Origin of the sequence: Methylobacterium sp. W2, assembly GCF_020662345.1 — a bacterium.
Lineage (GTDB): Bacteria > Pseudomonadota > Alphaproteobacteria > Rhizobiales > Beijerinckiaceae > Methylobacterium.
Genome location: NZ_VMOA01000024.1, coordinates 1 through 56768, shown reverse-complemented (window position 1 = coordinate 56768; position 56768 = coordinate 1). Strand labels below are relative to the sequence as shown.

Here is a 56768-nt window from a genome sequence, read left to right as displayed (position 1 = left end):
TCGAGGAGCCAGGGCACCACGCGGCGCCCGCCTACCAGCATCACCAGGGCGAACACCGCGACCTTGGCCAGCGTCAGCACCAGGGTGAGCCAGATGTTGCCGTCCCCCACATGGTGGGCCGCGCCGTCGCCAACTCCCCCAAGGGACGGCGCGAGGGCGGGGAGCAGGACCAGGGCGAGGACCATGGCGAGATCCTCGACGATGAGCCAACCCACCGCGATTCGGCCCTTGTCGCTGTCGAGGAGCCGACGCTCCTCCAGCGCCCGCAGCAGCACCACGGTACTCGCCACCGACAAAGCGAGGCCGAAGACGAGGCCGGCGCCGATGCCCCAGCCCCAGAGATGCGCCAGCAGGCCGCCCATGGCGGTGGCGGCCACGATCTGCACGATGGCGCCCGGTAGGGCGATGGTACGCACCGCCATCAGGTCCTTGATCGAGAAGTGCAGCCCCACTCCGAACATCAGCAGGATCACGCCGATCTCGGCGAGCTGGCTCGCGAGCTGGCTGTTGCCGACGAAGCCGGGTGTGTACGGCCCCACGAGCACGCCGGCGAGGAGATAACCGACCAGGGGAGGCAGCCGCAGGCGTTGGGCCAGCATCCCGCAGGCGAAGGCCAGCACGAGACCGAGGGCGATGATGGCAATCAGCTCTGTCGCGTGCGGCACGGGGCTGTCGTGTCCTCGTTTGGGAAATTTCGCGAAAACGGTGAGGGCAACGGCTGCCGAGGGCAAGCGCCGAATGGCGGCTCGTAACCGCTGACGGGTCGAAAGTCCGTGCCTGGGAGCACGCACCGTGCCGAACGGCGCTCCGGCAGCTCCCCCGGGGTCTTCTCTGTACGCTGTAAGACCGTTCTATTCCCTAAGCGACCGTCGGGGACGCTGCATGAAACCCTCCGCGTGCCGGAAGGTTGTCGGAAGGAATTGTATTCACTTCTCTTCCCGTAGGACGAACCGCCGATGGCCGAACCACATCACGAACCGGCGGGAGCGGCGGGCCCTGAGCAATCGGGCTCCACCCTATGGACGCTGGGGCTCGTGACCGCGCTCATCGGCCTCGTCGTCCTGCCGAGGAAGGGCGCGCGACCCTCTCGGCCCGGGTCATCGTCGGACGATTCTCCCTCCGCCCCGCGCACCAGCGAGCCCTCCCCCTCCCATGAGGGAAGGGACGCCAAACAGGTCGCCAGGACAGAGTCTGAACGGGGACGCCAGGCAGCCAAGCCTTCGGAAATCCCGGCCAAGGGCTGGAAGGATATCGGACTGCGGGTCTTCCACGATGTCGGCGAGAACAACCTCGTCTCGGTGGCGGCGGGGGTGACCTTCTACGTCCTCCTGGCGATCTTCCCGGCCATCGCGGCGCTGGTCTCCTGTTACGGGCTGGTGGCGGATGTGGTCACCATCAACGACCATCTCCGCACGCTCCAGGGCGTCATCCCGTCCGGCGCCCTCGACATCATCGGCGAGCAGGTGAAGCGCATCGCGGAGAAGGGTGACACCACCCTGGGCATCACCTTCTTCACCGGCCTCGGCCTCTCGATCTGGAGCGCCAATGGCGGGATGAAAGCAGTCTTCCAGGCCCTCAACATCGTCTATGAGGAGCGTGAGACCCGGAACTTCTTCTGGCTCAACCTGCGCTCGCTCGGCTTCACCGCGGGCGCCCTGCTGTTCATCGTCCTTGCGCTGGCGGGCATCGTCGTGGTGCCGGCAGTGATCAACGTCGTCGGGCTCAGCGCCGAGGCCTGGTACATCTCGCTCCTGCGCTGGCCGGTGCTGCTGCTGGCCGTGCTGGCCGGTCTCGCCCTGCTCTACCGCTACGGCCCGAGCCGGGATGCACCGCGCTGGCGCTGGGTGACCTGGGGCAGCGCCATCGCGGGCGTGCTCTGGCTCGCGGGTTCATTGGGCTTTTCCTGGTACGTCTCCAATTTCGGCAAATACAATGAGACCTACGGCTCCCTCGGCGCCGTCGTCGGCTTCATGACCTGGATCTGGATCTCGACCACGATCGTGTTGCTCGGCGCCGAGATCAACGCCGAGATGGAGCACCAGACCGAGATCGACACCACGGTGGGACGGGAACAGCCGCTCGGCACCCGCGACGCACGGATGGCCGACACTGTGGGCGCCGCGCGCTGAGCGGCACCCACGTTTCCTCACGACCGGATCAGCCCTTGTAGCTGATCCGGTAGACGATGCCGTGCTGGTCGTCGCCGAGATACAGGCTTCCGTCCTTGGCAACCGCCAAGCCGAAGGGCCGGGCGAAACGTGACCAGCCGCTCGGGCCGCCCTCGGTGAGGAAGCCCGACACGAACGGGGTGATCGATGTTGGCCGGCCCTTCTCGAAATGCACGCGCAGGACCTCGTAGCCGCTCGGCGGCTTGCGGTTCCACGAGCCGTGCATGGTGACGAAAGCGTCGCCCCTGTACTCCGCCGGGAACTGCGCGCCGTCATAGAAGGCGAACTGCATCGAGGAGGCGTGTGCCGTCCAGGTGAGGACCGGCCGTTCGCTGTCCTTGTCCCACTGCTCCAAGGAGCTCTTCGGGACTTCGCGATAGAGATTCTTGATCCCGGCGCCGAAGATGTAGGGCCAGCCGTACTTCTTGCCCGCCTCGATCTTGTTCAGCTCCTCCGGCGTTTCGTCGTTGCCGAGCCAGTCGACGCCGTCGTCCCAGCCGTAGAGGGCCTTGGTCCCGGGCTCCCAGGCGAAGCCGATGGTGTTGCGCAAGCCCGAGGCGACGATCTCCCGGCCCGACCCATCCGGTTTCATCCGCACCATGGTGGCGTTCTCGGGGTTGCGCTCCTCGCACTCGTTGCAGGTGGAGCCGAGGCTCGCATAGAGCCAGCCGTCCGGCCCGAAGCCGATGGTGCGGTTGGGATGCTGGCCGGCATCGGGCAGGTCGGAGACGAGCTTGGTCTCGGGGCCGAGGCCGCCGTCGGGCTTCATCGGCGCGGAGAAGATTTCCTTCACGGTCACGTAGAACAGGGTGCCGTCATGGATGGCGAGGCCGTGCACGTCCGGCTTCTTCAGGACGACCTGCCGCTTGGCCGCGTCGGCCGCATCGATCCGGGTGACCGTGCCGGCATCGCGGTCGCTCACATAGAGCGCCCCGTCGGGGGCCACGACGATGACACGGGGTGCGCCGAGATCGCGGGCGAAGGCCTCGATCGTGAACCCGGGGGGCAGCTTCAGGGCGGCGATCCGCTCCGGCGTCGCCTCCAGCGGGGCGGCCTTGACGACATGCGCCTCGATCGTCGCGGTGCCGGGATTCTGGAGCGCCTGAGCGAGAACCGGCAGCGGGGCGGCGGAGAGGGCGAGGGTCAGGGCGAGACAGGTCGAACGGCGGACCGTGATCATGCGGCGGGAATCCGAAGCTGTGGAGGACGATGCTGAAACGCGACCCCGGAATCCGCCGTTCCCGCATGCGACGCTTCCACCCGTATCGGCGAGCGACCGCCCCAATTCCACTTCAGCAAGCCATGGTCTTGCGCTTACCATAGCGAGATGGATTCCCGGACGGCCATCGACATTCTTCGCGCCCATGAAGGCGCGTTGCAGCGGCGCGGCGTCCGGCACGCCGCTCTGTTCGGCTCCGTCGCGCGCGGCGATACCCGTCCCGGTAGCGATATCGACATCGCCATCAACCTCGACGAGGATATCGGCCTCGACGAGGATATCGGCCTCGACGTCTACGGCTATGTCGGTCTCTGCAACTTCATCGACGACCTGTTCCCGGTGGCGGTCGATGTGGCGAACCGTAGAACCTTGAAGGAGCGTGTCCGGGCGCGGGTGGAACGGGATGCCATTCCCGCCTTCTGAGCGCGAGCGCGAGGCTTGCGAGACCATCGTCGAGAATGCCGGGGCTGCTCTCGACTTCACGGCCGGGATGACTGTCGCGGCCTCCGAAGCCGATCAGCGAACGAACTATGCCGTCGTCCGCTGCCTGGAGATCATCTCAGAAGCCAGCAGGCGCCTTAGGGCGGAAACCAAGGCGCGGCATCCCCGAATACCCTGGCGCGATATCGCCGATGCCGGCAACTTCTATCGGCACGCCTATCACCGGCTGGCGCTGGACATCGTCTGGAAGACCGTCCACGACCAGTTGACCGAGATCATCGAGGTCTGCCGCGCCGAACTGAGCAGGCCGCCGGCCCCGTGAGAGCGGGCGACCTGAAGCATCCTTCGCGAGACATTGCCGCCTGATGACGACCAGCGCTTCCGCCCCCGTCGGCCCCGGCGATCAGATCATCCTGGTGGACGGGTCGTCCTTCATCTTCCGAGCCTACTTCCAGTCGATCAACCAGGACCAGAAGTACAACACCCGGCCCTCGGACGGCCTGCCCACGGGGGCGGTCCGGCTGTTCTGCACCAAGATCGCCCAGTTCGTTCAGGACGGCGCGGCGGGAATCAAGCCGACGCATCTGGCCATCGTGTTCGACAAGTCGGAGGGCTCGTTCCGCAAGGAGCTCTTCCCTGACTACAAGGGCCACCGCCCCGACGCGCCGGACGACCTCAAGCGCCAGATGCCGCTGATGCGCGAGGCCGTGCGCGCCTTCGGCCTGCAGCCCATCGAGCTCGAACGCTACGAGGCCGACGACCTCATCGCCACCTATTCGCGCCAGGCCGAGGCGCGGGGCGCCGGTGTCATCATCGTCTCCTCCGACAAGGACCTGATGCAGTTGGTGGGGCCGCTGGTGCGGTTCTACGACTTCGAATCCGGCGTGAAGGGCAAGCCCGGCCATCGGCCCGAGCGCAACCTCGACCTCGACGCCATCATCGCCAAATGGGAGGGCCTGCAGCCGAACCAGATCGGCGACGCCCTGGCGCTCATCGGCGACACGTCCGACAACGTGCCCGGCGTGCCCGGCATCGGCCTCAAGACGGCGGCGGCGCTGATCAAGGAATACGGCAGCCTCGACGCGCTGCTGGAGCGGGCGGGCGAGATCAAGCAGCCCAAGCGCCGCGAGACCCTGCTCGCCAGCATCGATCAGGCCAAGCTCTCGCGCCGGCTGGTGGCGCTGGTGGAGGACGTGCCGCTCCCCGTGGCCCTCGACGACCTGCGCCTGCCGGCGCCCGACCCCTCGAAGCTCGTCGGCTTCCTCAAGGCGATGGAATTCAACACGCTCACCCGCCGCATCGCCTCGATGCTGCATGTGGACCCGGAGACGGTGAAGCCCGACCCCGCCCTGCTGCCGGGCTCGGACGGGGCCGATGCGCCCCCGTTCGAGGGAGCGACGGAGGGCGGCGAGGTCGACCCCTTCGCCAACCTGAACCTGCCAGAGGGCGGGCCAAAGCCGCGCGGCCCTGCCGAGGCGACGCCCTCCTCCCTCGTCGCCACCCGTGCGGCGGAGGGGACGAACCCCATCGACACCACGGCCTACGAGACGATCACCAGCCTCGGCCAGCTCGAGGCCTGGATCGCCGAGGCGCGCGAGGCCGGGGTGGTGGCGGTGGATACCGAGACCGACTCCCTCGACGCCAACAACGCCGCCCTCGTCGGCGTGTCCCTGGCGGTGGCGCCGGGGCGGGCGGCCTATATCCCCCTCGCCCATCTGGAGCCGGTGGCGGCATCCGAGGCGGGCGACCTGTTCGGCGATGCCAAGGCGGCCACGGGGCAGTTCAGCCCGGTCGGCGGCCAGATCCCGATCGATGCCGCCCTGACGGCCTTGAAGCCGCTTCTCGAGGATCCGGGCGTCCTCAAGGTCGGGCAGAACATCAAGTACGATTGGCTGGTGTTCCGGCGCCAGAGCGTCGCCATCGAGATCGCCCCCTTCGACGACACGATGCTGATCTCCTACGTGCTCGATGCCGGCAAGGGCGGGCACGGCATGGACGAACTCGCCCGCCGCCATCTCGGCCACCAGCCGATCAGCTTCTCGGACGTGGCCGGTACCGGTAAGGCCAAGATCACCTTCGACAAGGTGCCGCTCGACAAGGCCACCGCCTACGCCGCCGAGGATGCGGACGTCACCCTGCGCCTGTGGCGGATGATGAAGCCGCGCCTCGTCGCCGAGAGGCGGGTCACGGTCTACGAGACCCTGGAACGCCCCCTCATCCCGGTGATCGCCCGGATGGAAGCGGCGGGCATCCGCGTCGACCGCAACATGCTGAGCCGACTCTCGGGCGACTTCTCGCAGATCCTGGTGCGGCTGGAGGAAGAGATCCAGGAGGATGCCGGCGAGCGCTTCCAGGTCTCCTCGCCGAAACAGATCGGCGACATCCTGTTCGGCAAGATGGGCCTGCCCGGCGCCAAAAAGACGCCGTCCGGCCAATGGGCCACGCCCGCCACCCTTCTGGAGGAACTGGCCCAGGCCGGCCACGAACTGCCGAAGAAGATTTTGGAATGGCGCCAGCTCGCCAAGCTGAAATCGACCTACACGGATTCGCTGCAGCAGCATGCCGACCGGGAGACCGACCGGGTCCACACCTCGTTCTCGCTCGCCGCCACCACCACCGGCCGGCTCTCCTCCTCGGAGCCGAACCTGCAGAACATCCCGATCCGCACCGAGGAGGGCCGGCGCATCCGCCGCGCCTTCGTGGCGCCGGAGGGCAGAAAGCTCATCTCGGCCGATTACAGCCAGATCGAACTGCGCATCCTCGCCCACATCGCCGACATCCCGCAGCTGCGGCAGGCCTTCGAGGACGGCGTCGACATCCATGCGGCCACCGCCAGCGCCATGTTCGGCGTGCCCTTGAAGGACATGACCGCGGACCTGCGCCGGCGCGCCAAGACGATCAATTTCGGCATCATCTACGGGATCTCGGCCTTCGGTCTCGCCGACCGCCTCGGCATCGGCCGCGAGGAGGCCAGCGCCTTCATCAAGCAGTATTTCGAGCGCTTCCCCGGCATCCGCGCCTATATCGACGACACCAAGAAGCTCTGCCGCGATCTGGGCTACGTCACCACCCTGTTCGGCCGCGTCTGCCACTATCCGCAGATCCGCTCGAACAACCCGAACGAGCGCGCCTCGGTGGAGCGCCAGGCCATCAACGCCCCGATCCAGGGCTCGGCTGCCGACATCATCCGCCGGGCCATGACCCGGATGGAGCAGGCGCTGCGGGCGGAAAAACTCAACGTGACCATGCTGCTGCAGGTGCACGACGAACTGGTGTTCGAGGCCCCCGAGGACGAGGTGGAGAAGGCGCTACCCGTCATCCGCCGGGTGATGGTCGAGGCGCCGTCGCCGGCGCTGACCTTACGCGTCCCGCTGGTGGTGGAGGCGCAGGCGGCGGGGAACTGGGAGGAAGCGCATTGACGTCGTCCCATGCCCTCACCTCACCTTGCGTCAGCGCAGCAAAACCTTCCAATTCGCTCGGCGGGTTTCTCTAATCCTTCTTCGAGGCCGCTACGCGGCGCCTCGGGATGAGGTTCGAGGACGGGATTCGGTCTCCGCCCGCGTCTCGCTTCGAGGAGGCGCATGCCGAATCACGAAGAGGTGAAGCATGCTGCGCCGCACCACTGCCATGCCCGTCACGCGGGAACCGCCCCGTTAACGAAACGTTCATGCCGGACGAAACGTTCGTTCAACCAAACGCCGTAAAGGCGTGTGAGGACAACCTCCGCCATGATCAACACCAAGCTTCTCGCCGCCCTCGGCTTCACCGTCGCGGCGATCACGACTCCGGCCCTGGCTCAGGAGCCCCTCGGCATCCGTGTCGCCCCGCAGTTCGATGCCAACGCCCCCGAGGCCCGCGACACCTCCTCGTTCCGCGCCGCCGCCCTGCGTTCGGATGCCGTGAGCATCGAGTCGAGCCGCATCGCTCTGGAGCGTTCGCGCAACCCGAACGTCCGCAACTACGCCAAGAACGTGCTGGTCGAGCGTGAGGCCACCACCAAGGCGCTGCTGCCCGAGGGCACGTCGCTCACCGCCGGCGGCACCGTCGTCTCCGACAGCCAGCCCTTCGAGACCCGCTTCGACAACCCGGTCGGCGTCGTCCTCGCCCCGGTGACGATCTCGGCCACCATCGCGTCGCGGATCGTCGGCGGCGTCCTCGGCGGCGTCGGCATCATCGACAACACCCCCGGCGAGCCCGGCCGCCGCGTCGCCATCGGCCCCGAGGGTCAGGCCCGCATCGACCGCCTGAAGAACGCCCCCACCGGCCGCGATTTCGACCGGACCTACGCCCAGCAGCAGGCCCGTTCGGATGCCCGCACCCTCGGCCTCTACGAGTCCTACTCGCGCAACGGCGACAACGCCCAGGGCCGCGAGTTCGCCAACCAGGCGCTTCCCTACATTGCCAACCAGCACGGCCACTCGGCCGTTCTCGCCAACCGCATCGGCGGCTGATCGACCAGCCTGACATGGAAAGGGCCGCCCGATGGGGCGGCCCTTTTTCGTTCGGGCTCAATCCACCCTCTCCCCTCTGCGGGTTACCGGATCCACACACCTGCTCGATGGATGTTCGCTCGATCCAAACGGGTTCGACATGACGCGCGACATGCTCCCTCTCCTGGAAGGAGAGGGCTGGGGTGAGGTGTGGTTCATCTCCGGAAAGCTCACACACCTCACCCTGTCCCTCTCCTTCCAGGAGAGGGGACCTGTGCATCCCGCGAGATGTTTGAACGCCGTAGCCTCTGCGGGAGAGGGTGCCTGCGGAGCAGGCGGGAGAGGGGGCGACCTCTCCAGACAACGCGATCCCCTCTCCCGACCCGCTTACGGGCCACCTTCCCCCGCAGAGGGGGGAGGGAAACCGTTCTGTCACACCGTCTGCTGATCCACCTCGTCCTCGGGCCGCTTGCCCCGGCGCTGGCGGGCGCCGCGGTCGAGGAGCGAGCGGCCCAGCGCACGGAACGGCGCCGTGAGGCGGCGGGCGTCGTCGGCACGCTCCATGAAGCGCTCGCCGTTGCGGATTTCCTTGTCGAGGCGCGCCATGGTCCGCGCCAGAGCCGGATCGTCGTCGTCGAGCCAGACTTCCACCGTGCGGGCGAAGGCGATGACCACGCCCTGAAGTTTGATCCGCCCGAGCGGCCCCTCGGTGTCGATGCCAGCGGCCGCCAGCATGAAACGGTGGGAGTTCAGCGCAACGCCGTTCAGGGCCACGAGGGAGAGTGGGTCGCCGCGCAGGGCGTAGGAGATCCGGCGCAGGGCGTCCTTGTAGGGGGTCATCGCATCCAGGCGGCGCATGAGCACGTCGAACAGACGCTCGCGGGTGGGCTCCTCGGCGAGGTCGGAGGAATCGCCCTCCAGCACCTTGCGGTCGATGATCCGAGACAGGCCGCCGAGCACGGCTCCCTTGGAGGGAAACAGCTCCCGGAACTCGGCCAGCGACAGGCCGGCCTCGCGGGCGATGTCGCCGATCTCGATGTCGTTCCACGGCTGCACGGCGGCAAGCCGCATCAGGGCCTCGACGACGGCCTCGCGCGGAGATTGCCGCGGGGCGGCGACGGCGATGTCGGTTCCGCCGGTCTCATTACCGTCCGTGGACTTCGCACCTGTGGTGTTGGCCATGGTCGTTCGATCCTCGTGTCTGTTCCCTACAATGTAGGTTGCGCAGGCGGATCGGTTAGAGTGCCTCACAAAACTCCCCATCACCGTCGGGTCTCGCTCAGAGCACGACGGCGCAACGGGAGTTTTGCGAGAGGCACTTTGGGGACGCTCAGCCGGAGAGTTCGCCGGCCCTCACCGCCGCCGCGGCGACCGCCTCGCGCATCAGGTCCGGCACGCCGCCGTCGCGCATGAGCACGGCCAGCGCCGCCGCCGTGGTGCCGCCGGGCGAGGTCACGTCGCGCCGCAACTGTCCCGCCTCTGAGGGGCTGGTGGACAGGAGCGCCCCGGCCCCCGCTACCGTGGCGCGGGCGAGACGCGCGGCCATGTCGGCGGACAAGCCGGCGGCCACGCCCGCCTCCGCCATGGCCTCGGCCAGGAGGAATACATAGGCAGGGCCGGACCCGGAGACCGCCGTCAGTGCGTCGATGAGCGCCTCGTCGTCGAGCCATTCCACCGCGCCGACGCCCTTCAGCAGCGCATCGGCCTGATCGCGCTGGTCGGGGGATACGTCGGCGCTCGCCACCGCTCCGGTGACGCCGCGGCCGATGCTCGCCGGCAAGTTTGGCATCGCCCGGACGACGGCCCGGGCGGAGGGCAGGCGGCGGCACAGGTCGGCGATGGTCTTGCCCGCCAGGATCGAGACCACGAGCGTGTGGGGTGCGATCAATCCGTCGAGGAGGCCGGCCGCGCCCTCCAACCCCTGCGGCTTGATCGCGAGGATCAGCGCGTCGTTGGCCGGCAGGTCGCTCGGGTTCAGGGCGATGCCGTGGCTCTCGCAGAGCCGCACCATCTCGGACGAGGCCTGCGGATCGACGACGCAGGTCCTGGCGGCATCGAGTCCGCCCGCGAGCCAGCCCGCCAGCATCGCGCCGCCCATCTTGCCCGCACCCACCAGGGTGAGGGACGCGGGCAAGGCAGAGGAAGACGGGATGGTCACGCCTCGCCTTCGGTCTCGAACAGGACCGCATCCAGGGATTCACGGGCGGACTTGCCGGCCCAGAGCACGAACTGGAACGCCTGATAATAGCGCTCGCAGGCATCGACAGCGGATTTCAGCATCATCGCGCACTGGCTCTGGGTCGGCGCAGCGCCGTCCGTGAGCAGCAGCGAGTGCCGGAACATCACCACGCTGTCGGTGGACCACAGGTCGAAATGGCCGACCCAGAGCTGCTCGTTGACGAGGGAAATGAGGGTGAGGATCTCGGTGCGGCGATGCGCTGGAACCTTGAGATCGAAGGCGCTGGCCACGTGGAGGGCCTCCACGTCCTCGATCCAGGTGAAGGCGACGTGATAATCGGACCAGCGGCCGGCCACGGCCACCGACATCTCGTCGGTCTCGGCCCGGTCGAAGATCCAATCGCGAAGGGAGGCGAGCCGCTCGACGATGTCGAGGGGATGCTCGTTCCGGTCGAGGCCTTCGATGTGGAGTTGGGTCATAGCGGTCCAGGTTGGCGTCCCGGGAGGGGCGCCGATAATGGTGAACGACAATCGATCCCGCTCACGAGTCACCGTTCCCAAGCTGAATCCGCACATAGGCAAGGCACAGCTTGGTCGGCGAGAAGTTGAAGGGTCGAAGGTCGGGTCCGGGGGCGAAGCGAATCAGTGCTTCACTCACTATAGACCGTGGCGGACTCGCGTTTCAAAGCGCTCGGGAGAAGCGGTGAACAGGAAAGCGGATTTCCACCATTCCTTCCTGTGCACAAGCTTGAACCCGACCGGGGCGCCCGAATCAGACCGGCGTGGCGGGCGCAGGCGGCGTATCCTGTGTGCCGAGGCGGCCTTCCAGCGCCGAGACGCGGGCTGCGAGGGCATCGTTCTGGCTGCGCAGCGCCGAAACGAGGTCGCGCAGGACGTCCACCTCCTCGCGCGAGGCGATATCCATGTCGCGGATCAGGCGCTCCACCTGCGCCTTGAACACCGTCTCCGCCTCGCGCTTCACCCCCTGCGCCGCCCCGGCGGCGTCGGTCATCAACCGGGCGAAATCGTCGAACAACCGGTTCGAACCACGGCCCGTGCCGTCCTTAGAGCCTTGCATCGTCGTCTCCCGAGATCGAGGCCCGCGTCGGACATCGCGCCAGCACCTGAGAGGATGAGATAAGAATCGACGGCCCGCGAGGCAATCCGATCCCCGGCCCGTGGGCGAGGAATCGACGATCAGGCGCGCTGGAATGCCGTTCCGCCGGCCCGGATGACACCGTAAAGCCGCCGCGTTGCTCGGCGACGATCCGCCGGACTCAGATCCCGATTCCCGGCGAGGACATGCATGGTCAGGCGACGCGAATTCACCCTTTGCGCAGCCGCCTGGGCGGCGGGGAACTGGCTCGGCGCGGGATGTGCCGCCCGGGCGGAGGGGGCGTTCCGCCAGGACCTCGCCGACCGGTTCGCACAGATCGAGGAGGCGAGCGGCGGGCGGCTCGGGATCGGTCTTCTCGATACCGGCAGCGGCGCCCATGCGGCGCATCGCGGGGACGAGCGCTTCCCCCTATGCAGCACGTTCAAGCTCCTCGCCGCCGGCGCGGTGCTGGCGCGAGTAGACCGGGGCGAGGACAGCCTCGACCGGCGCCTGCGCTACGAGCCGCGCGAGGTCGTGCCGTACTCGCCCCTGAGCGGGCCGAGGGCGGGGGGCGAGGGCATGACCATCGCCGAACTCTGCGAGGCGGCCGTCACCCTGAGCGACAACACCGCCGCCAACCTCCTCCTCGGGACGATGGGCGGTCCCGCCGGGCTCACCGCCCGGATCCGCGCGTTCGGCGATGAGACGAGCCGGCTCGACCGCACCGAGCCCGATCTCAACGAGGCCGCCCCCGGCGATCCGCGCGACACCACCACGCCGCTCGCCATGGCGGAAACGCTCCGGCGCCTCGTCCTCGCGGACGCGCTCTCGCCGGCCTCGCGTGCCCTCCTCATCGCCTGGCTCGTCGGCTGCCGCACCGGCGATGCACGGTTGCGCGCCGGCCTGCCGAAGGACTGGCGCATCGGCGACAAGACCGGATCGGGGGAGAACGACACCGCCAACGACGCCGCCGTGATCTGGCCGCCACGCCGGCCTCCCCTCGTCCTGACGGTCTACCTGACCGGGGCGAGAACATCGCCGGAGGCGCGCAGCGCCACCATCGCGTCGGTGGCCCGGGCCGTCGTCGCCTCCCTGTAAGCGTCCCTTAAGCGCCGATCTGCCAAGCTCGGCCGGAGAACGGATGGCGTGACGATGATCCGGTCGGCTCCGGTGCCGCCTCCTCGTCGCTCGGGAGGACCGGATGATGAGCAGGGGCCGTGAGCATCGCGTCGGCATCGCGCAAGAAAGGGCCGGGGGATCGAGGATCGCCTCGCCTGTCGCACTCGCATTCGGGATCGCCGCCTTGAGCCTCGCCGCCCATCCCGCCCATGGCGCCGACAGGCCGGATTACGACGGCTTCCGCCAGGGCACGTATCTCTCCTATCTCAACGCGGCGGAGGATGGCGCCGAGATGACGCGCTCGCCGCGTCTCGGCCTGTCCTTCGGGGGAGAGGTGCGCCCCGTGCTGATGGATACCGGATCTACCGGCATCGTGGTCTCGGCGAGCCGCATCCCCGGCTTCGAGGCGATGCCGTCGCGGCCGGGGCGGCTCACCTACAGCAGTTCCGGGCGGATCATGATCGGGCGCTGGGTGACGCTGCCGGTCACCCTGGTCGGCCGCAACGAGGCCAGCGTCATCACCGCACCCATCCCGGTCCTCGCGGTGACGCGGATCGACTGCACGGACACGGCCCGCGCCTGTACGCCCGAGACGATGCCCGAGCATGTCGCGATGATGGGCGTCGGCTTCGGGCGGGAGGGCGACGCGCAGAGCCAGAGCACGCCCGACACCAACCCCCTCCTCAACCTCGCGCCCGAGGGCCGGGGAGCTGTCCGGCGGGGCTACGTGGTGACGCGGGCGGGCATCCATGTGGGGCTCACCGGGGCGAATACGCGCGGCGACATCCGCTTCGTGAAGCTCGATCCGCACCCGGACATTCCCGGCGAGTGGCAGGGCGTCCCCGTCTGCATCGCGCTGAACGGGCAGGCGCCCGGTGCCTGCGGCCGGGCGCTCGTCGATACCGGCGTGTCGGTGATGTACCTGACCCCGCCGGGCGAGGCCGTGAACGGTGCCGTCGCCGCCGATGACGACGGCCGGAGCCAACTCCTGCCCGGCACCCGGCTCGGCTTCACTTTCTCCGCACAGGCGGCGGCCTACGACATCGTCGTGGGCGACACGTCCCCCCTCTCCCCGGACAAGGTGACCCTCAACACCCGTCGCCCGGAGCCCTTCGTGAACACGGGCCTGCGCTTCCTCAACGGTTTCGACGTGCTCTACGACGCCGATGGCGGGTATTTCGGGTTTCGCCGGCGATAGAGGCGGCGCGGACGCACTCTTGCGGCCCACACCATTTGCCAAACGTATCCTGGATGCGGGCCCGAAACAGACGTTTACAATTCTAGTCTCGCGATCCCCTTCGAATCCCTCGGCCGAGGCGTCATAAACGGCCACCGGATGGACGAGACATGACGCAGACCACGCCCGCCACGCCCCATATCCTCGTGGTCGAAGACGACCGCGAGATTAGCGCCCTCGTGGCGCGGTACCTGCGCGCCAACGAATGCCGGGTGAGTCTGGCCGGGGACGGGCGCGAGATGGACCGGGCGCTGACGGATGCGCGGGTCGACCTCATCGTCCTCGACCTGATGCTGCCGGGCGAGGACGGGTTGAGCCTGTGCCGGCGCCTGCGGGCGGGATCCTCGATCCCGATCCTGATGCTCACCGCCAAGGCCGAGGAGATCGACCGGATCGTCGGCCTCGAGATCGGCGCGGACGACTACCTCGCTAAGCCCTTCAACCCGCGCGAACTCCTCGCCCGCATCCGCGCGATCCTGCGGCGGGGTGCCGGCACCGAGGCCGCCGGCGACGACGGCGCCCGCCGGCTACGCTTCCTCGACTGGACCCTCGACGTCTCCCTGCGCCAGCTCCTCAGCCCGGACGAGGCCCGCATCACCATCACCGGGGCCGAATTCGACCTCCTCCACGCGCTCTGTCTCCGGCCCGGCCGGGTGCTCTCGCGCGATCAGCTCCTCGACCTGACGCAGGGACGCGCCGCCGGCCCGTTCGAGCGCAGCATCGACGTCCTCATCAGCCGCATCCGCCAGAAGATCGAGGCCGATCCGCGCAATCCCGAGATCATCCGCACCATCCGCTCGGGCGGCTACCTGTTCACGCCGACTGTGACCCGATCATGAGCACTGAGGGGAAGGGCCGCTGGCGCCGCCTCATCGGCCGCCCGCCGCGCAGCATCGCCGGCCAGATCGCGATCCTCAGCGTGGCCGCCATCGTCGTCAGCCATGCGGTAGCGACCCTCGCCTTCTTCCTCCTGCGCGAACCCTGGAATCCGGAGAACCATCCCGGCGTGGCCGCGACACGGCTGGCCACCATCGTGCGCCTCCTCGACGTCGCTCCGCCGGAGGACCGGGCGAGCCTGCTGCGGGACGCGGCGCTCAGCCTGCCCTCCCTCCGGATCCAACCGGCAACGGCGACCTCCGAGCCCCCGGGCACGCTGCCCACCGCCTCCGGGGGCGGACGACCGGACCATCCCATGGTCCGGCGCATGCGCGAGGGGGTCGGCCGCCCGCTCACCATAACCGACCTGTCGCCGCCGGGCCGGAGGGAGCCGGGGAGCGGCATCCGCATCCGCATCCTGACGCCCTCGGGGGCGAGCCTGCAGGCCACCCTGCCGGACGACGACCGGCCGCCCTTCGGCCCCGGCCCGATCGTCTTCACCTTCGTCCTCCTCGGCATCACCCTGTCCCTCATGTCGATCTGGGCGACGCGGGCCCTGACCGCGCCGCTGGCGAAGCTCGCCGAGGCTGCCGACGCCTTCGGCACGGGCATGAACCTCGTGGCCCTGCCCCGGAACGGGCCGAAGGAGGTGGCGGCGGTCTCGCGCGCCCTCGACACCATGCGCGGGCGCGTCCGCCGCCTGATCGACGACCGGACCCAGATGCTGGCGGCGATCAGCCACGACCTGCGGACCCCGATCACCCGCCTGCGCCTGCGGGCCGAGTTCATCGAGGACGACCACGCCCGCACCATGACCCTGCGCGACCTCGACCAGATGAACGGATTGGTGGACGCCGCCCTGTCCTTCATCCGGGACGGCCAGGCGCGCGGCGCCCACAGCCTCGTCGACCTCGCCTCCTTGGTCCAGACCGTGTGTGACGGTTTCACCGATGTCGGCGCCGACGTGCGTCTGGAGCAGACCCGCCACGTCCTCGTGCGCGGCCGGGCGGACGATCTGCAGCGGGCCATCGTCAACCTCGTCGACAATGCGGTGAAGTATGGTGGCTCGGCGCGCCTGACGATGCATCCGTCCGAACAGGGCGTGGCACTGGAAGTGTCCGACGACGGCCCCGGCATTCCCGAGGCCGAGCGCGACGCCATGGTGCAGCCCTTCGTGCGTGGGGACCGGGCTCGGAATCTCGACGAGGCCAGCGGCTTCGGCCTCGGCCTCTCGATCGTGCTCGCCATCGTCGAGGGGCATGGCGGCCGGCTCACCCTGTCGAACAAGGCGCCCCGCGGCCTCGTGGCCCGGATCGACCTGCCCCTCGCGGTCGCTCAAGGAACGCCGCCGCACGCGACCCCGATGCCGAACCATGGAGCCGCCGCACCGGCCGGCGGATGATTCCGGCATCCGGATGTTGCGGAATGCACGCCGAGTGCTTTCTCTCAGAACTCCATGTCGAGTTCTTCGATCTCGTCGGGCTCGGCAGCGGCCGCCTCGGTCCATTCCACCATCAGGGGCCAGGCGAGAATGGTGTCGCGATAGGCCGCGACCTTGCGCGGCAGCGGGACGTCATAGGTCTGGAACCGGGTGCAGACCGGCGCGAACATGGCATCGGCCAAGCTCGGGCGCGTCCCGAACAGGAACGGGCCGTCGTAGCGCGACAGGCAATCCTCGACGATGGTGATGATCCGCTCGATGTCGCCCCGGGCTCCGTTGAAGATCTTGAAATCGGTGTGACGGGCTTTGAGGTTCATCGGCAGCGCCGAGCGCAGGTTGATGAACCCGCCATGCATCTCGCCCGAGATCGAGCGGCAGCGCGCCCGGGCCACGGGATCCTTCGGCAGGAAGCCCGCATCGGGATAGGTCTCGTTGAGATACTGGGCGAGCGCCAGGGTGTCCCAGACCTCGATCTCGCCATGGACGAGGCGGGGCACGAGGAAGGACGGCGACAGGTGCAATAACTCGGCCCGCGTGGATGCGTCGTCGCCGGACAGGACTTCGACCTCGAAATCGAGCCCGGCCATGCGGCAGACCAGCCACCCCCGGAGCGACCACGAGGAGTAGTTCCGGCTCGAGATCGTGAGCGTGGCGACCGGCATGTCCATCCCCTGTTGTCGTTATCCCCGAATGTCCATGGAGTTCTCGGCCCGGGATGGGCCGGGGACATCCAAGTCTCGTGCCGCGCCGCGCCACCACCCGCCGTGAGAGATAAACCTTTCCTGTTACGGGGATGGGACAGTGGTGCATTCTCACAACATTTATTACAGATCGTATTGTGAGCCGATTGCGTTGTGCGCAACCGTGGCTCAGCCTAGTGGGCCGTGAACGACCGTCCGGAGACGATCCGGCAGCCGTGCACGACACAGCGAATGGTTCGCTACCCGATCGTTCGCGCAGGAGTTCGAGCTTCATGCTCTACGATGCCTTCGAAGTGCAGTCCGACCTCGCCCAGCGCACCCGTTCCTGGGGCAAGCTCGTCCACGATGCCGTATCGCCCTGGGTCGGTACCGGGAACGCGGCGCCGATGAACTGGTGGTCGGCCGGCGCCCGGATGATGATGCGCGCCGGGCTGACCTTCGCCCGCCCCGCCTTCGGCATCGACAGCATCCGGGTCGGCAACCGCGAGGTTCCGGTCACCGAGGAGGCGACGTTCTCGACTCCGTTCGGGACGCTGCTGCGCTTCCGGAAGGACATCGATACCGAGCAGCCCAAGGTGCTTGTGGTAGCGCCGCTCTCGGGCCATTTCGCCACGCTGCTGCGCGGCACGGTGCGCACCCTGCTCGCCGATCACGACGTCTACATCACCGACTGGCACAATGCCCGCGACGTGCCCTTGGCCGACGGCCCGTTCGGGTTCGACGATTACGTGGATCACCTGGTGCAGTTTCTCGGCGCGATGGGCGAGGGCTCGCACGTGGTGGCGGTCTGCCAGCCGGCGGTGCAAGCGCTCGCCGCCGCCGCCGTCATGGCGCAGTCGAAGGACATCGCGCCTCCGCGCAGCATGACGCTCATGGCCGGGCCGGTGGATTGCCGCATCAGCCCCACCTCGGTGAACAAGCTCGCCACCTCGAAGCCGATCGCGTGGTTCGAGAAGAACCTCATCGCCACCGTGCCCAAGCGCCATGCGGGGGCGGGCCGACGGGTCTATCCGGGCTTCATGCAGGTCTCGGCCTTCGTCTCGATGAATGCCAAGCGCCACCAGCAGAGCCATGCCGACCTGTTCTGGCATTTCGCCAACGGCGAGACCGACAAGGCCAACCAGATCGAGACCTTCTACGACGAATATTTCGCCGTCCTCGACCTCGCGGCAGAGTTCTACATCGAGACGGTCCGGACGGTGTTCCAGGATTACACCCTCGCCAAGAACGAGCTGACCTATCGCGGCAACCCCGTCGACATGCGCTCCATCCGCAGGACCGCGCTGATGACCGTGGAGGGCGAGCGCGACGACATCTGCGCCGTCGGCCAGACCATGGCGGCGCACGATCTCTGCAGCAGCCTCCCCCCGCATATGAAGAGCCACCACCTCCAGGCGGGCGTCGGCCATTACGGCGTCTTCACCGGCCGCAAGTGGGAGGGACAGACCTACCCGCTCGTACGCAACTTCATCCAATCGCACGCATGAGGATGCGCGTCCGGCTCAGGATTTAGCCGAGAGCGGTTGGAACTCGTGTCCGCTTGGTGTATGAGCCTGCCCCAAGTGAGTTTTCAGCGTCGATTCGAGACCGTCACACACAGGTCCCTCCCTGGAGCGATCCAGGGTATGGGGCTATTGGCGGTTTGCCCTCGTCGGACAGGCGGGGGCGTTCGGAGAGGGCGCCGTCCGACAACCATACGTCTCTAAAGGATCAAGTCCGTTGCAGGTACTCGTTCGCGACAATAACGTCGACCAGGCACTCCGCGTTCTCAAGAAGAAGATGCAGCGCGAAGGCATCTTCCGCGAGATGAAGCAGCGCAAGGCTTACGAGAAGCCCTCCGTGCGCAAGGCACGCGAGAAGGCCGAGGCTGTCCGCCGCGCCCGCAAGCAGGCTCGCAAGACCGCCATCCGTGAGGGCCTGATCGCTGCTCCGAAGCCGAAGCCCCGTTTCGGCGCCGGTGCGCCGCGTCGTCCGGGCGGCTCGCCCTTCGCTCCGAGCGCCGCTCCCTCGACCAACGTCGCTTCGTAAGGCTGCGCGGCCGGTCTTGCACCGGCCGTCCTTCGATCTTGTCACCGACGCCCGGCCGCGGAAGCGGCGCGGGCGTCGTGTCGTTTCAGGCGATGCCCACGGCAGCGGACGCGTGCTCCGCCTCCACCAGCACGTCGAGGGCGCGCCAGGGCTTCTGCATGTAGACCGCCTGTTCGGGCAGACGGCCGGTGCTGCGCTCGTCGTAGCCCGAGGTCAGGACCATCCGTACGTCGGGCCAGCGCCGCTCCACCGTCCGCGCCAGGGCGATGCCGTCCATGGCCCCGCCGAGGCGCACATCGGCGAACAGCAAGGCGACGTTCATGCCCTTGCGCTCGAGAACGCCGATGGCCGCCTCGGCGCTGTCACAGGCGATGACGTCGAGATCGGTCTCTTCGAGAATGGCGGTGGCGAGGTCGCGGACCGCCGCATCGTCCTCCACCACGAGGGCGACGGGGCCATCGCTCTGAGCCCGCGATGCAGCGCCGTCGGTCGAGCGGATTGTGCGATCCATGAGGTCACTTTCCAAGGAATGAGGCCAGGCACGATGCCGGCCCTGCGGGGCGTCGTGCGCCCGGTCGATGATTCGATGATGTCGAGGCTGCCCCGCCGGGCCGGGATCGGCAAGGGTGCCATCCGACGCCACGGCCATGCGCTTTCCGCAACGAAAGATCGGGAACCGCCTCAAAGCGGGCGTGGTGACCGTCTATGATCCCGGCATGCACGAAATCGGGCGCGTCTGCGCATCGCCTGCGCAGACGCACAAGGTTCAGGCATGCTGCAATGCATTAACGATCTGTTCACCGCGAAAGATCGAATGTTACAGTTCAACGACCGTCAAGCTGGATCATGGAACGGTTTCTGTTTCCCGATCCGGGGAGGGGTGCCGAAACAGGGGGTTGTTGCTCAGTCATGTGCCGCTTTCTCGCCTATAGCGGTGATCCGGTCTTCCTGACCGATCTCGTCTGCGCCCCGACGCACTCGCTGGTGCATCAGTCGCTGCACGCCACCGAGGCGAAGACGGAGACCAACGGCGACGGTTTCGGCATCGGCTGGTACGGCGAGCGGGCCGATCCGGGCCAATATCGCGACGTCTGCCCGGCCTGGTCGGACGAAAATCTCGTCAACCTCTGCCAGCAGGTCCGCGCGCGGATGTTCTTCGCCCATGTCCGCGCCTCCACCGGCACGGCCACCACGCGGGCGAACTGCCATCCCTTCGCCCATGGCCGGCACCTGTTCATGCATAACGGCCAGATCGGCGGCTATCACCGCATCAAGCGGCGGATCGAAGCCCTGATCCCGGACGCGCTCTACGAAGCGCGGCGCGGCACCACCGATTCCGAGGCGATCTTCCTCCTGGCCCTGGCCAATGGCCTCGCCGAAGACCCGATCGGCGCCATGGCCGAGACCCTCTCCACGGTCCGCGACCTGATGCAGGCGGCCAGCATCACCGAAGCCCTGCGCTTCACCTCCGTCGTCACCGACGGGGAGACCCTGACCGCCTATCGCTGGGCCTGCGACGGCCGCCCGCCGAGCCTGTACTACCGCCAGACCGAGACCGGCCTCGTGGTGGTCTCCGAGCCCATCGACGATTGCAAGGAGGGCTGGATCGTGATCCCGCGCGGCGGCACGCTGCAGGCCACGCGCGGCGGCACGGTGACGGTGAAGGGCGCCGACGAGGCGCGGGTCCGCATCGCGGCCTGAGACCGCCCCCGAGGGTTGCGACACGAAGGGTTGCGGCGCTGGCGCGAAGGGCGGACAACCCATGCTCCTTCGAGAGCGTGAGCCGCCGATGAACTATCCGGACGTGACCCTTCACATCGCCGGCGCCTGGACGCCGGGTTCCGACGCGCGGACGATCCCCGTCCTCAACCCCGCCACCGGCGACGCCATCGGCACCGTGGCGGTGGCGACGCGCAACGATCTCGACCGTGCCCTCGAGGCCGCCCGTCGCGGATTCGCCGAATGGCGCAGGGTCGCGGCCTTCGATCGCGCCAAGGTGATGCGGCGGGCCGCCGATCTGCTCCGCGCGCGTGTCGACGCCATCGCCCGGACGATGACCCTGGAACAGGGCAAGCCGCTGGCCGAGGCGCGGGTGGAGACGCTTGCCGCCGCCGACGTCATCGACTGGTTCGCCGAGGAAGGGAAACGTGCCTACGGCCGCATCATCCCCGCCCGCGTGCCGGGCGTGACCCAGATGGTTCTACGCGAGCCGGTGGGGCCCGTCGCCGCCTTCACGCCCTGGAACTTCCCGATCAACCAGGCGGTCCGCAAGCTGTCGGCGGCGCTCTGCACAGGCTGCTCGGTGATCCTGAAGGGGCCGGAGGATACGCCGGCGAGCTGCGCCGAACTCATCCGCGCCTTCCTTGATGCCGGGGTGCCGGGTGACGTGCTGTCCCTGGTCTTCGGCGATCCGGCGGAGATCTCGTCCTACCTGATCCCGCATCCGGTCATCGCCAAGATCTCGTTCACCGGCTCCACTCTGGTGGGCAAGGAGCTCGCGGCTTTGGCCGGGCGCCACATGAAGCGCGTCACCATGGAGCTCGGCGGCCACGCCCCCGCCCTGGTCTTCGGCGACGCAGACGTGGAGAAGGCCGTCTCGGTGCTCGGCGCCAACAAATTCCGCAATGCCGGGCAGGTCTGCGTCGCTCCGACTCGCTTCCTCATCCACGATTCCGTCTACGACCGCTTCGTCGAGGGATTCGTGGCGCATGCACGAAGTCTCAGGGTCGGCGACGGGCTCGATCCCGAGACCCAGATGGGGCCGCTGATTCATGCCCGCCGGCGCGAGGCGATGGAATCCTTGGTGGCCGACGCCGTGGCGCAGGGCGCGGAACTCCGCACTGGCGGCAAGCGCATCGGCAACCGCGGCCATTTCTTCGAACCGACCGTGCTCGCCGAGACCCCGCTCACCGCGCGTATCATGAACGAGGAGCCTTTCGGCCCCGTGGCCCTGGTCCAGCGCTTCTCCGACGACGACGCCGCCTTCGCCGAGGCGAACCGGCTGCCCTATGGTCTGGCCGCCTATGCCTATACGCGCTCGGCCGCCCGCGCGACGGAGATCGCCGCCCGGGTCGAGAGCGGCATGCTCGGCATCAACCATCACGGCCTCGCCTTCCCCGAAACCCCCTTCGGCGGCATCAAGGATTCCGGCTACGGCAGCGAGGGCGGCTCGGAGGCGATCGAGGCTTATCTGACAACAAAATTCGTGAGCCAGACGAGCGTCTGAACACCCGCATTCGGTCGGCTCGACAAGCAAAACGCTCCATGGGGCAGACCCCATGGAGCGCTGATGCACGCCTTTGCTCCGGCCCTACTCACGGGAGCTGCTTTAGCGGGTCGCAGGGTCGACGATCTCGGCGACGATGCGCCGGGTCGCGGGAGCACGCGAGGTCAGGGACGGCGTGGTGGTGAGCTCGGAGGCCGGACGCACGGCAGCCGTGACGCGGGCCTGCTCCCGATAGAGGGTAGGGGTGACGGTGATGCGCTCGTCGGCGGTCGCAGTACCAACCAGGGTGGCGGAGGCGAGAGCGGCGAGGACAAGGCTACGAACGGTCATGACGAGGATCCCTCAGGTGTTCCGGGGCCGATGCCCCGTTGCATGAGAGGGATATATTTTGCGGCGCACCATTCATCAAACAGATACGATCGATAGTCGATATCGATAAAATCAATGCCATTGAGCCGATGAGGCTATGCGGTTGGTCGCGACGCGAGCCCTTTCGATCCGATGCCTTTGCCCGACAGCGCGAGGCAGGATGGATCGTCTCACCCTGTCTCGTCATCGGTTGGGCTTGTCGCTCCACCACGGTTCCGGAACTATGTCCGGAGGCCGAGGCGAATCGTCCAAAGAGTTGAGGAACGCCGGCTACCCGCGATGAGGGGGAGCTTCGACGTCGTTCTCAGCCCTGCCATCAATAGGTAGGGGCATCGACCCGTGCGCCCCAGACGTTGAGCGTGCGGATTGCCGGCACAGACGCGGAGCCCGCATTCTCATTGCCCGCCTTGGCGGATGCGTAGGACCGCTTCGGCGTGAGCGAAGCGGTGGTCGACTCGTTGGTGGGGGGGACGGTCGCGGCCGCTTGCGGGCCGGGGACAGTGAAGCGATGGCCCCAGGCGTCGAACGACCTCGCCGGCTCGGCCTTGGCAGGAACGATCGCGGCTGCGACGCCGGCGAGGATGGTGGCGGTGATGAAGGTGGAGCGAGCGGTCATGGTCTATTGTCCTGCGTGGTGAGCCTTCGTCGGGGTTGGGTCTCTGGTGACCCGACGCCTCGGCCGGTTGTGATAACGTTGATATAAACTCATTATCGCAGACTGCGGTGCGCGTTCACACATAGATTGATATCAATGCTATTTCCGTGGGATCTCGGCCGGCTCGGGCTGTACAAAACCTGCGGAGCCGCTATTTGGTTGGTATCAACGCTCCCGAGGAACGTCCCATGACCGGACATCCGGTCCTCACCCCGAAGATCGCGGCCGGGGTCGAACAAGCCTGCTTCAGCTTCGCGGCTCAGAAGGCGGCGCGCGCCATCGGCCGTCGCTATGACGCGGCGCTCCGTCCCACCGGCCTCTCGAACTGGCAGTTCACACTGCTGATGATGCTCGTCCGCGACGAAGCTCCGACCATCGGCGCGTTGGCGCAGGCCCTGTCCATGGATCGCACGACCATCACCGCCAACGTGAAGCCCCTGGAACGGCGCGGACTTCTGACGATCGAGGCCGATGCGGACGACCGGCGCGTGAGACGCATCCTGCTCACCGATGAGGGGCACGCGGTCCTGGCCGAGGCGTACCCGCTCTGGGAAAAGGCGCAAGCCGCTTGCGCCGAGCATCTCGGCGCGATCGATCGGACCGTCTACCGCGCCGCCGTGGCCGCGCTCACGATGTGACCAGGTTCGGCCAGGCCCTCGGGGCGTATCGCGCCCAGAGATCTTCCCACTTTGCTCGAGACATTCGCGAGGCGTGGAAGACCGGTGTTCCTCAGTATCGCACCGTCGCCCGCACTCCGAACACGGCCGCGTTCTTGATCCGGGCGCCATCGGGATCGCGCGGATTGGGCACGCCGCCGCTCGGGCGGAAGATGTACTGGATGTCCGGCTGCACCGTGACGCCGGGTCCGAGGACAGCCTGATAGGTCGCCTCGATCACGGCCTCGCTGCTCCGACGGGGTCCGCTTGCGCCGCCGAAGCGGATCACATCGGTGTCGAACCCTCGGGCGCTGTCCGAGATCCGCGCGATGGCGAAGGCGACCCCGACCGTGTCGTCGGAGCGTCCCTTGAAGAGGCCCTTATAGGCGATGCCGGCATCGGCGTAGAAATCCATGATGTTGCGGTCGGAGGGCGCCCCCGAGAGGCGCACGAACACGCTGGCGCCGTCGTTGGGATCGTCGGGTTCGCGGTAGATGGTCTGGTCGATGATGCCGTAGAGGCCGCTGTCGCCCCGGAAGCGCCGGGCGATACCGGTGGTGGACGGGTCGGCCAGCGATCGCCCTGCCGTGTCGAAGCGCTGGCTATCGAACCGGCCGAAATGGTGCCAGCCCCCCAGCGTCACCGTGCCGGGATCGCCGATATCGCCCTGCGCGATGTTGTAGGCGTAGGCGGCCTCCGCGATGACCAAAGCGGGATCGTTGGTGCGGAAATTCGTGCCGGTGCGGTTGCGGCGCTGCGGATCGAGATCACTGGGGTAAGGCCCCGCCGGATCGCCGTCGAAGATGCCGACCTGCAGGGAGAAGTTCTGGTTGGGCACGTATTTCGCGCGGACCGCCGGCACCGCCAGGGGATAGATCGGCCCGCCGCTCGGCAGCACCTCGGCCATGATGTTGGGCCAGCCGAAGGTGGAGTTGATGAACAGCGTGCCGGTCTGGCTCACCGCGAACTCGGTATCGGCCGCGATCTGACCCACTTTCAGCCCGAACTGCCCGTCGAACAGCTTCTGCTCCAGCCAGAGTTCGTAGAGCCGCGAGGCGGGCAGCGCCTCGATGGCGCTCACCGTGATGAAGTTGTTGACGTAGTAGCGCGACAGGCCGGTGCCGTGGATGAGGTAGAGGTTGGTGTGGAACGCCGCCCCCTGCCAGCCCACCAGCTTTTCGAGGTCGGCATCGAACTGAACGTCGAGGCGTCCCTCGACGATGGCGCCGCGCCGCGCGCCGCCCGTCGCGTTGCCAAAACTCTCGCCGATATAGGTGAGGCTGTATTCGATGCCTTTGGTCTTGAGGAACGAGCGCAGGCCGTAGGGATCGCCATAGGGGCCGAGCTGATCCTGGATCGAGGTGTTGAGGTTGGCCGACGGCTTGGCCGAGGTCACCGACTGCGCCACCGACGTCTGCGGATCGCCGCCGGCGCCGCGGGCTGACCCGATGTCGAGACCTTCCAGAGCCAGACGTGCCTGCCGCGCCGCAATCTCGGCGGCGGTCTGGGCATGGGCTCCCGAAGCGGCAAGGCCCGACAACAGGGCTACGGCGGTCGCGAGAGGAAACGAGCGGAGCATCATCCCTCGGAAGAAGAGCCTGTCCCAGGGCGGCCGCCCCCCTGCCCGTGCTCTATCATGGAGAGCATGACAGAGCTGCAACCGAGCCGAGGGAGCGGGGCGGCCGGGGGCTTTCGCCGCCCGGTGTGTCACCCTGCCCACATCGGCATCGGGGCGGCGCTGTTCCAGGAGCGCCTTACCGGCCGGTCCAGTTCGGCGGACGCTTGGCCAGGAACGCCTCCATGCCCTCGCGGAAATCGGCGCTGGTGTAGCACATCAGGATGAGGTCATCGTCGGGGCGTTCGCCCTCCGCCTCGGCGTCGAGCCGGCGCAGGCCTTCCTTGGTGGCCCGCAGGGTCAGCGGAGCATGGCCGGCGAGCTGCGTCGCGAGTTCCGTCGCCCTGGCGGCGAGGGCGGCGGCATCCTCCACCACCTCGCCGACGAGGCCGACCGAGAGCGCCTCCTCCGCGCCGAACAGACGGGCCGTGAAGATCATGTCCTTCACCCGCGCGGGACCGATGAGGCCGGACAGGCGCCGCAGGTTGGACATCGACAGGCAATTGCCCAGGGTCCGCGCGATTGGAAAGCCGAAGCGGGCGTCGCGGGTGGCGATGCGCAGGTCGCAGGAGGCGGCGATGGCCGCCCCGCCGCCGGTACAGGCGCCGGCGATGGCGGCGATGACGGGCACGCGCAGACGCTCAAGCGCGCCGAGGACCCTGTCCATGAAGCGCTCGTAGCCGAGGGCGTCCTCCGGACTGGAGAAGCCGCGGAACTGGGCGATGTCGGTGCCGGCGGCGAAGGCCTTTTCGCCGGCGCCGGTGATGACGAGGACCTTGATCCGCTCGTCCGCCTCGATCCTGTCGCAGAGGTCGATGAGGCCCTGATACATCGCGAAGGTCAGGGCGTTTCGCGCCTGCGGCCGGTTGAGAACGATGCGGGCGATGCCCGCCTTATCGGTGTCGAACAGGATCTCGTCGGTGGCGCTCATGCGGGGGTCCCATGCCGGACCGGCCGAGGATCGGCCCGTCCGACACAGGTCTTGCCCATCCCGGCCGCTTTGGGCAACCGCGTCCGGCCGAGCGGCGACACCAAGCTTTGTTCCCCCGGCATGGTCAGAAGAGGGCGGGGACGAACATCTCCTGCGGCACCGGCTGGCGGGCGTAATCCTCGTGGCGCATGCGCTCGGGCAGATGCACCGGCGGGTGTTCCACGTCGCCATAGGGGATCTGCGTCAGGAGATGGCTGATGCAGTTGAGGCGGGCCTTCTTCTTGTCCACGGCCTCGACCACCCACCAGGGCGCCTCCGGAATATGCGTACGGGCGAGCATCACTTCCTTCGCCTTGGTGTAATCCTCCCAGCGGCGACGGGACTCGACGTCCATCGGCGAGAGCTTCCACTGTTTCAGGGGATCGTGGATGCGCATGTTGAAGCGCAGTTCCTGCTCCTCGTCGGTGATCGAGAACCAGTATTTCAGCACGATGATGCCGGACCGGACCAGCATGCGCTCGAATTCCGGCGCGGACTGGAAGAACTCTTCGTACTGGTCCGGGGTGCAGAACCCCATCACGCGCTCGACACCGGCCCGATTGTACCAGGAGCGGTCGAACAGCACGATCTCGCCAGCCGCCGGCAGATGCGCCACGTAGCGCTGGAAGTACCATTGTGTGCGCTCGCGCTCGTTCGGAGCCGGAAGCGCGGCCACGCGGCAGACGCGGGGGTTGAGGCGCTGGGTGATCCGCTTGATCGCGCCGCCCTTGCCGGCAGAATCCCGTCCCTCGAAGATCACGACCACGCGGAGCTTCTGGGCCTGCACCCAATCCTGGAGACGAACCAGCTCGTGTTGCAGCCGGAACAGCTCGCGGAAATAGATCTTCCGGTCCATGGTGGGCAGACGAGGCCTGGCATCGATTTCGCTAACGAGTTGCTCAAGGCGCTCGTCTTCGAGCTCCATCTCGAGCTCTTCATCGAAATCGTCAGCCATCTCTCGACGAATAGCCTCGATATCGAAAGGACGAGTCCCGGCGCGAGTGCCGTCCATAATATTGCCTTCCTGATGAATGGGAATCATCCGGACGCTTGGATCACAGCTGCATGACACTACGGCGACCCCCCGTCGGCAACGGCACCATATTCCTTATTTGATTCGCAGAATTCAGCATCGGCCGCCGAAAGCCGGAGAATCGCTGGACTCTCGCTCCGCTTCTGGTATGCGGCGTTTATTGAATCGATACGAGTTTTGCCGATATTTGAGCAGTCAGACAATGAGATAGACTGAATTATAAAGCCCGCCTCATTGTAGATGCACAATAAATATCGGCCAACAGGTTCGGAAAGCTCTTTAATAACCCGATAATAGGAGATAAAGTGCAATGGAACGTTACATAGTCCGTTTCGTCAAGCCGGTATCCCTGGCTGTCATCACGTTCTTCTCGGTTTATTTTCTGACCGGAAGCTCCTTCATTGGACTGACCGTGAGCAGCATCCCGCTGTTGCTTGGCTGGCTCGGCATCATGGAAATGTTCGCCTTCGGCATGGCGGCGACGGTGTTCATCTTTGCCGTCACCTGGGCCGTCGTTCCGGTCAAGATGAAGGTTTTCGTCGGAGATCAGGCCGGAGCCTTCGCGGAAGAGCTTCGCAGGGAAGCCGACAAGGGCATGAACCCCAGAGAGGCCGACAAAGGCGTCAAGGAAGCCGACAAGGGCGTCGTGACCCGCTGAAGATAGTCAAAACCTCGTCGCCCCCTCCTGCGGATCGGATAACCCGCAGGCCGAGTATCGATCGGCGGAGGCGCTCCTCCGTCATCACAGTGTCGCCCAGCGTTGCGATCCAGCGCGATAGTGAGCCGGCATTTTGCCGGCCATGATCGCCGCGACCGCACCATGCAGCACCTTCTCATCGAGGAATCACCCCTGCCGGGGCTGATCTTCGCCCTCACCTTCGACGCGGAGGGACGGGGACGCCAGGTCGGACCGGGGGACGGGATTCCCTCGCTGGACGACCTGGATCACGGCTTTGTCTGGTTCCATGTCGACCTCGTCGATGCGCGGATCGAGGCGCTCATCCTCGAAGGACGCCTCGGCCCGGCCCGGCTCGCCGCCGCGACCTTCGCCCGCGACGAGCATCAGCGCGTCGTCGTGGACGGCCCCCATGCCGGTTTCGTCATCGCCGACCGGGAACGTGCCTTCGACGGCTCGTCGAGCGAGGAGCCGAACGGGCGTCTCCATTGCATCCTCGGCCCGCACTTCCTCGTCAGCGGCCGTCGCCATGCCACGGCCTGCGCGGTGGCCGCCCGCGACGCCGTCTTGTCCGGCACCCTCGTCCCCGGCCCTGCCAAGCTGCTGGAACGCTTCGTCGGCAGTACCGTCGAGGCGCTGATCGCCACGGCCGACCGCCTGTCCTCCTCCCTCGACGCCATCGAGGATGACATGCTCGACGAGGCCAAGGCGGACGACCCGAAGCCCCTTGGGCCGATCCGCCGCCAATCCGTGCGCTCCCACCGGCAGCTCGCCGGGTTGCGGGCGGTGTTCCACCGGCTCGAGGACGAAGCCGGCACGGAAGGAGATCAGTTGCCCGAAGCGGTGGGCGCCATGGCCGCGCGGGTGGTCCAACGCCTGGATTCCCTCCACCGCGATATGCATGTCCTGTCCGAACGCAGCCGCCTGCTGCAGGACGAGATCGCCGCCCGCACCACCGCGCTCACCAACCGCCAGCTCTTCACCCTGTCGATCCTGACGGCCCTGTTCCTGCCGCCGACCCTGGTGACGGGCGTCTTCGGCATGAACACCAAGGGTCTGTTCTTTTCGGAATCCGACGATGGGTCGCTGCTCGCGCTGGGAATCGGCGCGCTTGCGGCGCTCGCCGTCTACCTCGTCATCCGCCGACTCAGTCTCGCCGGCCGGCCCGGTTGATCCGGAACGCGAACGCGCCCACACCCCCTCGATTCATCCGACCACCGGAGCCTTCCCCCGCATGGACTTCTTTCGCCGCTTCACCGTGCTCATGTGCGCGCCGAACTTCGACCCGGACGATCTCGAGGGCGTGCGCGTCCAGCAGATCATCGGCTCGGTGGAAAAACTCGGTTTCGAGGTCGTCCGCGCCCGCCGCGTGGAGGATGCGGCCATCGCGGTCCAGACCGATGCCGCCATCGGCTGCATGGTGGTGGATTGGGGCAAGCGCGGCCTCGACGGCAAGGCCGCCGCCCTCATCAACCTGATGCGCAAGCGCGGGCTGGAAATGCCCATCGTCATCATGGTCCGGCGCAAGCGCCTCGAGGACATCCCCGTCGAGGTCCTCGACTTCATCGACGGCTACATCTTCCTCGCCGAGGAGACCCCGGACTACATCGCCCGCGGCCTCGTGAGCCGGGTCAAGCAATATGCCGAGACCCTGAAGACGCCGTTCTTCGGCGCGCTCGTCGATTATGCCGAGCAGGGCAACCAGCTCTGGACCTGCCCCGGCCATAATGGCGGCATCTTCTACAACCGCTCGCCCATCGGGCGGATCTTCGTCGAGCATCTCGGCGAGGCGATTTTTCGTGACGACCTCGACAACTCCGTCCTCGATCTCGGCGATCTCCTCGTCCACGAGGGGCCAGCCCTGAAGGCGCAGAAGGAGGCGGCCGTCATCTTCGGTGCCGAGAAGACCTATTTCGTCCTCAACGGCACCTCGGCCTCCAACAAGATCGTGCTCTCGGCCCTGGTGGCCGAAGGCGACCTCGTCCTGTTCGACCGCAACAACCACAAGGCCGCCCATCACGGCGCCCTGTTCCTCGGCGGCGCGGTCCCGGTGTTCCTGGAGACCGACCGCAACTGCTTTGGCCTGATCGGCCCGATGTACCACGAGGCCCTCGACGAGGCGGCCATCCGCGAGAAGATCCGCACCAACCCATTGGTGACAGACAAGGAGGCCTGGAAGCGCGAGCGCCCGTTCCGCGTCGCGGTGGTCGAGCAATGCACCTATGACGGCACGATCTACAACGCGCAGATGATCCTCGATCGGATCGGGCATCTCTGCGACTACATCCTGTTCGACGAGGCCTGGGCGGGCTTCATGAAGTTCCACCCGCTGTTTGCCGGGCGCTTCGCCATGGGCCTGAAGGGACTCGACGAGACCTCGCCGGGCATCATCGCCACGCAATCCACCCACAAGCAGCTGGCGAGCTTCTCTCAGGCCTCGCAGATCCACACCAAGGACAGCCACATCCGCGGCCAGACCCGGCGCATCGAGCACCGGCGCTTCAACGAGACCTTCCTCGTCCACGCCTCGACCTCGCCATTCTACCCGCTCTTTGCGTCGCTGGATGTCGGCGCGCAGATGATGAAGGGCCGCTCCGGCGTCGTCCTATGGGACGACACGATCCGGCTTGGTATCGAATGGCGCAAGAAGGTCCGCGCCATCCGCCGCGAATTCGAGGAGAAGGAGGGCGATCCCCTGCGCCGCTGGTTCTTCGACCCCTTCGTCCCGGACACGGTGAAGGGCCCGGAGGGCAAGGTGCCGTGGGAGAGCGTCTCGACGGACGAGCTCGCCAGCGATGCGAAGTACTGGGAACTGACGCCGGGCGCCGCCTGGCATGGCTTCACCCACGTGGCGCCGAACTACGCCATGACCGACCCGAACAAGCTCACCGTGCTCACCCCCGGCTTCGACCGGCGCACGGGGGAATATGCCGAGCACGGCGTGCCCGCGCCCATCGTGGCCCAGTATCTTCGTGAAAACCGCATCGTGCCGGAGAAAAACGACCTTAACTCGCTGCTCTTCCTGCTGACGCCGGGCGTCGAATCCTCCAAGGCCGGCACGCTCATCTCCGGCCTCGTCGCCTTCAAGCGCCTGCATGACGAGAACGTGCCCCTGGAGGACGCGATGCCGGAATTCGTCCGGCGCCGGCCCAATCGCTACAAGGGCGTGCGCCTGCGCGACCTCTGCGCGGATTTCCACGCCTTCCACCGCGAGCACGGCACCAGCACGCTTCAGCGCAAGCAGTTCGAGCCGGGGCACCTGCCCGAGATGGTGATGCCCCCCAAGGAGGCGGTGCAGCAGCTCACCCGCAACAACGTCGATTACGTGCCGATCGCGGAAGCCGAGGGCCGTGTGGCGACGACCTTGCTTCTGGTCTACCCGCCGGGCATCGGCACGGTGCTGCCGGGCGAGCGACTGGACGAGCGGGCGAAACCCATGCTGGATTACTTCAAGATGTTCGAGCGCTCGGCGAACCTGTTCCCGGGCTTCGAGGCCGAGATCCAGGGCGTGTTCCGCAACGTCGATCCCGACGGGACGATCCGGTTCTACACCTACGTCATGCGCGAGAACCGCCCGTGAGTCCGGATGGGTTTCCCACCGCCTCCGATCCCACAGTGATCATCCGGCCATCCTCGGATTCGGACGTGCCGGCCATGGTGGCGATCTACGCCCACCATATCCGGCGGGGCGTGGGCGATGTCGGCGATTTCGAGGAGGACCCGCTCCATCCCGACGACCTCAAGCGCCGCCGCAAGGCCATGCGCAAGAAGCGTCTGCCGCATCTCGTGGCAGACCGCGACGGGGTGGTGGCGGGCTATGCCTATGCCGTGCCGTTCCGAAAGCGTCCGGCCTATCGCTACACGCTCAAGCACTCGATCTACGTCCATCACGAGCACCTGAATGCCGGCATCGGCCGGCGCCTGCTGCCGGCGTTGATCGAGGCCTGTGCGGCCGGCGGATACCGCCAGATGATCGGCTATATCGACGCGCAGAACGAGGCGTCCCTGCGGCTCCACGAAGCCTGCGGCTTCGTCCGCGTCGGCCTGCTGCCGGCGGTGGGTTACAAGTACGGCCGCTGGAGCGACAGCGTCATGGTGCAGCGGGCGCTCGGCACCGGCGCCACCGACCAGCCCGGCACCTGGACGCGCTCGGTGGAGGCGGTGGTGGCCGGGCACGAATGGGTGGGGAAGTAGTCGGCTCTCACACAACTCCCGCTGCGTCATCGTGCTCCGGGCGGGAGACGACCGTTTTCGGGAGTTTCGTGAAGCTGCCAGACCCGGCTTCGGCCTCAGGCCTCTTCCAGCCCGGCATCGACCCGCGCGGCCACGTCCTGCGGGACGTCGAGGGCCTCGGCGAGGCGCTTCAGGAACTCGCGCTCCTACAGGGTATCGGCGTCGATGGCCAGACGCGCCGCCGTGTAGAGGCGCGCGCCCTGCTCTGGTGAATCCACACGCTCGGCGAGCTCGTCGATCTCGGCCGGTTCGGTGAGTTCTTTCTCCAGCCATGCGCGGCCATCCCGGTCGATGCCGGCGGCCTCCACCGCCGCGTCGAGGCGCCGACGCTCCTGCGCATCGACGATGCCGTCGGCCAGGGTCGCGGCCACCATGGCGCGCAGCATGAGGCGCGCCTCGTCCTCGCCGACCTGGTTCAGATCGGGGGTCTCGGATGCCGCTGAGGGACGGAGCGCCCGCAGGGCGAGGCCCGCCACGAGGGCAAGGCCTCCGAGGGCGGCCGTGGCGGCGATGCCGCCCTTGCGTGAGCGCACGAGGGCGTCGACGATCTGTCTTGCATCGGCCATGGTGGTCGTCCTGAAGGCGGGTTGAGGGATCGGATTGGAAACGGACGAGCCCCGTCGCGGGTTCACGATGGGCGGTGCGGTGGACTGAGCACGCCCCGTTTGTCCCGGTCGGAGCCTCCTCGCCCCGGCAAGCGGAACCACACAGCCCGAAGGCAGCCCACGAGAGAGGACCCATGACGATCACGCCCATCGAGTCCCGCCTGTCGGTCTCCGGCCAGCCGAACGAGGCGGAGATCGCGGACCTGTCCACGAGGGGCTTTGCCCTGCTGATCAACAACCGCCCCGATGGCGAGGAGCCGGGCCAGCTGGGCAGTGCGGCCGAAGCGGCGGCGGCCGAGGCGGCGGGGCTCGCCTATCTCCATCTTCCCGTCACCGGCCCCGGCATCACCCATGAGGACGTCGCGCGGTTCCGCGAGGCGGTGGAAGGCGCATCCGGTCCGGTCCTCGCCCATTGCCGCAGCGGCACCCGCTCGCTCACCCTGTGGGCCCTGTCCGAAGTGCTAGCGGGACGTCTGCGCCGCGATGACCTCCTGGCCTACGGCCGGGACCGGGGCTTCGACCTCGGCGGCGCCGTGCGCTGGCTCGACACGCATGGCGACGCGCCCGCCGGGGCGTGAGGTCGCCGGCCTCGGTCAGGATCGGCTAGGTCGGGGCGGCCGGTGGGGGATCTCACGTCCGCCCGCTTCCCGATCCGAAGCCTCGACCGTCTGGCGGTCGACTTCGTCCCGGACGCGGCGGCCCGCCATCAGGATCTCGATGAGGAAGGCAACGATGGCCGCCACCGTGCAGACCAGGGCGATTCCGAAGCAGCCGAATAGGACGGAGGCCGTAGCGGCATCGCGCAAGGCCCCCACGAACAGCGTCAGCACCGCGATGCCGGTCATGATGCTGCCGAGCGAGGCGAGGACCACCGCCACGTCGAGCATGAAGGAGCGCTGGCGCAGATAGGTCAGCTGATACGACAGGTGCGCGGCCTCGTCCGCATCCGCCTTCTGCAATCGGTTGGCACCGTCATCGACCCGGTCGGCCACCCGCCCGAGGCGCGTGGAGAAGACGTTGAGCAGCGTCGCCAGTGCCGTCAGCAGGAAGGCGGGCGCGAGCGCGATCTGAATGACGTGGGCGATGTCGTCGGGAGCGAGGGAGGGACCGGAGGCGACCATGATAGGGCGTTACGCCATGCCGCCCGTCATCGGAAGATGCGCCGTCTCGGGCGTGGCCACGAGTTCGGGATGCCGGGGGCAGTGACATGGCCTCCGGTTTCGACATCATTCCTCATCGGCCGAGCGGACGCCCGGCCCCGGATGCGATGAAGCCCCGCAGCAGGGGCTGCGGGGCTTCTCGAAGCGAGGAGGCTCAGGCGATTCTGCCCAAGCGCAGAGTGTAAGGGCGAAAGAGCTTATTGCGGGCAGCGATGACGCAGGCCGTCATTGCCGAGATAGGTGCCCGTCCGCTGATCGTAGGAGCGGAAGCGCTGGATGCAGTAGGCCACATCCTGGTCGGACCCGCCGACATCCGGCTGAACGTCCACGGCGCCACCGTAATAGGCCGGGGCATAACCACCGCCATAATAGGCGTTGTCGTAGCCGTTGCCGTAATAACCGCTGCCGTAGCCATAGCCGATTCCGGCGCCCGCCAAGCCGAGGCCCAGCCCGAGACCGAGACCGCCATAGCCGTAGCCCCGACCATAACCGCGGTTGTAACCATAGCCGCGATTGTAGCCGTAGCCGCCTCGGTTGAAGCCGCCGCCCCGGTTGTAGCCTCCACCGCCGAAATTCGGCCCGTGGGCGATACCACCGTGCCCGCGTCCACCGCCGATTCCTTGACCGCCACCACCACCGAAGGCGCCGAGACCGCCACCGCCGCCGCGGCTCATACCGCCGCCGCCGCCACCACCACCGAAGGCACCAAGACCGCCGCCGCCGCCACGGCTCATACCGCCGCCACCGCCACCGCCACCGCGGCTCATACCGCCGCCACCACCGCCGAAGGCACCGAGTCCGCCGCCTTCACGCGCATCGGCGGTGGCCGGAAGGAATGCGACCGCGCCGAGCAATGCGGCGGATGCGAGAATAAGCTTGTTCATGGAACACCAGCCTGATCGTCTAGGGGACATTAAAATCGACAACGCGCCGCCGACCGGGAAAGCTCCATTGTGCGCGACCGTTTCAACGTGCGGCAAAAGTCACGCCAATAAAGAACTGTCCTTGCGGATTAAATCCGAGACTACAGTCAACGGCTGGATAACTGCCTGGATCGAAAAGACCGGCGATCCGGGCGGCATGGCGGTCGGCGAGAGGGGCGATCGTTCACTTCAGCGAAGATGTTTCTCCCGGCGATTGACAAAGGCGCGTCAAGCGCAGACTTTCGAATCGTTCCGAGGGGGGCCCCGTTCAGGGGGCTGAGATAGGGCCGCAGCCCTGACCCTTGAACCTGATCCGGCTCATACCGGCGGAGGGACGGGAACTGCGTTTGGGTGTCCGGCTTGGATAGAGCGGGTGCCAATCGTCCTGACGTACCGTTGCGAACCGGATCGCCTCCCGCGCCAGGAGCGAATCCCACATGAACGCACCCGTCCTCCCCAAAGACCTCCCCGGACAAGACCCCGCCAAAGGGCAGCCGCAAGCCGTGACCACCGGCCCGATCATGGGATCGCGCAAGGTCTATGCGAGCGTGGCCGGCCGCGACGACATCCGGGTGCCGTTCCGCGAGGTCACGTTGAGTGATCCGAAGGAAGCCCCTGTGCGGGTCTACGATCCGTCTGGCCCCTATACCGAGACCGATGCCCGGATCGACCTGAATGCCGGCCTGCCCCTGCTGCGCGACCCGTGGATCGCCAAGCGCGGCTACGCCACGATCACGCCGCGCGCGGTCAAGCCCGAGGACAACGGCTTCGTACCGGAGGACAAGCTCGTCGCCCCCTGTCCGGCCACGCGCCAGATCCGCAAGGCCGGCCCCGGCCAGATGGTGACGCAGTACGAATTCGCGAAGGCCGGGATCATCACCGAGGAGATGATTTACGTCGCCCACCGCGAGAACCTCGCCCGCGAGACGATGCTGGACGGTGCGCAGACCGCGCTCGCCGACGGCAACAGCTTCGGCGCGTCGCTGCCCGCCTTCATCACACCCGAATTCGTCCGTGACGAGGTGGCGCGCGGCCGCGCCATCATCCCGGCCAACATCAACCACCCCGAGGTGGAGCCGATGGCGATCGGCCGCAACTTCCTCGTCAAGATCAACGCCAATATCGGCAATTCGGCCGTCACTTCGTCGGCGGCGGAAGAAGTGGAGAAACTGGTCTGGGCGACCCGCTGGGGCGCCGACACGGTGATGGACCTGTCCACCGGCCGCAACATCCACAACATCCGCTCGTGGATCGTGCGCAACTCGCCCGTGCCCATCGGCACGGTGCCGATCTATCAGGCTTTGGAGAAGGTCGGCGGCGATCCGCTGAAGCTCGACTGGGAGGTCTTCAAAGACACGCTCATCGAGCAGGCCGAGCAGGGCATCGATTACTTCACCATCCATGCGGGCGTCCGCCTCGCCCATGTGCCGCTCACCGCGCGCCGGGTCACCGGCATCGTTTCGCGCGGCGGCTCGATCATGGCGCGCTGGTGCCTCGCCGGGCACCGCGAATCGTTCCTCTACGAGCGGTTCGACGAGATCTGCGACATCATGCGGGCCTACGACGTCTCGTTCTCGCTGGGCGACGGTCTGCGCCCCGGCTCCATCGCGGATGCCAACGACGCGGCGCAGTTCGCGGAACTCGAGACCCTCGGCGAACTGACCAAGATTGCCTGGGACAAGGGCTGCCAGACCATGATCGAGGGCCCCGGCCACGTGCCGATGCACAAGATCAAGGTGAACATGGAAAAGCAGCTTGAGGAATGTGGTGAGGCGCCGTTCTACACCCTCGGCCCGCTGACCACCGACATCGCGCCGGGCTACGACCACATCACGTCGGGCATCGGCGCCGCCATGATCGGCTGGTTCGGCTGCGCCATGCTCTGCTACGTCACCCCGAAGGAGCATCTCGGCCTGCCCAACCGCGATGACGTTAAGGAAGGCGTCATCACCTACAAGATCGCGGCCCATGCCGCCGATCTCGCCAAGGGCCATCCGGCGGCGCAGCTGCGCGACGATGCCCTGTCACGCGCCCGGTTCGACTTCCGCTGGGAGGACCAGTTCAACCTGTCGCTGGATCCCGACACGGCCCGGGCCTACCACGACGAGACCCTGCCGAAGGACGCCCACAAGGTCGCGCATTTCTGCTCCATGTGCGGCCCGAAATTCTGCTCGATGAAGATCACGCAGGACCTGCGCGCCGAGGTGCTCGCCATGGAGGCGGCCGGTCAGGTGCTCGGCGAGGCGACGCCCATGAGCCAGGCCGAGCGCGAGGCCGGCATGGCGGCCAAATCCGCCGAGTTCCAGGCCGAGGGCGGCAAGCTCTACGTGGAGGCGGCGGAGTAAGCCGCCTCGCTCTGCCCCCTCGCGCCTCGGCGCGAGGGGGCGTCGTCATGCGCCGCGAGCGTAGCGACTGACGGCAAGGTCCGGCGTGGCGATGTCCGGCGTGCGGCCGGAGATGAGGTCGGCCAGCACCCGCCCCGAGCCGCAGGCCATGGTCCAGCCCAGGGTGCCGTGGCCGGTATTGGTATAGAGGTTCGACAGGCGCGTTCCGCCGACGATGGGCGTGCCGTCCGGCGTCATCGGCCGCAGGCCGGTCCAGAATTTCGCCTGCGAGAGATCGCCGCCGGCTGGGAACAGGTCGCCGACGGAGCGGACCAGGGTCTCCCGGCGCGGTCCGCGCAGAACGGCGCTGAAGCCGGCGAGTTCGGCGGTGCCGCCGACGCGGATGCGGTCGCCGAGCCGGGTGATCGCCACCTTGTAGGTCTCGTCCATCACCGTCGAGACCGGCGCCGCCTCCGCATCGGTGACCGGCAGGGTGAGGGAATACCCTTTCACCGGATAGATCGGCAGATCGATGCCGAAGGGCCGCAGCAAAGCCGGGGTGTAGCTGCCCATGGCCGCCACATAGGCGTCGGCGGTCAGGATCTCGCCTCCAGCCGTCGCCACGCCGCTGATCCGGTCGCCTTCGCTGCGCAGACCCGTGATGGCCGTGCCGTAGCGGAAGACCACGCCGAGGCCTTCGCAGAGCGCGGCGAGGCGCTGGGTGAACAGATGCGCGTCGCCGGTCTCGTCGCCGGGAAGCCGCAGGCCGCCGGCGAAGGTCCCGGCCACCCGCGCCAGGGCCGGCTCGGCAACGATACAGCCGGCGGGGTCGAGCACCGCATAAGGGACGCCGTAGGTGTCGAGGACGCGGGTGTCGTCGCCGACATGGTCGAGCTGCTTTTGCGTCCGGAACAGCTGGAGCGTGCCCTGCTCGCGGTGATCGTAGGCGATACCGGTCTCGGCACGCAGGTCGCGCAGCATGTCGCGGCTGTATTCGGCCAGACGCACCATCCGGCCCTTGTTGCGCTGGTAGGCCTCCTCCGTGCAATTCGCCAGCATGCGGGCGAGCCAGCCGTAGAAGCGCGGCTCGAAACTCGGCCAGACCACCAGGGGCCGGTGGCGCATCATCAGCCATTTCATGGCCTTCAGCGGGATGCCGGGCGCCGCCCAGGGCGCCGAATATCCCGGCGAGACCTGGCCCGCATTGGCAAAGCTCGTCTCGAGCCCCGCCGCCGGCTGGCGCTCCAGCACGGTGACCCTGTGGCCGGCTTTGGCCAGGTAATAGGCCGAGGTGACGCCGACGACACCGCCACCGAGGATGAGGACATGCATGGCCGGCGTTCCGTAGAGGGTCGGGGTAGGGTCCGGAATGGGCTTGGCGCCCCGAGCGGGTTCGCATTGGCGGGCCAACGCGTCACCTCGCTCAGTCCTCACGGCGTGTCGCAGGTTTCAGGCCGCAGAAGCCGCGACCATCGTTGCGAAACCCGCCCAGGGCGTGTTTGATTGGATTTCTCAGCGGATGCTCATGCCAGAGCAGATCATCCCAGCAGACCACCTCATCCTGAGGTGCCCTTTGCTTGAGCAAAGGGCTTTGAGGGAGCCTTCCAGTCGTCTCGCGATCCCCGAAAGCCTCCTTCGAGGCCGCTACGCGGCACCTGAGGATGAGGTAAATTCTCGGACAAACAACATAAACGGCTTTTATAGCTCGCCGGTGAGGAACTGCGCGCGGCCGTGGCCGAAGGACCAATCCTCGTCGGTGTTCTCCACCGTGGAGACCATGACGTCGGCCGGGGCGATGCCGCAGGCGGCTTCGAGCTTCTCGGTCAGCAGCCTGTAGAACAGCTGCTTCTTCTCCTTGCCGCGCGGCCGGGTGATCATCTGGACCACCACCACGTCCTTGGTGCGCGGGATGTCGAGGCCGGTATCCTCGACGATCATCCGCGAGGGCTTGTGCTCCGTGACGATCTGGTAGCGGTCGCCCGGCGGGACGTTGAACGCCTCCAGCATCGCCTCGTGCGCGGCGTCGAGGAGCGTCTTCAGTTCGGAATCGGTGCGGCCTTCCAGAATATCGAAGCGCATCAGGGGCATGTCGGTTCAACCTTTGAGGAGAATGGAGTTGGTCACGGGCCGTCTATCGGGAGAGCGCCGTCCGCCGGTCAGGCCTCAGTGCGGATGAGGCCGCGCAGCATCTCGATCATGCCGGTGATCTCGGCGGGGGTCGAGATGAAGGGGGGACCCATGGCGATGGTGTCGCCGGTAAAGCGCAGGAGGATGCCCTCGCGCAGGCCGCGCTCGAAGATCCGCAACGCGCGCGCGCCGGGCTGGCCCGGTGTCGGTTCGAGATCGACCGCCGCCGTCAGTCCGAAATTGCGGATGTCCTTGATGCCCGGCTCGTCGCGGAGCGAATGGACGGCCCCCTCGAGGATCGGCTCGAGTTCGCGCACGCGGGCAAAGAGGTCGCCCTCCTCCATCAAGTCGAGGGAGGCATGGGCGACGGCCGCGGCCAGGGGGTGCCCCGAATAGGTGTAGCCGTGGAACAGCTCCACCGCCGAGGCCGGCCCGGTCATGAACGTGTCGTAGATCTCCTTGCGGACGATGACGCCGCCCATCGGCACGATGCCGTTGGTGATGCCCTTAGCGAAGGTGATCATGTCGGGGATGACGCCGAGACGGTCCGCGCCGAAGGGGGCGCCGAGCCGCCCGAACCCGGTGATCACCTCGTCGAAGATCAGCAGGATGCCGTGCCGCGTGCAGATTTCGCGCAGGCGCTGGAGATAGCCGAGAGGCGGCACGATGACCCCGGCCGAGCCCTGCAGCGGCTCGACGATGACGCAGGCGATCGTGCCCGCATCGTGCAGCGCCACCATCCGTTCGAGGTCGTCGGCGAGATGCGCGCCCCAGGTTGGCTGGCCCTTCGAGAAGGCCATCTCGGCGTAATCGTGGGTATGGCGCAGGTGATCGACGCCCTGGATCATCGCGGTGGCGAACATCTTGCGGTTGGCTACCATGCCCCCCACCGACATGCCGCCGAAACCGACCCCGTGATAGCCTTTCTCGCGGCCGATCATGCGGAAGCGGCCTGCCTCGCCTCGCAGGCGGTGATAACCGAGGGCGATCTTGAGGGAGGTATCCACCGCCTCCGAGCCGGAATTGGTGAAGAATACCCGGTCCAGCCCGTCCGGCGCCATGTCGGCGATGCGCTCGGCCAGCCGCAGCGTCACCGGGTTGGTCATCTGGAAGGCGGTGCAGTAATCGAGGGTCTCGGCCTGCCGGCGCAGGGCCTCGACGATCCGCGGCTGGGCATGGCCGAGGGGGCAGCACCACAGGCCGGACAGGCTGTCGAACAGCTCGCGCCCTTCGGCTGTCCGGTAATAGGCGCCCTTGGCCGAGGTGATGATGCGCGGCGTCGGGTCGGCCTTCACGTGGCGGTTCGGCGTGAACGGCATCCAGTAGGGCTCGACGTTGAGCTGCCGGTCCGCCGCCTGGTCGATGATCGCATGATCCATGTGTCTCTCCGCCGATCCGCGATGCAAGAACCCGACCCTTGCCGCGCTGCGTTATCGCCCGGCCCGGAGCGACCGACTATCGACAGTTGGCGGGTTGGCACGCGCAGCTGTATCTGTTCACCCGCCGATACAGTCGGATCGCCGAGACCGGTCTCGGCCTACAAAGACGGCCCATGATCAGCCTCGACCCCGCCAGCACCGCTCCCCTCGTCGCCCAACTGGTGGATGCCGTCTCCGAGCGCATCCGCAGCGGAAGCGTGGCGCCGGGCGCCCGCCTGCCCTCGGTACGCAAGCTCGCCGTCCAATGCGGCGTGAGCACGCTCACCGTCTCGAACGCCTATAACCGGCTGGTGGCCGACGGCCTGCTCGAAGCCCGGCGCGCGAGCGGATACTTCGTCTCGGCTCGGCTGCTCGACCGCAAGGCCGCCGTCCCCATGCGGAACCCCGTGCAGATCTCGGTCGATTCCGGCTGGCTGCTCCAACGGGTCTACGAGGAGGACGCCTTCACCGTTAAAGCCGGCTGCGGCTGGCTGCCCGACAGCCACCTGTTCGCCGACGGGATCAAGCAGGCCCTCGCCGCCCTGGCGCGGCGCCCCGACCGGCTGGTCTCGCGCTACGGGCATCCCCTCGGCTACGCCCCCTTGCGCCGGGCGATCCAGCTGCTCCTCGCCCAGCGCAACATCGAGTGCGACCCGGACCAGATCCTACTGACGCACGGGGCGAGCCAGGCCCTCGACCTGACCATGCGGACCTTCCTGCAGCCGGGCGACGTCGCCCTCGTGGACGATCCCGGCTATTGCAATCTCTACCCTTCCCTGCACGCCATGGGGGTGACCATCGTCGGCGTCGAGCGGACCCTCCAGGGGCCGTCGATCCCCGCGCTCCAGGCCCTGGCGGAGCGGCACAAGCCGAAGCTGTTCTTCACCAATACGAGCTTCCACAACCCCACCGGCACGTCCAGCACGCCGGCCACCGCCTACCAGATCCTCCGCATCGCCGAGAAACACGATTTCCAGATCGTCGAGGACGACATCTATGCGAGCTTCGTCGAGGAGACGGCGCCCAGCATCGCGAGCCTCGACCAGCTCGGGCGCGTCATCCACATCAGCAGCTTCTCGAAGACGATCTCGCCCGCCCTGCGGGTCGGCTATCTCGCCTGCAACCCCGAGAACGCGCAGCGGCTCCTGCGCATGAAGATGGCGGCGAGCCTGACGAGCTCGGAGATCTCCGAGAGCATCGTCCACTCGATCCTCACCGAGGGCCAGTACCGCCTCCACATCGCCCGGCTCCGCGAAAAGCTCGCAGCCGAGCAGAAGACCGTCGCCGACGCACTCCTCTCGGTGGGCCTGTCGCTGTTCCACCGCCCCGCCAACGGCCTCTTCCTCTGGGCCGGGTTCAGCGGCGATCCCGACACCGCCGGTCTCGCCCAGAGGGCCGCCGCCCAGGGCATCATGCTCGCCCCCGGCCACCTGTTCCGCGCCGATCAGGAGCCGACTCCGTGGCTGCGCTTCAACGTGGCGCATGCCAACGCGGCGCCCCTGTTCCGCTTCCTGGAGACCGAGCGCCCCGCGCCCCCGTGACTTACGAACCCGGACGGGCGAAAACCGCATTCTCGACGAACCCTGGCTTGAGCGGCGATGACAGACGATTTCACCCTCGACCCGCGCCTCGTCGCCGACACCGTTCCGGTGGGCGACCTCGCCTTGTGCAGCGTCCTGCTGATGGACGACGCCCGGTTTCCCTGGCTGATCCTAGTGCCGCGCCGGGCGGGTGCCAGCGAACTCACCGACCTGTCGGCGGAGGATGCGCACGACCTCATGGACGAGATCCGGATCGCCACCGGCGTGATGCTGGCCCTCGCCAAGCCCGACAAGGTCAACGTCGCGGCCTTGGGCAACGTCGTGCCGCAGCTCCATGTCCACGTGATCGGGCGCTTCCTGTCCGATCCGGCCTGGCCCTCGCCGGTCTGGGGCGTCGGCACGGGACAGCCCTATCCGCACCACGCCCGCGCCCAGATGATCGAGCGCATCGGCGCCCTGTTCGCGGCCGCCTGATGAGCGCCCGCCTCGACGCTCTCGGCTTTTCGGAAAGCCGGCTCATCCGCCATTCGGCCGAGAGCAGCGACCTCGTGCCGATGCCGGACGCGGCGGAGGCGCGGATCGTGCTCGTGGCGGGGGACCGCATCGTCCTTGCCGGTGACACGGCGCTCCTGCCGTCCGCGCGGGCCGCGAGCGCCTGCCACGCCGATCTCACGCTCTTCCTCGGCCGCCTCGACGGCGCTCCGGTCTTTGCCTGCGCGGTCTCGCCGGAGGCCGCCGAGGGGTACGATTCCGATCCCGGTTTCCGCACCACCGATCTGCGCAGCCTCGCTGCCGAGAGCGCGGTGGCGCCGCACGAACTCGGCCTGCTTGCCACGGCGAAATCGATCCTGGCCTGGCATGCCCGCCACGGCTTCTGCGCCAATTGCGGAACCGCCACCCGTTTCGCCGCCGGCGGCTTCCGCCGCGAATGCCCGACCTGCGAGACCCATCACTTCCCCCGCGTCGATCCGGTGGTGATCATGCTGATCCGGCGGGGAGAATCCTGCCTGCTCGGGCGCTCGCCGCGCTTCAAGGAGGGCATGTATTCCTGCCTCGCCGGCTTTCTCGAGCCCGGCGAGACCATCGAGGACGCGGTCCGCCGCGAGACCCTCGAAGAGGCGGGGCTGAGGATCGGCGCGGTGACCTACCACGCCTCGCAGCCCTGGCCGTTCCCGTCCTCGCTGATGATCGGCTGCGCGGCGGAAGCCCTGGACGAGGCAATCACCATCGATCCGGCCGAACTCGCGGATGCCCGCTGGTTCACCCGCGACGAGGTGGCGGCGATGATCGCCGGCACCCATGGCGAGGGACTGACCGTGCCGCCGCCCATGGCGATCGCGCATCTGCTCATGCGCGCCTTCGTCGAGGAGTGCCTCTAACGGGCTGTGGAAACCGATCGCCAGGCCCATGACAGTGGCATTTTTACACCTCTCCGAGAGGGAGTCGGCAACGTCGCGTCTTGGTTAAAAATTTCGGACGGTCGGTCCGAAATTGTGTCTTCCCGGCACTATCCCGGAATCACGCCTTCGATTCACGTCGCTGCCTCAATGGAGGCGGTGAGGGGACAATGGCGAAAATTTTGTTGGGTGTTGGCGCGATGATCGGGCTGATGACCGGAACCGTGGCTGCGGCGGACCTGCCCCGCCGCGCTTCGCCACCGCCCGTCTTCGTGCCCCTGCCGAGCTTCAGCTGGACCGGCTTCTACGCGGGCGTGCAGGCCGGATACGGCTTCAGCGACCGGCAGACCGTCCGCACCGCGGCGACCTCGGGGACTGACAGCGGCACCGATTTCTTCATCGAGCGCTCCGGCTTCGCGTCGCTGTCCTCGCGGCAGCAGGGTTTCGTGGCCGGTGGTCAGGCCGGGTACAATTACCAGCTCACCCCCGGCTCGGGCCTCGTCCTCGGCATCGAGACCGACATCGCCTATACCGACCTCGACGAGACCAAGCGCAGGTCGCGCGGCATCTTCGGTTCGGGCAGCGATTCGTTCGTGGCCAACACCACGCGGCAAAGCCTCGATTTCCTCGGTACCGTGCGCGGCCGCCTCGGTTACGCGTTCGACCGCGTCCTGGTCTACGGCACCGGCGGTCTCGCCTACGGCAACGTGAGCTACCAGAGCGCGACGAGCTTCCAAGTGGCGGGGGTTCCGACCCTCGACCTCTTCGCCGGTGGGATCGACCGTCTCGAGACGGGCTTCGCCTATGGCGGGGGCATCGAATACGCCCTGCCGACCGAGAGTTTCCTCAACGTCTTCCGGTCCTCCGCGGTGACGCTGAAGGTGGAATACCTGCATTACGATCTCGGCAAGCGCAGCGTCCCGCTCACGAGCTCCAGCGGACTCGGCCAGTCCCTGGTGGAGGCGACCTCGCACTTCCGGTCGGAGGGAAGCGTCGTCCGGGTCGGGCTGAACTACAAGTTCGGCTCGTAGGCCAAGTTCGGATCGCAGGCATCGAGAAGAGCTGGGGCGGGGGCCGGTCGCGTCCCCCGCCCCGGAACGATGGGTCAGAAGTCCACGGACGCCGACACGATGAAGGTCCGGGGTGCGCCGACGGCGAGGAACCCGCGGGCGGCGGAGGCCCAGTACGAATCGTCGAACAGGTTCTCGACGGTCGCGCGCACCACCACGGGCTTGCCCATGACACCCTCGAAGGCATAGCGCAGGCCGGCATCGAAGCGGGTCCAGTCGGGGACCGACTGGGTATTGGCCTGGTTGTAGAACTGGCGGCTGGTATGGATGGCCCGCCCGGTCAGGGTCAGGCCGGGGGCCAGCCACGGCGGCAGGTCGTACTCGCCGTAGAGGTTGATCGCCATGTCGGGGACGCCGGGAGCCGCGTTCCCGTCGAACTGCCCTCCGGCGGTGTTGACCAGCTGCGCATCGATGAAGGTGATGCCGCCCAACAGGCGCACGCCCGCGAACGGCTCGCCGAACACGGTCAACTCGGCCCCCCTGTTGCGCTGCAGCCCGCTCACGGAGAAGCGTCGCGTGCCGGGATCGGTGAAGGCGCTCGGCTGCTCGATCTCGAACAGCGAGGCGGTGACCGAGACGGTGCCGAAATCGTACTTCGCGCCGACCTCCTTCTGCCGGCTCACGGTGGGGGCGAAGATCTCGTTGGCGTTGACCGCGGTGACCGGCGCGCTCGGGCCTGCGTCGAGGGACTCGATGTAGTTGCCGTAGAACGAAAGGTTCTCGAAGGGGCGGACGACCAGGGCGATGGCGGGACTGAACCGGCCCTGGTTGTAGCTCGAGGCCAGCGAACCCTGATTGGCCACCGGACGGGTGACGTAGCTGTTCAGCGCGATGTCCTGAAAACGCCCGCCGAGCGTCAGCATGAAGCGATCCTCGCCGAGCGACAGGGTATCGGCCACGGCCACGCTGCGCGCGCTGAGTTCCGAGAACAGGGGTTGCCGGCTGGAACGAGGGTAGATGCCCGTGGCGACGGATCCGAACGGCAGGTAGGTCGGGCTGTAGATGTTGGTCTGGAAGCTCGGCAGGCTGGGAGGAAAGTAGCCGCGCGAAAAGTTCTTGTTCACGGCCTCGGTCGCCGAGATCGCGACCTGATGCCCGATGAAGCCGGTTTGGAAATGGGAGCGCAGCCCGATCTCGCCGGTCAGGCCCTGCAATTCGAGGGGGGCGATGGCGAGGGTGTTGGTGGCTTGGCCGGAGGCCCCCGTGACGAGGTAATAGGAGCTCAGGGAATCCTCGCGGTAGCGGCTGATGCCGCCCGCGGCGTAGATCGTCGTCTCCGGCAGGATGTCGAATTCGACCCGGCTGGCGGCCATGCCGTAGGTGGTGTCGATATATTCCGACGAGCCCGCCGTGTTGCGCCGGTTGTTCGGGGCGCGGGGCACCGCGATGTTCGGCGCGGCCGCGTTGAACAGCGATGTCGGCGCCGTGATGTTCTGGTTGGAATGGTTCAGGTCGAGCGAGGCGCGGAACCTGTCCCCGCGATAATCGAGGCCCAAAGCGGCGACGCCCACCTCGATGGCGTTCTTGTCGAGGGGTGTGCTCCCGTTGCGGTAGGCGCCGTTGAAGCGGACGCCCCATTCCTTGAACGTGCCGAAGCGGCGTCCGAGGTCCACGTGGGTTCCGACCTGGGCATCGCTGAAATAGCTCGTCGTGATCCGGGTGAGCGGCTCGTCGAAGGCACGCTTCGGGATGAGGTTAATGGTGCCGCCGACACGGCCGACGCCGCCGTTCAGGAAGGCGGTCGGGCCCTTCAGCACCTCGACGCGCTCGAGGCCTTCGGTGAAGCTCCGGCGCGCGTTGGCGATGTAGAACAATCCGTCGAAGGCGGTATCGAGGTTGGTGACGGAGAAACCGCGAATGAAGAACGAGTCGCGCTCGCTATAGGGCGGCGCGTCGTTGCGCACCGAGGGATCGTTCTGCACGACGTCGCCCACCGTGCGCGCCTGCTGGTCCGTGATCAGCTTCTCCGTATAGCTCGTCACGTTGAAGGGCGTCTTCAGCACGGAGCGGTTGCCGAGAAGGCCGATCCGGCTTCCCGTCGCCACCTGGCCACCGGCATAGGGAACGGGCGGCTGGCCCACCGTTCCGCTGGACGGGGGCAGCCCTGCGAGCGACGCGCGGTTCAGGCGCTGCGCCTCGACGCTCAACTCGGCGAGGGTCACCGCCCCGGCCGGCTCCGGGCCGAGCTGAACGTAGCTCGGATTGACGAGGGTGATGGTGGACGGGCCCACCGTCCGGTGGGTCAGGCCGGTGCCTTCGAGGATCTTGGCCAGGCCGTCGAGGGGCAGGAACGCGCCGTCGACGCCGTTCGAGCTCAGTCTCGCCGTCAGCTCGGTGGCATAAACCAGCTTGACCTTCGCCTGCTCGGTGAAGGCCACCAAGGCCGTTTCCAGAGGGCCCTTCGGAATGGACAGGGACACGCTGTCCCCGTCTCGCGGGGCCGAGGCTTCGGGAGCGAGGGCGATGATGCTCGCCTTTCGATCTTTGGCCGATTGCGGGCGCTTCGCCTCCTGGCTCTGCGCCGCGGCGGGGACCATCACCAGCATCGACACGCCGGCGAGAAACACCCGCGCGCGCCGCTCCTCTGCAAACCCAAGCTCTCGCGCCGCCATTGCACGCCCCATCCGTCGGTTGAACAAGGACGGTGCGCTTCGCGCTCTCTCGTCCCTTACCAATTGAGATCAACGAGGCCGCGATCTCCTGACGTCGGAGCACCGAATTCTTTTGGCTTGCTACAGCGGCGAGCCGACCAGGACGAGAAGGGGCGTGAGACGGGTGACACGCACGTTCATCGTCGCCGCGATGACGTCCAGGGCATCGTCCGTATTGTGGGGGTCGAACGCCCCGGTGACCCGCCGCTCGCCGGCCGTGGCGTCGATGAGGACGACGCGCCCGTGGCGGTAGCGGTCGAGCTCCTCCAGGACGGCCGACAGCTTTTCGCCGGCAAAGACGAGGCGCCCCTCCCGCCACGCCACGCTCCGGTTCAGATCCACCTTGACGACGCCGAGGGGCGCCCCGTCCTCGCGGCGCACCGCCTCGCCCGCCGACACCAGCATGTGCCGATGCTCGTCCGCCACATCGACGCGTCCTGCGGTGACCCCGACGGGACTGTCCGTGCCGTCCGCACGGACGAAGAAGCGCGTGCCAATCGCCCGCACGCTCAGGCCGTTGCTGCGCACCACGAACGGGCGCCGAGGGTCGGGGACGACGTCGAAGAACGCCTCTCCACGCAGGAGGTCGATCCCGCGTTCGGTGTCGGAGAACCGCAGGGCTACCGCCGTGTCGGTATTGAGGTCGATGCGGCTCCCGTCGGCCAGGACCGAATGCCCGATCTCGCCGACGCCGCTCCAGAGGTCGGAGCGGAACCGGTCGACGAGGCCGAGCTGATGGCCCAGGGCGGCGCACAGGATCGTTGCCACGGCGAGGCCGGCCAGGCCTTTCGGCGGTGAACGGCGCTTGCGGGGGTCGGGCACGTGGCCGAGCCTGTGCCAGAGCGCATCCATCTCGGCGTAAGCCTCGGCATGGGCCGGATCGGCATCGCGCCAGTTCGCGAAGGCCTCGCGGTCCTCGCTCGTGGCATCCGGGGAGGACAGCCGCGCGACCCAGCCGGCCGCGGCCTCGAAGACGGGATCCTCGTCGTCGCCCGACTGTGCGTCGGTCGTGTCGCCCTTGGTCACGGTTCTGCTCTCCGGACCCCATTCCGGCCCGGAGGGGCGGGCCGTGTGTCCCTACTCACTAGGATCAACCAGGGGTCCGTTACCTGACGTCGCGTCTCACAAAAGATCGCGGCAATGGCGGCGGCACTGCAGGAGGGCCTTGATGAGATGCTTCTCGACCATGTTGCGGCTGATGCCCAGACGCGCGGCGACCTCGCCGTTGGAATGCCCGTCGATGCGGGCGAGCAGGAACACCTCGCGGCACCGGGGCGGCAAGGCGTCGATGGCTGCGGCGAGCCGCCTGAGTTCCTGGCGCGCCATCACCTGCCGCTCCGGCAGGGCATAGCCGTCGACGATCTCCGACATCTCCGCGTCGCTGACGGACTGGAACAGCGTTCCTTCGAGCCGCTGCCGGTTTCGCATCCGCAGGGCGACGTTGTTGGCGACCTGGAACAGGAAGGCGGACGGGTTCTCGACGCTCGTGCGCGAGAGCGCCGCGAGCATGCGCAGGTAGGTCTCCTGATGGGCGTCGGCCGCATCGGCGGAGTTGCCGAGGAGGCGCAGCAGGAAGCGCTGAAGCTTCGCGCCTTGGCTACGATGCAGCGCATCCATCGATACCAGCTGCATGACACCAGCTCCCATCACCTCGGGATCACCGCGGGATCGCACAATCTTTCGGAGCTGAAAACAAAGAAGCAGCATAAAAATTATGCAAGCACTTCAATAGTTTATATGATTTCTAAAATAGGCGGCCGATAACAGAACAAGCCTTTGTGTTTCTATCGGAAACATCTTTCGCAGTCGGTCCTCGTGCCAAACCACCTCGCTCCCCGCAGGACGCGAAAGCCCTCCCCCTGTTGCGCTGCGAGCACATCTCCCGGCCATTCGCAGGCCTGGGGCCGGTCGGCGATCACATCTCGATGATCGGGGACGCGGCCCGAGCCCCACCTCGCCCGGCCGGGACGGGAGCCGGGCACCGAGTCCCGCCGCGGCGGCCTACGTGCCCGGCAGAGCGACCGTCCAGGGCTCGTGGAGCCGGACCTCTTCGAGATTGACGCCCGTCCCGCCGCGATCGATCACCAGGAACTCCTGGGGGGCGCCGAAAGGGGTGAGCACCCCGTGCCACGTGCCGACGTCGTAGCAGATCCCCTGCCCCGGCGCCGTGACGAAGGCCTGCGGCGGGCCGGGCCGCCCGTCCTCGTCGGGGCAGACGACGACGAGGAACGGCGCGGCATTCAACGGCACGAAGGCCTGCGCGCCGAGGGGATGGCGCTCGATGAGGCCGACCGTCAGCGGCAGGGGATAGGGTTGGGCTTCGACGAGGCCGATCACCACCCGCGCGCCCTCGCCGATGGCGCGGACCTCCGCCAGATCGTGGAAGCGGCGCGCCATGCCGGCATTCATGGGTCGCGGATCGACGGCCGCCTTGTCGATGACCGTCCCGAACGGGGCGAAGGCCTCGGGCGTGAGCGGCCGGGCGACGATGTGCCGGGCGTCCATCACCCGATCCTGCGCGGCGTCAGGGCCGGGTGGCGGTTGACGTCCTTGTAGAGCAGGTAGCGGAAGGGGCCGGGGCCGCCCGCGTAACAGGCCTGCGGGCAGAAGGCGCGCAGCCACATGAAATCGCCGGCCTCCACCTCGACCCAGTCGCGATTGAGCCGGTAGACCGCCTTGCCTTCGAGCACGAAGAGCCCGTGCTCCATCACATGGGTCTCCTCGAAGGGGATCGAGGCGCCGGGCTGGAGCGTGACGATGTTCACGTGCATGTCGTGGCGCACGTCGTCGGGGGAGACGAAGCGGGTCGTGGCCCAGACGCCGTTCGTGCCGGTCATGCCCCGGGGCTCGATCTCGGAATCGTGGCGGATGAAGGCGGGGGGCACGTCGATGCCCGGCACGTGCTCGTAGGCCTTGCGAATCCAGTGGAAGCGGGTCGGCTCGTCGCCGTCATTGCGCAACGTCCAAGCGGCGCCGGGCGGCAGATAGGCGTAGCTGCCGGGACGCAGGGCATGCGTGGTCCCGTCGAGGACGAGGCTCGCATGACCGCCGACCACGAACAGCACGCCCTCGGCGCGGGCATCGAGTTCCGGGCGCTCGCTGCCGCCGCCGGGGGCGACCTCCATCAGGTACTGGGCGAAGGTCTCGGAGAAGCCGGAGAGCGGGCGGGACAGAATCCAGGCGCGGGTATCGTCCCAGAACGGCAGCACGCTGGTGACGATGTCGCTCATCACGCCTTTCGGGATGACCGCATAGGCCTCCGTGAACACGGCCCGGCCGGTCATCAGCGCCGTCTGGGGCGGCAGCCCGCCGCAGGGCGGGTTGTAGGAAGAGGCGGTCATGGGCTCGTCTCCAACACGTCATGCGGCCCGTTCGGGCCCTCGTTGTCGCTTGCGCAGCGCCGGATGTCGTCCCGGAGTCTACGCCTTGGCGAGGGGGCTATCGAGCACGGCCGTCGTGTCGGTGGCGACCTCTCCGTTGAGGACGCGGTGGGCCTGCGCCCGGTCGATATCGCCCTCCCAGGCGGCGATGACCACCGTCGCCACGCAATTGCCGATGAGGTTGCCGAGCGCGCGGGCGATGCCGACGAACCAGTCGATGGACAGTACCAGCACCAGCCCGATCACCGGGATTTCCGGCACCGCCGACAGGGTCGCCGCCAGGACGACGATGGCCGATCCAGGGACGCCATGCGCGCCCTTGGAGGTCAGGAGGGCGATGCCGAGGATCAGCATCAGGTGTCCGAAGGACAGGGGCGTGTTGGTGGCCTGCGCGATGAAGACGGTGGCGAGGGTGAGGTAGAGGGAGAAGGCGTCGAGGTTGAACGAGTAGCCCGTGGGGATCACGAGGCCGACGGTGGAATCGCGGATGCCGAGCCGTTCGAGCTTGCGCATCACCTGGGGCAGCACGCTGTCGGAGGAGGCCGTGCCCGCCACCACCATGAGCTCCTCGCGCAGATAGGCCAGCAGCTTCAGGATGCTGAAGCCGGCCGCGCGCAGGATCGCGCCGAGCACGACGAAGACGAAGAACGCGACGCCGACATAGAACAGGGCCACCAGCATCCCGAGCTGCCGCAGGGAGCCGATGCCGTACTTGCCGACGGTGAAGGCGACGGCGCCGAGGACGCCGAGGGGGGCCAGCCGCACGATGAAGCCGATGATCTTGAACAGGACCGCGGTGATCCGCTCGATGCTCTGCGCCAGGGGCTGCCCGTGCTCGCCCAACAGCGCCAGTCCCGAACCGAACAGGATCGCGATGATGAGGACCTGGAGGATGTCGCCCTTGGCGAAGGCATCGACGATCGTGGTCGGGATGATCTTCATCAGGAAGTCGACGGTGCCCGTCACCTGCCCGACCCGGTCGGTGTAGCTGGCGATGGCCTTAGCATCGAGGGTGGAGGGATCGATGTTCATGCCGGCCCCCGGCGCGAACGCGTAGGCGAGGACGATGCCGAGTACGAGGGCCAGCGTCGTGACCGCCTCGAAATAGATCAACGCCTTGAGACCGACCCGGCCGACCTTGCGCAGGTCTCCCGCGCCGACGATGCCGTGCACGACGACACCGAAGACCAGCGGCGCGATCGCCATCTTGATCAGCTTGATGAACCCGTCGCCGAGGGGCTTCAGGGCGACGGCGAAATCCGGCCACACGATGCCGAGGACGATCCCGAGGACGAGGGCCGCGACCACCTGACCGAACAGGGACGCAAAGAAGCGCCGCATGCGAACCTCCAACCGTTGCTTCAGGCCGTTCGTCGCTCCGCGTGCCCGGCCTCGGTGCATCGGAAGGTTCGTCGATGTGGAGGCGGGACGTCCTGCGGAATCATGCAGGAGCGGCATGTCGTCACCCATCGCCGCGCGCAGCATTGTTCGACCCGCGGCGGCCGTCAAATATATCTTTCGTCGCCATTAAGAGCTTCCGCATATGAATGGCGGTCATGGAACTGCGCCACCTTCGCTACTTCGTCGCCGTCGCTGAAAAGCTGAGTTTCACGGCGGCGGCGGAGGCCCTCGGCGTGGCGCAACCGCCGCTGAGCCAGCAGATCCGGGATCTGGAGGCGGAGATCGGAACCTGTCTGCTGGAGCGGACGACCCGCCGCGTTGCGCTCACCCAGGCGGGCCAGGATTTCCTGGTCCGGGCGAAGGCCATTCTCCACAGCGCGCAGGACGCTACCGAGCGGGCGCATGCCATCGGCTGCGGCAGCGTCGGCGTTCTGAATGTCGGCCTGACGGGCTCGATGCTCGCCGGACCGCTCGGGGGACTAATCCATAAATTCCAAGAGACTTTCGCCGGCGTCGACATCCAGATCCACGAGATGTCGCCGGACAAGCAGATCGCCGCGCTGAAGTCGGGGCAGACGGACATCAGTTTCCTGCGCACGCCGCCGCAGGACCCCGACCTCATGAGCGAACTGGCCTGGAGCGAGGGGATCGCCGTGGTCCTGCCCAAGGGCCACGGGATCGTCAGCGAGTCGGTGACCCTGAGCCGCCTCAAGGACGAGAAGTTCGTCTTCTTGCGCCTGCGGGATTCGCTGTTTGCCAAGCACATCCTGCAATGCTGCATCGGCAGCGGGTTCTATCCTCGAATCTCGCAGCAGGCGGTGGAAGCCGCCTCGCTCACCAGCCTCGTGGCGGCGGGATTCGGCGTCGCCCTGATCCCCGAATTCGTGGCGAAGCTCGCTCACGCCAACGTGATCTACCGGCCCGTCGTCTCGTCGATCCTGTCGGCGGATGTCCATGCCCTCTATCATCTGCGCTCGGGACCGATGGCGCAGAACTTCCTGGCCCTGATGCGCAGCGACGCGGAGCGTCTGGCCGCCGAATTGCGGCGGGGATGAAGCCTTGAGGCCGCCGACCGGTGTTCAACATTGGCTAACCAATCGGGCCCACCCTGGCGGCCATGTCGAAGCAAACCGTCAAAACCGCACGATGCGCCCTGTGGCTGGGCTCGCTGGCCCTCTGTTGCGTCTGCGCCTTCCAGCTGATGAAGATCCCCAAGACCGCCCCTCAGCCCGGTCCTCACGCCACGCTCAGCCGCGACCCCGACACGACGGGATCGATCGATACGCGGCCGGTGAAGATCTGCCGACCGACCGTCTGTTAATGACATCCGACCGATCGACAGGGATCGATACCATTCGTTAACCACGGCACCGCACTGATGGGGCAACCCAACTTGCAGGTACCCGAGTGTTCCAGGCCCGTTCGATCGGCATCGAAGATTTCAACGACGACTGCCCTGTTTCGGGCGACGAGCTCGGAACGATCTACCGCGCCCATGCCGACGCGATCCCCGCGCTGATGGCCACCATCCCCGAGCGGACCCGCGCCCGCCTCGCCGCCTTCCTCTATGGCCGGAGCCATACCCGCGAACTCGCGACGCGGGTCGCCGCCTCCTGCCACGCGACCACCCTGCGGCAGGTCGCCGGCGATCTCGGCGACGCGATCCATCGGCAGTCGCGACAGGGCTACGCGCCCCCCACCTATGGCGACGGGCACCGCGCGTCGAAGAAGGGCGTGAGCCTCGCGGGATCAGGGATGACGGGCGGCCATCGCCTCTGACCCGGTGGGACCGGAGGGCGGGGCTAATCCATGCCGCGCGCGGCGCGCCATGCCGCCAAGGCGCCCTCGCGGGCGTCGTAGAGGCGTCGGAGGCGACTTCCCTCCTCGCCCCGTCCCGTGCGCTGGGCCGCCATCTCGTCGATCCTCTCGGAGCCGAACACGCTCGCCAGTTCCGCGATCCACGCCGCGTCGGCGGCGATCAGCTCGGCCTCCGTCGAGGCGAGCACGGGGGTGGAGAAACCCGGGAAGAGGTTGAGATTCATCCGCGCCCCTACGGAGCGACATACAATAAAGTTTCATGCCTCATTCCAGGAGACGGTCTTGCCAGAGGGCGGTCCGGCGCCGCCCTCTGCCCCTCCGTGGGGAGGAATCCCGAAAGGCCGTCTGGATCGGGTGTGCGCCCAGAAGGGTGATTTTTCCTAGGAAGTGGCCTATGTCCATGCCCGTTTGCGCGAAGACGCATCTCGGGAGGCAGGCATCGCCGACGCAACGATTACGCGCGCACCGTCGCACCTGCGCTCGCTGGCCGGCCTCGTGGCCGCCACCGTATTGCTGCCCCTGGCCGTCATGCTGCTCGGCGTCTGGGAGCGGGAGCGCGCCGCCGCCGACTGGGCCGATCTCGATGCGGAACGCCTGCACCTGACGCGGATCGTCCAGGATCTCGAGGCGCGGGAGCCGCGGGACGGCCGCGTCGATTACCGCATGCAGTTCCGCCGCAACGGTCAAACCTATGGCGGCCCCCTCGCCCTGGTTCAGGCCCGCGCGGCGCGCGACGAGGCCGCGACCCTGACCCTGCTGATGGATTGGCGCCGGGTGCTGCCCCCCGTCGTCATCGCGGCCGGGGGAGTCGCGGCGGCCCTGTCCGTTCTCGTCCTCCTGGCCGGCGCCCTGCTGGGATGGATGGGGCGGGCTTCGCGGGACGTGCTGGTGGGGGGCTTCTCCCTGGTGCGACGGCTGCTGCCCCCCATCCTCGCCATCCAGGTCCTCCTCACCGCCGGAGGATTCGTCGCCGCCGTGATCGTTGAGGCCGGCATCCTCGCCAGGCCCGGTCTCGGCAGCGGCGAGATCAAGCTTCTGCTGATCGCCGCCGTGGCTGTCGGGGCCGTCCTCGTCACGGCGGGCGCGACCGTCCTCGGTCTGCGCCGCGCGCTGGCCGCATTCGAGCCCGATCCGCTGCCGATCTTCGGCCGGACCGTCTCGCCGGCGGAAGCGCCCGGCCTGTGGCGGCTCACCGAAGGGCTCGCCGAACGGCTCGGCGCGCTGACGCCGGAGGCCGTGGTGGTCGGCCTCACCGGGGGCTTCTTCGTCAGCGCCGGACCGGCCGTGGTGGAGCCGGGAGGCGAGCGGCTGACGGGCCGCATCCTCTATCTCCCGCTGCCCTACCTCGCCCTGATGCGGGGCGACGAGGTGGCGGCGATCATCGGCCACGAACTCGCCCATTACGCCGGGGGCGACACCGCCTACAGCCAGCGCTTCCTGCCGATCTATGCCGGGGTCGGGCGCTCCCTCGACGCGGTGGCGGAGGGGCATGCCGGATCCTTCGGGCTGCTGACTCCGTCCTTACGCCTCGGCGCCTTCGTGATGGAGCGCTTCCATCTCGCCGTGCGGCATTGGAGCCGGGCGCGGGAATTCGCCGCCGATGCCGCGGGCGCCGGGCCGACCTCGCCGGATGCCGCCGCGCGGGCGCTGCTCCGCACCGGCGCGGTTCAGCCCCGCATCGCCGAGGTTCTCGATGCCGCCGTCGAGAAGCCCGGATCGGCCCCCGCCGATCTCGTCGCCGCCATCCTCGATCATGTGATCGCGCGCGGCCTCGACGACCCGGCCGCACATCTGGAGGCCGAGCAGCCCCACCCCACCGACACCCATCCGCCGACCCGCGAGCGCATCGCCGCCCTCGGCAGGGCGCTCGACGCCGATCTCCTGGCCGCGTCCGCCATCGTGCCGCCGCCGCACGCCCTCGGGCAGCTCGCGGCCTATTTTGCGGACCCCACCGGATTGTGCCGGGCGGCCACGGCGGATTTCCGCGGGGCTGTGGAAGAGCATGACGCGGCCGTGCGGGCGCATCTCGAAGCGACGGCGGCGGCGATCGACGCCGAGGAGCGGGTCCTGCGTGAGAACAGCCGGCCCGGCGCCATCGTCCTGGTGGTCGCCGGCCTGCTCTTCGCCATGGCCGCCCTCGCCTTCGTGGCCCTCGGCTTCCCGGGATTGTCGGCCTGGGAGGCACGCCTCGTGGCGGCGGTGGCCCTTGCCTGCGGGGCCGGGCTGGCGGCCTTCGGCCTGTTCAGGCTGTGGCGGGGCGAGCGGATCACGATGATCCTGCGGCCCGAAGCCCTGGCGATCCCCGGCCTCGACCGGCCCATCCCCTGGGACGACATGGCCGACCTCGACATGACACTGCAGCAGTCCGGCATCGTCACGCGCCTGCTGCTGCCGCCGGAGGCCGCCTTCCCGCAGCGGGTTCCGGGAGGCCGAAAGGTCAAGCTCGACCCCAAGCGCCGCATCGTCACGATCAAGGCCGGCCTGCCGCGGAAGATGACGCTGCAGGACTTCGCCGACCTGATCGGCCGCTACCGGCAGGCGGCGGAAGCACGCCGCGTCCTCGCCGAGGCCGGCTCGTCCCCGGCC

General features: G+C 67.7%; 53 protein-coding genes and 1 riboswitch (1 of these 54 running past the window's edge). Of the genes, 27 read left to right on the top strand and 26 right to left on the bottom strand.

Annotated features, from left to right (window positions below; all coding sequences use genetic code 11):
- Positions 1-665: the 5' end (the start) of a YbaL family putative K(+) efflux transporter gene (gene ybaL, locus FPV16_RS14685; RefSeq protein WP_227439137.1), read on the bottom strand. It extends 1162 nt beyond the left edge of the window; only the first 665 of its 1827 coding nucleotides appear in the window; the start codon lies at positions 663-665; its stop codon lies off the left edge, out of view.
- 291 nt (positions 666-956) lie between these two features.
- Between ybaL and FPV16_RS14680 the strand changes: the two genes are divergently transcribed.
- Positions 957-2129: a YihY/virulence factor BrkB family protein gene (locus FPV16_RS14680; protein ID WP_227439136.1), complete on the top strand. Its 1173-nt coding sequence runs from the start codon at positions 957-959 to the stop codon at positions 2127-2129.
- Between the two features lie 28 nt (positions 2130-2157).
- Here the strand turns inward: FPV16_RS14680 and FPV16_RS14675 are convergent, their stop codons facing one another.
- Positions 2158-3348: a PQQ-dependent sugar dehydrogenase gene (locus FPV16_RS14675; RefSeq protein WP_227439135.1), complete on the bottom strand. Its 1191-nt coding sequence runs from the start codon at positions 3346-3348 to the stop codon at positions 2158-2160.
- Between the two features lie 147 nt (positions 3349-3495).
- On the opposite strand from FPV16_RS14675, the gene FPV16_RS14670 reads away from it, so the two are divergent.
- The 4 genes from FPV16_RS14670 to FPV16_RS14655 all read left to right on the top strand — a co-directional run bounded on the left by FPV16_RS14670 (position 3496) and on the right by FPV16_RS14655 (position 8279).
- A complete protein-coding gene (locus tag FPV16_RS14670; protein ID WP_227439134.1) occupies positions 3496-3810 on the top strand; it encodes a nucleotidyltransferase family protein in 315 nt (104 codons plus the stop codon).
- Positions 3767-4150 (top strand): DUF86 domain-containing protein, encoded by a 384-nt coding sequence (locus FPV16_RS14665; RefSeq protein WP_227439133.1) that lies wholly within the window; start codon positions 3767-3769, stop codon positions 4148-4150. Before FPV16_RS14670 ends, FPV16_RS14665 begins: the two co-directional genes overlap by 44 nt.
- A gap of 43 nt (positions 4151-4193) precedes the next feature.
- The gene (polA, locus tag FPV16_RS14660) at positions 4194-7247 is read left to right on the top strand and encodes a DNA polymerase I (protein WP_227439132.1); all 3054 of its coding nucleotides are present in this window, start codon (positions 4194-4196) and stop codon (positions 7245-7247) included.
- 309 nt (positions 7248-7556) lie between these two features.
- Positions 7557-8279: a DUF4142 domain-containing protein gene (locus FPV16_RS14655; RefSeq protein WP_227439131.1), complete on the top strand. Its 723-nt coding sequence runs from the start codon at positions 7557-7559 to the stop codon at positions 8277-8279.
- 411 nt (positions 8280-8690) lie between these two features.
- On the opposite strand, the gene FPV16_RS14650 is transcribed toward FPV16_RS14655, so the two are convergent.
- From FPV16_RS14650 to FPV16_RS14635, 4 genes are all read right to left on the bottom strand, one after another.
- A complete protein-coding gene (locus tag FPV16_RS14650) occupies positions 8691-9440 on the bottom strand; it encodes a TetR/AcrR family transcriptional regulator (RefSeq protein ID WP_227439130.1) in 750 nt (249 codons plus the stop codon).
- A gap of 148 nt (positions 9441-9588) precedes the next feature.
- Positions 9589-10416 carry a pyrroline-5-carboxylate reductase gene (gene proC, locus FPV16_RS14645; RefSeq protein ID WP_227439129.1) on the bottom strand — a complete coding sequence of 276 codons (828 nt, stop codon included), beginning with the start codon at positions 10414-10416 and terminating at the stop codon, positions 9589-9591.
- Positions 10413-10916 carry a YbjN domain-containing protein gene (locus FPV16_RS14640; protein ID WP_018045511.1) on the bottom strand — a complete coding sequence of 168 codons (504 nt, stop codon included), beginning with the start codon at positions 10914-10916 and terminating at the stop codon, positions 10413-10415. Before FPV16_RS14640 ends, proC begins: the two co-directional genes overlap by 4 nt.
- Before the next feature lie 292 nt (positions 10917-11208).
- Positions 11209-11514 carry an accessory factor UbiK family protein gene (locus FPV16_RS14635; RefSeq protein WP_056258921.1) on the bottom strand — a complete coding sequence of 102 codons (306 nt, stop codon included), beginning with the start codon at positions 11512-11514 and terminating at the stop codon, positions 11209-11211.
- A gap of 228 nt (positions 11515-11742) precedes the next feature.
- Between FPV16_RS14635 and bla the strand changes: the two genes are divergently transcribed.
- From bla to FPV16_RS14615, 4 genes are all read left to right on the top strand, one after another.
- Positions 11743-12630, top strand: a complete 888-nt coding sequence (gene bla / locus FPV16_RS14630; protein ID WP_227439128.1) for a class A beta-lactamase — start codon at positions 11743-11745, stop codon at positions 12628-12630.
- Between the two features lie 103 nt (positions 12631-12733).
- Positions 12734-13849 carry a hypothetical protein gene (locus tag FPV16_RS14625; RefSeq protein WP_227439127.1) on the top strand — a complete coding sequence of 372 codons (1116 nt, stop codon included), beginning with the start codon at positions 12734-12736 and terminating at the stop codon, positions 13847-13849.
- A gap of 149 nt (positions 13850-13998) precedes the next feature.
- Positions 13999-14727 (top strand): response regulator, encoded by a 729-nt coding sequence (locus FPV16_RS14620; protein WP_227439126.1) that lies wholly within the window; start codon positions 13999-14001, stop codon positions 14725-14727.
- Entirely contained in the window at positions 14724-16166 is a 1443-nt protein-coding gene (locus tag FPV16_RS14615; protein WP_227439125.1) for an ATP-binding protein, read from the top strand. Before FPV16_RS14620 ends, FPV16_RS14615 begins: the two co-directional genes overlap by 4 nt.
- 44 nt (positions 16167-16210) lie before the next feature.
- On the opposite strand, the gene FPV16_RS14610 is transcribed toward FPV16_RS14615, so the two are convergent.
- Positions 16211-16867, bottom strand: coding sequence for a glutathione S-transferase family protein (locus tag FPV16_RS14610; protein WP_227439124.1), 657 nt, complete (start codon positions 16865-16867; stop codon positions 16211-16213).
- 311 nt (positions 16868-17178) lie between these two features.
- Here FPV16_RS14610 and FPV16_RS14605 point away from each other — a divergent pair, with 311 nt between their 5' ends.
- Both FPV16_RS14605 and rpsU read left to right on the top strand, forming a co-directional pair.
- The gene (locus FPV16_RS14605; RefSeq protein WP_227439123.1) at positions 17179-18393 is read left to right on the top strand and encodes a polyhydroxyalkanoate depolymerase; all 1215 of its coding nucleotides are present in this window, start codon (positions 17179-17181) and stop codon (positions 18391-18393) included.
- Positions 18394-18625: 232 nt separating this feature from the next.
- On the top strand, positions 18626-18934 hold the full coding sequence (gene rpsU / locus FPV16_RS14600) for a 30S ribosomal protein S21 (RefSeq protein WP_018045519.1): 309 nt from the start codon (positions 18626-18628) through the stop codon (positions 18932-18934).
- A gap of 85 nt (positions 18935-19019) precedes the next feature.
- On the opposite strand, the gene FPV16_RS14595 is transcribed toward rpsU, so the two are convergent.
- Positions 19020-19445, bottom strand: coding sequence for a response regulator (locus FPV16_RS14595; protein ID WP_227439122.1), 426 nt, complete (start codon positions 19443-19445; stop codon positions 19020-19022).
- Between the two features lie 398 nt (positions 19446-19843).
- On the opposite strand from FPV16_RS14595, the gene FPV16_RS14590 reads away from it, so the two are divergent.
- Positions 19844-20635, top strand: coding sequence for a class II glutamine amidotransferase (locus FPV16_RS14590; protein ID WP_227439121.1), 792 nt, complete (start codon positions 19844-19846; stop codon positions 20633-20635).
- An 88-nt stretch (positions 20636-20723) separates the two neighbouring features.
- Positions 20724-22160, top strand: coding sequence for an NAD-dependent succinate-semialdehyde dehydrogenase (locus tag FPV16_RS14585; RefSeq protein WP_227439120.1), 1437 nt, complete (start codon positions 20724-20726; stop codon positions 22158-22160).
- Positions 22161-22262: 102 nt separating this feature from the next.
- Here the strand turns inward: FPV16_RS14585 and FPV16_RS14580 are convergent, their stop codons facing one another.
- Positions 22263-22490, bottom strand: a complete 228-nt coding sequence (locus FPV16_RS14580) for a hypothetical protein (protein WP_082470407.1) — start codon at positions 22488-22490, stop codon at positions 22263-22265.
- A gap of 355 nt (positions 22491-22845) precedes the next feature.
- Positions 22846-23145, bottom strand: coding sequence for a hypothetical protein (locus FPV16_RS14575; protein ID WP_227439119.1), 300 nt, complete (start codon positions 23143-23145; stop codon positions 22846-22848).
- Between the two features lie 227 nt (positions 23146-23372).
- On the opposite strand from FPV16_RS14575, the gene FPV16_RS14570 reads away from it, so the two are divergent.
- Positions 23373-23822 (top strand): MarR family winged helix-turn-helix transcriptional regulator, encoded by a 450-nt coding sequence (locus tag FPV16_RS14570; RefSeq protein WP_227439118.1) that lies wholly within the window; start codon positions 23373-23375, stop codon positions 23820-23822.
- A 91-nt stretch (positions 23823-23913) separates the two neighbouring features.
- Here the strand turns inward: FPV16_RS14570 and FPV16_RS14565 are convergent, their stop codons facing one another.
- From FPV16_RS14565 to ppk2, 3 genes are all read right to left on the bottom strand, one after another.
- The gene (locus FPV16_RS14565) at positions 23914-25422 is read right to left on the bottom strand and encodes a carbohydrate porin (protein ID WP_227439117.1); all 1509 of its coding nucleotides are present in this window, start codon (positions 25420-25422) and stop codon (positions 23914-23916) included.
- 172 nt (positions 25423-25594) lie between these two features.
- Entirely contained in the window at positions 25595-26386 is a 792-nt protein-coding gene (locus tag FPV16_RS14560) for an enoyl-CoA hydratase/isomerase family protein (protein ID WP_227439116.1), read from the bottom strand.
- A gap of 124 nt (positions 26387-26510) precedes the next feature.
- Positions 26511-27437, bottom strand: a complete 927-nt coding sequence (ppk2, locus tag FPV16_RS14555; RefSeq protein WP_227439115.1) for a polyphosphate kinase 2 — start codon at positions 27435-27437, stop codon at positions 26511-26513.
- A gap of 331 nt (positions 27438-27768) precedes the next feature.
- Between ppk2 and FPV16_RS14550 the strand changes: the two genes are divergently transcribed.
- From FPV16_RS14550 to FPV16_RS14535, 4 genes are all read left to right on the top strand, one after another.
- Positions 27769-28116, top strand: a complete 348-nt coding sequence (locus tag FPV16_RS14550; RefSeq protein WP_227439114.1) for a hypothetical protein — start codon at positions 27769-27771, stop codon at positions 28114-28116.
- Positions 28117-28278: 162 nt separating this feature from the next.
- A complete protein-coding gene (locus FPV16_RS14545) occupies positions 28279-29307 on the top strand; it encodes a CorA family divalent cation transporter (protein WP_227439113.1) in 1029 nt (342 codons plus the stop codon).
- 61 nt (positions 29308-29368) lie between these two features.
- The gene (locus FPV16_RS14540; RefSeq protein ID WP_227439112.1) at positions 29369-31714 is read left to right on the top strand and encodes an Orn/Lys/Arg decarboxylase N-terminal domain-containing protein; all 2346 of its coding nucleotides are present in this window, start codon (positions 29369-29371) and stop codon (positions 31712-31714) included.
- A complete protein-coding gene (locus FPV16_RS14535; protein WP_227439111.1) occupies positions 31711-32328 on the top strand; it encodes a GNAT family N-acetyltransferase in 618 nt (205 codons plus the stop codon). Before FPV16_RS14540 ends, FPV16_RS14535 begins: the two co-directional genes overlap by 4 nt.
- Positions 32329-32513: 185 nt before the next feature.
- Here FPV16_RS14535 and FPV16_RS14530 read toward each other — a convergent pair whose 3' ends face one another.
- Positions 32514-32933 (bottom strand): DUF533 domain-containing protein, encoded by a 420-nt coding sequence (locus tag FPV16_RS14530; protein WP_319802244.1) that lies wholly within the window; start codon positions 32931-32933, stop codon positions 32514-32516.
- Between the two features lie 173 nt (positions 32934-33106).
- Between FPV16_RS14530 and FPV16_RS14525 the strand changes: the two genes are divergently transcribed.
- Positions 33107-33550, top strand: a complete 444-nt coding sequence (locus tag FPV16_RS14525; protein WP_227439110.1) for a TIGR01244 family sulfur transferase — start codon at positions 33107-33109, stop codon at positions 33548-33550.
- Positions 33551-33565: 15 nt separating this feature from the next.
- Here FPV16_RS14525 and FPV16_RS14520 read toward each other — a convergent pair whose 3' ends face one another.
- Both FPV16_RS14520 and FPV16_RS14515 read right to left on the bottom strand, forming a co-directional pair.
- Positions 33566-34093, bottom strand: a complete 528-nt coding sequence (locus FPV16_RS14520; protein ID WP_227439109.1) for a DUF2721 domain-containing protein — start codon at positions 34091-34093, stop codon at positions 33566-33568.
- Positions 34094-34329: 236 nt separating this feature from the next.
- Positions 34330-35016: a BA14K family protein gene (locus FPV16_RS14515; protein ID WP_227439108.1), complete on the bottom strand. Its 687-nt coding sequence runs from the start codon at positions 35014-35016 to the stop codon at positions 34330-34332.
- A 284-nt stretch (positions 35017-35300) separates the two neighbouring features.
- A riboswitch (TPP riboswitch) is annotated at positions 35301-35407 on the top strand.
- A gap of 85 nt (positions 35408-35492) precedes the next feature.
- Between FPV16_RS14515 and thiC the strand changes: the two genes are divergently transcribed.
- Positions 35493-37400 (top strand): phosphomethylpyrimidine synthase ThiC, encoded by a 1908-nt coding sequence (gene thiC / locus FPV16_RS14510; RefSeq protein ID WP_319802243.1) that lies wholly within the window; start codon positions 35493-35495, stop codon positions 37398-37400.
- Positions 37401-37445: 45 nt separating this feature from the next.
- Here the strand turns inward: thiC and FPV16_RS14505 are convergent, their stop codons facing one another.
- The 3 genes from FPV16_RS14505 to FPV16_RS14495 form a co-directional block, all read right to left on the bottom strand.
- Positions 37446-38711: a D-amino acid dehydrogenase gene (locus tag FPV16_RS14505; protein WP_227439107.1), complete on the bottom strand. Its 1266-nt coding sequence runs from the start codon at positions 38709-38711 to the stop codon at positions 37446-37448.
- A gap of 366 nt (positions 38712-39077) precedes the next feature.
- Positions 39078-39467, bottom strand: a complete 390-nt coding sequence (locus FPV16_RS14500) for a tautomerase family protein (RefSeq protein WP_056422151.1) — start codon at positions 39465-39467, stop codon at positions 39078-39080.
- Positions 39468-39535: 68 nt separating this feature from the next.
- Positions 39536-40885: an aspartate aminotransferase family protein gene (locus FPV16_RS14495; RefSeq protein WP_227439106.1), complete on the bottom strand. Its 1350-nt coding sequence runs from the start codon at positions 40883-40885 to the stop codon at positions 39536-39538.
- Positions 40886-41058: 173 nt separating this feature from the next.
- Here FPV16_RS14495 and FPV16_RS14490 point away from each other — a divergent pair, with 173 nt between their 5' ends.
- The 4 genes from FPV16_RS14490 to FPV16_RS14475 all read left to right on the top strand — a co-directional run bounded on the left by FPV16_RS14490 (position 41059) and on the right by FPV16_RS14475 (position 44893).
- On the top strand, positions 41059-42465 hold the full coding sequence (locus tag FPV16_RS14490; RefSeq protein ID WP_227439105.1) for a PLP-dependent aminotransferase family protein: 1407 nt from the start codon (positions 41059-41061) through the stop codon (positions 42463-42465).
- Positions 42466-42522: 57 nt separating this feature from the next.
- Positions 42523-42939, top strand: a complete 417-nt coding sequence (locus FPV16_RS14485; protein WP_227439104.1) for an HIT domain-containing protein — start codon at positions 42523-42525, stop codon at positions 42937-42939.
- A complete protein-coding gene (gene nudC / locus FPV16_RS14480) occupies positions 42939-43844 on the top strand; it encodes an NAD(+) diphosphatase (RefSeq protein ID WP_227439103.1) in 906 nt (301 codons plus the stop codon). The genes FPV16_RS14485 and nudC overlap by 1 nt, the downstream gene beginning before the upstream one ends.
- Before the next feature lie 230 nt (positions 43845-44074).
- Positions 44075-44893 carry an outer membrane protein gene (locus FPV16_RS14475; protein WP_227439102.1) on the top strand — a complete coding sequence of 273 codons (819 nt, stop codon included), beginning with the start codon at positions 44075-44077 and terminating at the stop codon, positions 44891-44893.
- Between the two features lie 74 nt (positions 44894-44967).
- Here the strand turns inward: FPV16_RS14475 and FPV16_RS14470 are convergent, their stop codons facing one another.
- From FPV16_RS14470 to FPV16_RS14445, 6 genes are all read right to left on the bottom strand, one after another.
- A complete protein-coding gene (locus FPV16_RS14470) occupies positions 44968-47544 on the bottom strand; it encodes a TonB-dependent receptor (protein WP_227439101.1) in 2577 nt (858 codons plus the stop codon).
- A 120-nt stretch (positions 47545-47664) separates the two neighbouring features.
- Positions 47665-48609: a FecR family protein gene (locus FPV16_RS14465; RefSeq protein WP_227439100.1), complete on the bottom strand. Its 945-nt coding sequence runs from the start codon at positions 48607-48609 to the stop codon at positions 47665-47667.
- A gap of 96 nt (positions 48610-48705) precedes the next feature.
- A complete protein-coding gene (locus FPV16_RS14460) occupies positions 48706-49215 on the bottom strand; it encodes an RNA polymerase sigma factor (protein ID WP_227439099.1) in 510 nt (169 codons plus the stop codon).
- Between the two features lie 369 nt (positions 49216-49584).
- Positions 49585-50088: an ureidoglycolate lyase gene (locus FPV16_RS14455; protein WP_227439098.1), complete on the bottom strand. Its 504-nt coding sequence runs from the start codon at positions 50086-50088 to the stop codon at positions 49585-49587.
- Positions 50088-50924 carry a bifunctional allantoicase/(S)-ureidoglycine aminohydrolase gene (locus tag FPV16_RS14450; protein WP_227439097.1) on the bottom strand — a complete coding sequence of 279 codons (837 nt, stop codon included), beginning with the start codon at positions 50922-50924 and terminating at the stop codon, positions 50088-50090. The genes FPV16_RS14455 and FPV16_RS14450 overlap by 1 nt, the downstream gene beginning before the upstream one ends.
- A 78-nt stretch (positions 50925-51002) precedes the next feature.
- Positions 51003-52304 carry a dicarboxylate/amino acid:cation symporter gene (locus tag FPV16_RS14445; protein WP_227439096.1) on the bottom strand — a complete coding sequence of 434 codons (1302 nt, stop codon included), beginning with the start codon at positions 52302-52304 and terminating at the stop codon, positions 51003-51005.
- Between the two features lie 215 nt (positions 52305-52519).
- Between FPV16_RS14445 and FPV16_RS14440 the strand changes: the two genes are divergently transcribed.
- Positions 52520-53419, top strand: coding sequence for a LysR family transcriptional regulator (locus tag FPV16_RS14440; protein WP_227439156.1), 900 nt, complete (start codon positions 52520-52522; stop codon positions 53417-53419).
- A gap of 352 nt (positions 53420-53771) precedes the next feature.
- A complete protein-coding gene (locus tag FPV16_RS14435; RefSeq protein ID WP_227439095.1) occupies positions 53772-54143 on the top strand; it encodes a hypothetical protein in 372 nt (123 codons plus the stop codon).
- A gap of 23 nt (positions 54144-54166) precedes the next feature.
- Here FPV16_RS14435 and FPV16_RS14430 read toward each other — a convergent pair whose 3' ends face one another.
- Positions 54167-54406 carry a hypothetical protein gene (locus tag FPV16_RS14430; protein WP_227439094.1) on the bottom strand — a complete coding sequence of 80 codons (240 nt, stop codon included), beginning with the start codon at positions 54404-54406 and terminating at the stop codon, positions 54167-54169.
- Between the two features lie 304 nt (positions 54407-54710).
- Between FPV16_RS14430 and FPV16_RS14425 the strand changes: the two genes are divergently transcribed.
- Positions 54711-56768: M48 family metalloprotease (locus FPV16_RS14425; protein WP_227439155.1), on the top strand; the 2058-nt coding region annotated here is incomplete at its 3' end.

Bases quoted from the DNA above. Each gene is read 5' to 3' on its own strand.
- FPV16_RS14505 (WP_227439107.1), bottom strand. From the start codon at position 38,711: ATGCATGTCCTCATCCTCGGTGGCGGTGTCGTCGGCGTCACCTCGGCC.
- bla (WP_227439128.1), top strand. From the start codon at position 11,743: ATGGTCAGGCGACGCGAATTCACCCTTTGCGCAGCCGCCTGGGCGGCG.
- FPV16_RS14500 (WP_056422151.1), bottom strand. From the start codon at position 39,467: ATGCCCCTGATGCGCTTCGATATTCTGGAAGGCCGCACCGATTCCGAA.
- thiC (WP_319802243.1), top strand. From the start codon at position 35,493: ATGAACGCACCCGTCCTCCCCAAAGACCTCCCCGGACAAGACCCCGCC.
- FPV16_RS14610 (WP_227439124.1), bottom strand. From the start codon at position 16,867: ATGCCGGTCGCCACGCTCACGATCTCGAGCCGGAACTACTCCTCGTGG.
- FPV16_RS14615 (WP_227439125.1), top strand. From the start codon at position 14,724: ATGAGCACTGAGGGGAAGGGCCGCTGGCGCCGCCTCATCGGCCGCCCG.
- FPV16_RS14620 (WP_227439126.1), top strand. From the start codon at position 13,999: ATGACGCAGACCACGCCCGCCACGCCCCATATCCTCGTGGTCGAAGAC.
- FPV16_RS14445 (WP_227439096.1), bottom strand. From the start codon at position 52,304: ATGCGGCGCTTCTTTGCGTCCCTGTTCGGTCAGGTGGTCGCGGCCCTC.
- FPV16_RS14485 (WP_227439104.1), top strand. From the start codon at position 42,523: ATGACAGACGATTTCACCCTCGACCCGCGCCTCGTCGCCGACACCGTT.
- FPV16_RS14570 (WP_227439118.1), top strand. From the start codon at position 23,373: ATGACCGGACATCCGGTCCTCACCCCGAAGATCGCGGCCGGGGTCGAA.
- FPV16_RS14470 (WP_227439101.1), bottom strand. From the start codon at position 47,544: ATGGCGGCGCGAGAGCTTGGGTTTGCAGAGGAGCGGCGCGCGCGGGTG.
- FPV16_RS14580 (WP_082470407.1), bottom strand. From the start codon at position 22,490: ATGACCGTTCGTAGCCTTGTCCTCGCCGCTCTCGCCTCCGCCACCCTG.
- FPV16_RS14550 (WP_227439114.1), top strand. From the start codon at position 27,769: ATGGAACGTTACATAGTCCGTTTCGTCAAGCCGGTATCCCTGGCTGTC.
- FPV16_RS14495 (WP_227439106.1), bottom strand. From the start codon at position 40,885: ATGGATCATGCGATCATCGACCAGGCGGCGGACCGGCAGCTCAACGTC.
- FPV16_RS14575 (WP_227439119.1), bottom strand. From the start codon at position 23,145: ATGACCGCTCGCTCCACCTTCATCACCGCCACCATCCTCGCCGGCGTC.
- FPV16_RS14680 (WP_227439136.1), top strand. From the start codon at position 957: ATGGCCGAACCACATCACGAACCGGCGGGAGCGGCGGGCCCTGAGCAA.
- FPV16_RS14560 (WP_227439116.1), bottom strand. From the start codon at position 26,386: ATGAGCGCCACCGACGAGATCCTGTTCGACACCGATAAGGCGGGCATC.
- FPV16_RS14450 (WP_227439097.1), bottom strand. From the start codon at position 50,924: ATGACCGCCTCTTCCTACAACCCGCCCTGCGGCGGGCTGCCGCCCCAG.
- FPV16_RS14675 (WP_227439135.1), bottom strand. From the start codon at position 3,348: ATGATCACGGTCCGCCGTTCGACCTGTCTCGCCCTGACCCTCGCCCTC.
- FPV16_RS14545 (WP_227439113.1), top strand. From the start codon at position 28,279: ATGCAGCACCTTCTCATCGAGGAATCACCCCTGCCGGGGCTGATCTTC.
- FPV16_RS14430 (WP_227439094.1), bottom strand. From the start codon at position 54,406: ATGAATCTCAACCTCTTCCCGGGTTTCTCCACCCCCGTGCTCGCCTCG.
- polA (WP_227439132.1), top strand. From the start codon at position 4,194: ATGACGACCAGCGCTTCCGCCCCCGTCGGCCCCGGCGATCAGATCATC.
- FPV16_RS14655 (WP_227439131.1), top strand. From the start codon at position 7,557: ATGATCAACACCAAGCTTCTCGCCGCCCTCGGCTTCACCGTCGCGGCG.
- FPV16_RS14460 (WP_227439099.1), bottom strand. From the start codon at position 49,215: ATGCAGCTGGTATCGATGGATGCGCTGCATCGTAGCCAAGGCGCGAAG.
- FPV16_RS14455 (WP_227439098.1), bottom strand. From the start codon at position 50,088: ATGGACGCCCGGCACATCGTCGCCCGGCCGCTCACGCCCGAGGCCTTC.
- FPV16_RS14540 (WP_227439112.1), top strand. From the start codon at position 29,369: ATGGACTTCTTTCGCCGCTTCACCGTGCTCATGTGCGCGCCGAACTTC.
- FPV16_RS14490 (WP_227439105.1), top strand. From the start codon at position 41,059: ATGATCAGCCTCGACCCCGCCAGCACCGCTCCCCTCGTCGCCCAACTG.
- ppk2 (WP_227439115.1), bottom strand. From the start codon at position 27,437: ATGGACGGCACTCGCGCCGGGACTCGTCCTTTCGATATCGAGGCTATT.
- FPV16_RS14565 (WP_227439117.1), bottom strand. From the start codon at position 25,422: ATGATGCTCCGCTCGTTTCCTCTCGCGACCGCCGTAGCCCTGTTGTCG.
- FPV16_RS14670 (WP_227439134.1), top strand. From the start codon at position 3,496: ATGGATTCCCGGACGGCCATCGACATTCTTCGCGCCCATGAAGGCGCG.
- FPV16_RS14515 (WP_227439108.1), bottom strand. From the start codon at position 35,016: ATGAACAAGCTTATTCTCGCATCCGCCGCATTGCTCGGCGCGGTCGCA.
- FPV16_RS14640 (WP_018045511.1), bottom strand. From the start codon at position 10,916: ATGACCCAACTCCACATCGAAGGCCTCGACCGGAACGAGCATCCCCTC.
- FPV16_RS14605 (WP_227439123.1), top strand. From the start codon at position 17,179: ATGCTCTACGATGCCTTCGAAGTGCAGTCCGACCTCGCCCAGCGCACC.
- FPV16_RS14585 (WP_227439120.1), top strand. From the start codon at position 20,724: ATGAACTATCCGGACGTGACCCTTCACATCGCCGGCGCCTGGACGCCG.
- FPV16_RS14595 (WP_227439122.1), bottom strand. From the start codon at position 19,445: ATGGATCGCACAATCCGCTCGACCGACGGCGCTGCATCGCGGGCTCAG.
- FPV16_RS14635 (WP_056258921.1), bottom strand. From the start codon at position 11,514: ATGCAAGGCTCTAAGGACGGCACGGGCCGTGGTTCGAACCGGTTGTTC.
- FPV16_RS14475 (WP_227439102.1), top strand. From the start codon at position 44,075: ATGACCGGAACCGTGGCTGCGGCGGACCTGCCCCGCCGCGCTTCGCCA.
- FPV16_RS14650 (WP_227439130.1), bottom strand. From the start codon at position 9,440: ATGGCCAACACCACAGGTGCGAAGTCCACGGACGGTAATGAGACCGGC.
- FPV16_RS14625 (WP_227439127.1), top strand. From the start codon at position 12,734: ATGATGAGCAGGGGCCGTGAGCATCGCGTCGGCATCGCGCAAGAAAGG.
- FPV16_RS14525 (WP_227439110.1), top strand. From the start codon at position 33,107: ATGACGATCACGCCCATCGAGTCCCGCCTGTCGGTCTCCGGCCAGCCG.
- FPV16_RS14440 (WP_227439156.1), top strand. From the start codon at position 52,520: ATGGAACTGCGCCACCTTCGCTACTTCGTCGCCGTCGCTGAAAAGCTG.
- FPV16_RS14530 (WP_319802244.1), bottom strand. From the start codon at position 32,933: ATGGCCGATGCAAGACAGATCGTCGACGCCCTCGTGCGCTCACGCAAG.
- nudC (WP_227439103.1), top strand. From the start codon at position 42,939: ATGAGCGCCCGCCTCGACGCTCTCGGCTTTTCGGAAAGCCGGCTCATC.
- FPV16_RS14590 (WP_227439121.1), top strand. From the start codon at position 19,844: ATGTGCCGCTTTCTCGCCTATAGCGGTGATCCGGTCTTCCTGACCGAT.
- FPV16_RS14520 (WP_227439109.1), bottom strand. From the start codon at position 34,093: ATGGTCGCCTCCGGTCCCTCCCTCGCTCCCGACGACATCGCCCACGTC.